This window comes from Halomonas hibernica (genome assembly GCF_013183775.1).
In the GTDB taxonomy this organism is placed as follows: domain Bacteria; phylum Pseudomonadota; class Gammaproteobacteria; order Pseudomonadales; family Halomonadaceae; genus Vreelandella; species Vreelandella citrativorans.
The window spans coordinates 113,795-170,214 of sequence record NZ_VIFN01000003.1 but is presented as its reverse complement, the minus strand read 5'-3'; the positions used below and the strand labels follow the sequence as shown (position 1 = coordinate 170,214).

Genomic DNA, 56,420 nt, shown 5'->3' with positions numbered 1-56,420 from the left:
CGCCTATCTTTGCTTATGAAGCGTTTTTCTGTGGAGAGGCTTGCCTGTCCTGCGGACTAAAAGGATCACGTTGTGAAGCTGACTGTAGATGCCAATATACCCGCCGCCGAACGCTGCTTTGGTGATTTTGGCTCGATCACCCATCTGCCAGGGCGTGAAATAAGCGCGGCACACGTCAAAGACGCGGATGCGCTGATTGTGCGCTCCATCACCCAGGTCACTGCCGCACTATTGGCAGACAGCGCTGTACGCTTTGTCGGTACCTGTACGATTGGCACCGACCATGTTAATCACGCCGCCCTGGCCGAGCGCGGTATTACCTTTGCAAGCGCGCCTGGTTGCAACGCCGAAGCGGTGGTGGACTATGTGCTCAGCAGCTTGCTAACGCTGGCTGAGCGCGATGGCTGGTCGCTGCTCTCAAAAACGGTGGGCATTGTGGGCGTCGGCAATGTAGGCAGCCGCTTACTTGCCCGCCTTAATGCGCTGGGCGTCAACACACTTGCCTGTGACCCACCCAGAGCAGAGCAGGAGGGCGAGCAGGGCTTTGAGCCGCTGGATACGCTGATCGATCGTTGCGATATTCTCTGCCTGCACACGCCGCTGGTGACAGATGGGCCGCACGCCACGTATCAGCTGCTGAATGCTCAGCGCATCAATGAATTAGCGCCTGGCACGGTATTGCTAAACGCCGGGCGGGGCGACTGTGTTGATGGGTTAGCGCTGCGTGGTCGGTTAGCGGGTAAAGGCGATATTACCGCCGTGCTGGACGTGTGGGAGAGCGAGCCGGACATTGACGCAGGGCTGCGCGACCTGGTGGCACTTGCCTCGCCGCATATTGCTGGGCACAGCCTGGACGGCAAGCTGCGCGGTACCTGGATGATTCAGCAAGCGTTAGCCAGCCATCTTGGTACTCCCAACCATGATGCGTTTACCGATATTTGCCCGCTGCCAGCGTTGGCGTCATTGCATTTGCAGGACGCACTGTCGGTCGAGGATGCACTGCGTGTGTGCATGCGTGCCGTGTATGACGTGCGCCGAGACCACGACAGCCTGCAGCGCCAGGCGCTTGTACAGGGTATCAAGCAGGGCTTTGATACCTGCCGAGCCAATTATCCACTGCGCCGTGAATTTGCCACGCTGAACGTGCAGTTATCAGGCAGTGCGGTTGATCTTGAAGCGCCGTTGAGTGCCGCGGGCTTTCACGTCTCGCGGTTATCCTGACGCGTAAAAAGAACAGGCCCGCTTAGCGGGCCTGTTGCGACTAAATACGTTGCGGATGTTGTTTATTGACGGTAAGCGGCTTCTTTTAGCGCACGAATACGGTCATCCAACGGCGGGTGGCTGGCAAAAAGTTGCTCTACCAGCGAGCGTGTTTGGCCTTTGGTGATCGCCATGGCGCGTAGGGTGTCGGGCATTTGGTCCGGCATTTCTGTTTCCGCTTTCAAGCGGGCCAGGGCATTCACCATGGAGCCTGTCCCTGCTAACCGAGCACCGGCCTCATCGGCACGGTATTCACGATAGCGCGAGAACCAGGCAACGATAGCCGACGCCACAATCCCGAACACAATTTCTGCGACAATCACGACCGCGAAGTAACCCATAAAGCCCAGGCCACCTTCGCCGCCGCTGCGGCTTTTAAGAAAGCCATCCACCAACTGCGCCACCACACGGGCAAAGAACATCACAAAGGTGTTCACTACGCCCTGAATCAGCGCCAGCGTGACCATGTCGCCATTGGCGACGTGGCCAATTTCGTGGGCAAGCACTGCGCGCACTTCGTCGGGGCGCATCCGGTTTAACAGCCCGGCGGAAACCGCCACCAAAGCGTCATCTTTATTCCAGCCGGTGGCAAACGCGTTTGACTGCTGGGCGGGGAAGATGCCCACCTCCGGCGTCTTAATGCCGGCCTCGCGGGCAAGTTCAGCCACGGTATCGACAAGCCATTGCTCGGTGGCGTTGGAAGGCGACTCAATAATTACCGTGCCGGTACTGCGTTTCGCCATCCATTTGGAAATAAACAGCGAGATCAGCGAGCCGACCATGCCGAAGATAAAGCAGAAAATCAGCAGGCTGGTAAAGTTGATTCCTTGGCTGCGTAAATAACCCTCAACGCCAAACAGGCGCAGCGTAATACTGGCGACAAGCAGTACCGCCAGGTTGGTGGCTAAAAACAGCACAATTCGCATCATGGTGCAGGTTCTCCCTAAGAGGACGGTAAAGCGTTACTAGAATGCTTGCTTAGATACGTACACGTCGTGGCAGTTTCAAGTCACAGCGCACGTTATTGACGGTAGCGGGACAAGAAATTACCGAACCTGTCCAGGGCGTCGCCCAGCTGATCCGCCCAGGGCAGTGTCACAATGCGCACATGATCAGGTTCTGGCCAGTTAAACGCCGTGCCTTGAACCAGTAGAATTTTCTCTTGAAGGAGCAAATCAAGAACCAGCTTCTGGTCATCTTGAATATTGAAGACCTTGGGGTCCAAACGAGGAAACGCATAGAGCGCGCCCTTGGGCGTGACACAGGAAACGCCAGGAATCGCGTTGAGCTTTTCCACCGTGATGTCGCGTTGAGCCAGTAAACGGCCACCTGGCAGGATCAGGTCATTGATCGACTGATAGCCACCCAGTGCGGTCTGAATGGCGTGCTGGGCAGGCACGTTGGCACACAGACGCATGGAGGCCAGCATGGTTAGCCCCTGGATAAAATCCTTGGCGCGCTGTTTGGCAATCGTGCCAGAAATCGTCATCCAGCCGGAGCGAAAGCCCGCACAGCGGTAGCTTTTCGACAGCCCGTTCATGGTAATCACCAACTGGTCATCGTCGGCCAGAGCGCCGGTCGCGGTATGTTCTACGCCGTCATACAGGATCTTGTCGTAGATCTCGTCAGAGAACACCACCAGATTGTGCTCTTTGGCCACGGCCAATACGTCGCGCACCACGGCCGGTGGATAAACTGCGCCGGTCGGGTTGTTGGGGTTAATCAGCACAATCGCGCGGGTGCGGCTGGTGATTTTGGCGCGGATATCGGCAATGTCCGGCGTCCAGTCGGCCTGCTCATCGCACCTATAGTGCACGCCGTGGCCGCCGGAAAGGTGCGCCGCTGCCGTCCATAGCGGGTAGTCGGGGGCGGGGATCAGCACTTCGTCGCCATCGTTTAATAGCGCCTGCATGCACATTACAATCAGTTCGGACACGCCGTTGCCGATGTAAATATCTTCGATGCCAACGCCTGGAATTTTCTTGCGCTGGCACTCCTGCATAATCGCCTTACGCGCCGAGTAGAGGCCTTTGGAATCACAGTAGCCTTGTGCCGTGGGCAGGTTGCGCATCACATCCTGCAAAATCTCTTCTGGTGCTTCAAACCCAAAGGGCGCCGGGTTGCCAATATTCAGCTTTAAAATCCGCTGGCCTTCATCCTCAAGCCGCTTGGCATGATCAAGGACCGGGCCACGGATGTCGTAGCAGACGTTATTGAGCTTGTGAGATTTTTTGAGTTCAGCAGATGACGGCTCGGCGTTTTGTGAGTCCGTATCCTGAAGCTCAGTAGGCGTTTGAAGCTGAGAGGTTTCCATGAGTGATTTATCCAAAAGTGTCCAAAGGCCGTGCGGCGGCGCCGGTCGGTTCATCCATTATGCGTCGGAAAGTGGCTGATTGTCTTCGTCGTTTTGCACAATGGGCGGCGGAATATCGTCCGGTGTTTCCAGCGTTAAACGGCCAAGCTTGCCGTCACGCAGTTCGTGTAGCAGCACTTCGGCGCCACGGTGTAAATCTACCTCGCCACCCGCGCGCAGGCCGCCCCGTTTGCCGGCAATTTCTTTCAGGATGGCATGCCCATCAAACCCGGCGATCGCCAGAAAATCAGGCTTCTTCGGACCGTCAGCGTCCACGTCATTATCGACCGGCACTTCATACGTGGGCAATGCTTTGAGTTTGTAACGTGTGGTCAACTCGTCCGGGTAGCGCTTGGCAAGCTCGGCGCTGGTAACAATACCCACGTCGGTATACTCAATGGCGGTATCGCGAATAGCGCCGCTGGCCGCCAGCCGATAGGCGCTGGCCTGGTCTTCAATCTTGGGCCACAGCACGCCAGGCGTGTCGATCAGTGCCACGCGGCCATCAATACGCACTTTCTGCTGGCGCTTGGTGACCGCCGGTTCATTACCGGTTTTGGCAATTTTACGCCCGGCCAGGCCGTTAATCAGGGTGGATTTACCCACGTTGGGAATCCCCATCACCATCACTCGAACGTCGCGGTCAGCACGTACGTCACCCGCTAATTCGTGGCAAAGTTTGGGAATTTTCTTTAACTCACGGGTGTTGGTCGTGGTGATCGCGAGTGCCCGGGTATCGTCCTGGGCATCGAAAAAGGCCACCCATTCCGCAGTGCGCTCTGGGTCTGCCAGGTCCGCCCGGGAGAGTATTTTCAATACTGGCTTATGGCGGGTCAGCTCGGCCAGCATCGGGTTGGCGCTAGAGTAGGGCAGACGTGCGTCGAGTACTTCAATGACCACGTCAATTTCCGGCAGCGCATCCTTTATCTGGCGGCGGGCCTTGTTCATATGTCCGGGGAACCAGCCGAGCATGAGTTTCTCCTACAAGCACAAAAAACGGGCATAAAAAAGCGAGCAACCATTCTACCAGATGGCGCTCGCCTTGCTGCGATTCGTTAAAGGGGTTAGAGGTAGCGTTTACTCGTCAGGGTGAAACTCTAGCGACACCGAGTTAATGCAGTAACGCAACCCTGTGGACGCCGGCGGCCCGTCAGGAAACACATGCCCCAAGTGGGCATCACAGTGAGAGCACACTACTTCTGTGCGCACCATGCCGTGCGTGGTATCGCTATGCTCTTCAACGCAGTTTCTGCCAAGCGGCCTGTCGAAGCTGGGCCAGCCACAGCCCGCATCAAATTTGTGCTCGTTTTCAAACAGCGGTGCATGGCAACAAATGCAGTGGTAAATGCCTTGAGCATCGCTTACCTGGTAGTCACCTGTAAAAGGACGTTCGGTGCCTTTCTCGCGTGCAACCCGGTACTGCTCAGGCGTTAGCTGTTCGCGCCACTGCTCGGGGGATTTTTTGATTTTGGCCATTTTAGTGTCTCCTTGCCCTCTGTGACTTGCAGGCTATCGTACTCTTTTCAATTAAGACAGCGTAGTTAAGAAAGCTAGTACTTACCCGAGTTCAGAAGGCGAATAGGGTGTAGCCACCCGCTTGAGTGGGCGGTAAGTCGTAGCAATGAAAGAGATTGGTGTATAGATAGAAAGCAGAGCGATATCATAGGGCTTGACAGAAATGCGTGCTCTGAGTAATATACGCGCCACCTCGACGAGGCAATGAAACGTCCCATTCGTCTAGTGGTCTAGGACACCGCCCTTTCACGGCGGTAACAGGGGTTCGAACCCCCTATGGGACGCCAATTACATCGTTAAGGTATCGGAGTGCGGGAATAGCTCAGTGGTAGAGCATCGCCTTGCCAAGGCGAGGGTCGAGAGTTCGAATCTCTTTTCCCGCTCCAAAACGTCCCATTCGTCTAGTGGTCCAGGACACCGCCCTTTCACGGCGGTAACAGGGGTTCGAACCCCCTATGGGACGCCAATCCGATGGTGAGAAATTGATTAAGCGGGAATAGCTCAGTGGTAGAGCATCGCCTTGCCAAGGCGAGGGTCGAGAGTTCGAATCTCTTTTCCCGCTCCAATCAATAAAATAGATGTTTATACGTCCCATTCGTCTAGTGGCCTAGGACACCGCCCTTTCACGGCGGTAACAGGGGTTCGAACCCCCTATGGGACGCCATCTAGAAAGTGCATGTTTACGTTGCGGGAATAGCTCAGTGGTAGAGCATCGCCTTGCCAAGGCGAGGGTCGAGAGTTCGAATCTCTTTTCCCGCTCCATGTAAACAGCCTCATTCGTTACCCTTCCTGTTTTACCTTTTCTTCTTGTTATACATATTGCTATCTATCTACCGCCCTTATTGGCGGCGTTTTGCTGTGCGTGTGTTTTAGAGGCGCGTTTTGAGTGGTGGCTTACGCCCAGACAGTGCTGCCTGAACGTAAGCCGGTAATGCCGAGTGCTTAACTGAGGGTGAAGTGATTTACAACGCTGCTAAGCGACTGTGAGCGCTGTTTCAGGTCGTGGGCGGAGTTGGCGGTTTGCTGAACCATAGTGGCGTTATCCTGAGTTGACTGGTCAAGCTGTGCGATGGCCACGTTGATCTGTTCAATCCCCTGGGTTTGCTCATGCGTCGCGGCTGTAATGTCGGCGAACAGGTCATTGATGCGTTGGATCTGTTGGTCAATCTGCTGCATCCGCTCTTTAGCGGTCGTCACCAGTGAGGCGCCGTTATCCACTTGTGCATTAGAGGCGTTAATCAACGTTTTGATCTCGTGAGCGGCGGTTGCCGAACGGTTAGCCAACTGGCGTACTTCACTGGCTACCACGGCAAAACCTCGACCATGCTCACCCGCGCGGGCAGCTTCAACCGACGCATTAAGGGCCAAAATATTGGTCTGGAAAGCAATGCTGTCAATCAGGGTAACAATGTCGGAAATTCTGGCGGCTTCAGCGCTAATTTCCTGCATGGAGGTAACGGCCTGGCCAATGGCTTGCTGGCCAAACTGAGAGGTTTCGCCTGCGTTGCGTACAAGTTCCTTGGCTTGTTCCACGTTTTCGGCATTTTGGCGCACCGTCGCGGTCACTTCTTCCATGCTGGCAGAGGTTTGCTGAAGGGCGGCTGCCTGCTGCTCGGTGCGTGATGAAAGCTCCTGATTGCCTGCGGCAATATCGCCAGAGTCATTGTCTACCGCGGCGCTGGTGGCGTGAATTTCCTGCATCGTTGCATGCAGCTTGTCACGCATTTGCTGAATATCGTAAAGCAGGCTGTTGGTATCGTTAGCGCCCAGGCGAACCCTTGCCGTTAAGTCGCCTTGGGCAATACGTGCTACTACCTCTGCCGCGTAGTCAGGCTCGCCACCCAAACGGCGCAGAATCAACGAGATCATGCCCCAAAAGGCTAGCGTTACCAGTATGCCGCCCACCAGACCGACTAAAATGGTTTTGGTCAATTGGGCCATAATGGTTTGGCTGATATCGCCCATAAAAATACCGCTGGCAACATACACATCCCACGGGGCGTAGGCTTCGGTGTAAGTATGCACCAGGGGCATTTTGTCGTTGCCGCGGGCGAAGTTAGAGTAGTACTCGGAAAAGCCGTAGCCTGACTCGCGGGCGCTTTCCCGGATCAACGGAAAGATCAGCGTGCCCTTGGGGTCAGTCACCTGGGATAAATCCTGCCCCGTCGGACGTTTGGGGTGGGCAAGCATCTTCAGGTCGCCGCTGAGTGCAAACAGGTAGTTATCATCGACGCCAAAGCGCACGTCACGAATGGCTTCAAACGCCTGGGTTTTGGCTTCATCAAGCGAGAGCTCACCCCGCTTGGCTCGTTCATCAAAATGCTCAAGGGTAGAAATGGCAATGTCTACGGCGGTAACCATGCGCTGCTCACGCTCGTGATAGAGCAGCGTTCGGCTTTGTAGGGCATTCACCGTAATCATGATGGCGAGTATCAGCCATAAAACGGCTACGCCTATCAGCCGTTGGCGGCGCAGAGGAAGCGCTGCCAGGCCGCGTCGGGTGGCGGACGTTGAATGCTCGGTAGTAGCGCCTGGTTGGGCAAAGGTAACAGGGGGCTGGGCGATCATGGTGCTCACTATGGCTTTTTCTCGTTTATAAAATACGTGTTCCCTTGAATGCCGTGCTATTAATAGCGAAAGGGCATGCGCATAATACTAAAGTATTATCCTGCGTGTCGTGCGCGACAAAACGCCGCGAATACTAATTAAAGTGGACGGATTGTTAGCGGTTTAACGAGATAGCCACAGGCGCCATGTTACGCTGGCTTGAAAAAACGACCGAATGCCCCGATATCGTTGCTTCTCACGTTTTTTTTGTGCCCCTATTTTTTGCTGACAGGACATCTTTATGGCCGAACCGGCATTGTCTATCCGTGGCCTTACCAAGGTGTACGGCAACGGCTTTCACGCGTTAAAAGGAATTGATCTCGACGTCCAGCAGGGCGATTTTTTTGCCTTGTTGGGTCCCAACGGTGCAGGTAAATCCACCACCCTGGGTGTGGTGTGTTCATTGGTGCAGAAGTCAGAAGGCAAGGTGTCGATTTTTGGTATCGACATCGACAAGGACTTCGCCAAGGCCAAGTACCAGCTGGGCGTGGTTCCTCAGGAATTCAACTTCAACCAATTCGAGAAGGTGCTTGATATCGTGCTGGCGCAAGCAGGCTATTACGGCATGACGCGCCGTGAAGCGCTGCCGCGTGCCGAGCAGCTGCTGCGCGACCTGGGCCTGTGGGACAAGCGCAATGGCAACGCTCGCATGCTTTCTGGTGGTATGAAGCGCCGCTTGATGATTGCCCGGGCGCTGATGCACCGGCCCAAGCTACTGATTCTGGATGAGCCCACCGCGGGCGTGGATATTGAACTGCGCCGCAGCATGTGGGAATACATGCGCCGCATTAATCAGGATGAAGGCACCACGATCATTCTAACCACCCACTATCTGGAAGAAGCCGAAAGCCTGTGCCGTAATATCGCCATCATCAATCACGGTGAAATTGCCCGTAACACCAGCGTGCGCGAGCTATTGGCCGAGCTGAATACCGAAACCTTCCTGCTGGATCTCGCCGAGCCAGTCACGGCGCCGCCGGTGATCGAAGGGTTTGAGATCAAGCAGATCGAACCGACGCAACTCTCGTTGGTGATTCATCGTGGGCAGCAGTTAAACGATGTGTTCAGTGTATTAAGCGAGCAGGGCATGCAGGTGGTTTCCATGCGCAACAGCGCTAACCGGTTGGAAGAGATGTTTGTGTCAATGGTAGAGGCGGGCAATACAGCCATCGATCAGCGCGCCGAACCCAACAAGGAGACGCAGGCATGAATGCAACACAAACGCTCGTCGCGCTATGGACGCTCGTACTTAAAGAGATCAAACGCTTTACGCGTATTTGGCCGCAAACGCTGCTGCCGCCTTCGATCACCATGGCGATGTACTTCATCATCTTTGGCAACCTGATCGGCTCGCGCATAGGGGATATGGATGGCTTCTCCTACATGGACTTTATCGTCCCCGGCCTGATCATGATGTCGGTCATCACCAACAGCTACTCGAACGTGGCTTCCAGCTTCTTCTCGAACAAGTTTCAGCGTTCGGTCGAAGAGTTAATGGTATCGCCCATGCCCAACTGGGTGATTCTATCCGGGTTTATCCTCGGTGGCATGGCGCGCGGCTTGGGCGTGGGCCTGATCGTTACTATTGTGTCGCTATTCTTCACGCGCTTAACCATCGAGCACCCGCTTTTAACCATCCTAGTGGTGGTGCTAACCTCGGCGCTGTTCTCCATCGGCGGCTTTATCAATGCCCTGCTGGCCAACAAGTTCGACGATATTTCCATTGTACCGACCTTTATTTTGACGCCGCTGACCTACCTGGGTGGGGTGTTTTACTCCATTTCCATGCTGCCCAATTTCTGGCAGGGCGTGTCAATGCTCAACCCGATTCTGTATATGGTGAACGTCTTCCGCTATGGGTTTTTGGGCGTGTCGGACATTCCCGTTGGCTGGGCGCTGGCGGCTATTTTGGGGTTTATCGTAGTGCTGTTTTTTGCGGCACTGGCCATGCTGGAGCGTGGCAAAGGCATTCGTAGTTAACCGTACGACCGTTTTTATCAAGAGAGCGTTACCCTATGGCACACCGCCCCGATACCTTAGAGCACGCGCCCTTGGGGCGCGAATCCGCCTACCCTGAGCAGTACGATGCCGGGTTGCTGTTCCCCATCCCTCGCGCCGCCAACCGCGCGCCGCTGGGGATTGAAGAGGGCAAGCTGCCCTTTGTGGGTGAAGATGAGTGGCACGCATTTGAGGTTTCCTGGCTGAATGCCCGTGGCAAACCCATCGTGGCTGTGGCCCGCTTTCGGCTGCCTGCTGAGTCGCCCAGCCTGATCGAATCCAAATCCTGGAAGCTCTACCTCAACAGCTTTAACCAGACCCGTATGGAAAGCCGCGAGGAAGTGATTGAAACGTTGCACCGTGACCTAAGCGCGGCAGCTGGTGCACCGGTCAGTGTGGAGCTACTCGGTGTAGAAGATGCTGAGCTTGCCCCACAGCCGCTCCCCGGCGACTGCCTGGACGACCTGGATATCGAAGTAAGTGATTACACGCCCAGCGCCGTCCATTTGGTGGTAAGCGATGAGGTTGTAGAAGAGACGCTGCACTCGCATTTGCTTAAATCCAACTGCCCGGTGACCGGCCAGCCCGACTGGGGCAGCGTGATGATTCGCTACAAAGGCCCGAAGCTGGATCGCGAAGGGTTACTGCGTTACCTGATCGGCTATCGTCAGCATCAGGATTTTCACGAGCACTGTGTTGAGCACATCTTCACCGACCTGATGCAGCACGCCCAACCTACCGAGCTTCTGGTGCTGGCGCGCTACGTGCGCCGTGGCGGGTTGGATATCAGCCCCTGGCGCGCCACGCCGGGCCTTGCGCCGCCAAGCCCGCTGCGTCTGGCAAGACAGTAAGCGACTGCGCTACAGTAGTGCCTAACTGATTGATAGGATGAAACCAAATGGATGGACTCACGCTGCTTCACAGCCGTAGCTCAATGGGCAAGCTGGTTGAGCCTGCGCCCACTGCCGAACAGATGGATGCGATTTACCAGGCGGCCCTGCGCGCCCCTGACCACAAAGAGCTGCGCCCCTGGCGGTTTATTGAGTTTACTGGGGAAGGGCGTACGCGCCTGGGTGAGCTGTTTGCCGAAGCCGAGTTCCAGGAAGACCCCAGTGCCGATGACGACACGCTAAATTCAGCGCGCAAAAAACCGCTGCGCGCGCCGATGATTATCGCCGTGATCGCCAAGGTAACGCCGGACCTGCCCAAAGTGCCCAAAATGGAGCAGGTGATTTCCGCAGGCTGCGCCGCCCACGGCATCTTGCTGGCGGCCCACGCGCAGGAACTGGGCGCCATGTGGCGTAGCGGCAAGTACGCGTTTGACCCCGTGGTACGCAAAGGGCTCTCCCTGGAAGAAGATGACGAAGTGGTCGCGTTTATCTACCTGGGCAACCTGGGCGGGCGCCACAAACCACTGGCCCAGCACAACGTGGCCGACTTCGTAGAGCGCTGGGCGTAAGGAGGCTACCGCCATGCGCAAACCCGGTGTGCCTCACCCTCGCTTGCCGCTGCCCGAAGGCCAGGAAGACCTGGCCGCTTTTCAAAAGTGGTTAAGCGATGCAATTCCCATGGTCGGCGCCCTGGGCATTAAGGAGATGTCGCTTCACAACCAATCGCTCACTTGGCAGCTCGCCCTGGCGCCTAACCTGAATGACAAAGGTACCGGCTTTGGTGGCGCGCTAAGTGCGCAAACCACGCTGCAAGGCTGGTGTTGGGTAACACTGTGGCTACGCGGGCAAGGCATGGCGCGCGATGTAGTGGTCGCTGAAGCCACGCAACGCTTTCTGGCCCCGGTAACGGGTGATTACCGCCTGATATGCACGCCAGAAGAGCCTGACGGTGTTGAGAAGCTCACCAGGAAGCTTAACGAGCGAGGCAAAGGCCGCATTGCACTTACCCAACAGCTTTACTGCGGCGATGCGCTCTGCCTGGAAGCCCACGGCAGCTATGCGGTGCTATCAAGCAGCGATACCTGAAGGCAAGCCACTGATTCTGAAAAAGGCTTGCTATTTGGCCGCTTAAACCATAGTATATGCGCCGTTCTGTCGCGAAAGGCACAGCCCAAGTGATTGAACCAAAATGTGGAGGGGTGTCCGAGTGGTCGAAGGAGCACGCCTGGAAAGTGTGTAAGTCGAAAGGCTTCGAGGGTTCGAATCCCTCCCCCTCCGCCACAGAATATAGAAAAAGCCCGCTGAGCAATCAGCGGGCTTTTTTGTGTTTGGGATTTGGCTGTCCAGCCTTTTCACCTTTGCCTACCTTGGTCTTGTTTTCGTCAATACGAAGGTGACAAGGCTTGCTGGCTTCGTTACTGTTATCTTAAGAATCATGAGCTATCGATATGAGCTTGATAACGACCCAGAGCGGGCATCCCGGCAAACGCGGCATGCTCGTTCAGCCATGTTAGAAGGTAAATAAATGGGGAAATCTCCGAAACTGGCTCAAGCCATTGGGCTGATACTTGGCATTGGGCTAATCGTTGGGGCGGGCTATCTTGTCTGGATAATCCTGGCTAGGTTGCTGATATTCCTAGAAAGTGCGAATCCTTCCGTTTCTGCGGCAGTTGTCGGAGCAATGGCCACTGTTTTAGTGGGTGTTGGAGGTGCTCTCTATACTCAAGCACAGATCAAAAAAAGGGAAATTGAAGAGGCTCATCGGGAAAGAAAGGTAGAACTGTATAAAGGCTTCTTGGATATGGTGGCTAGGATGATGTCTGAGCAGAATGAAAACGTTTCCCTTGAGCCACCATCACAGCAAGAGCTCGTTGATTTCATGGTGGGATTCAAAACGAATGTCGTTTTATGGGGCTCCCCGAAGGTTATCAACGCCCAGCTGAACTTTCAGAAAGTATCAGAATCTGGCGGCAACGTACTTTTTGCTGTAGATAAGTTGTACAAAGCAATTCGTGAAGACATAGGGCTTAGCAACAAAGGGCTCGATAAGCGTCAGTTAGTGAAAATGTATTTGCGTGACCCAGGCGAGTTGGATGCGATGAGCGCTTCTAACCAAGCATTGCAGCGGACAAGCCGCTGAATGCGGCGTTATAGGTAAAGAGTATGGGAGTACCCCTTGGCTGTACCTGATTTTCAATCATTGATGTTGCCATTGCTCAAATTCTCCGCTGATGGCGAAGAGCATACGATGCAGGAAGCCCGTGAGGGGTTGGCGAAAATAATGGAGCTGTCTCAAGAAGATCTTGAGGAAAGGCTGCCAAGCGGTCGGCAATCTACATTTGCAAACCGCGTAGCTTGGGCGAAGGTCTATTTGACCCAAGCCGGAGTCCTGAAATCGCCCAAGCGGGGTAAATTTCATATTTCTGATCGCGGCCGAAAAATTCTTTCAGAAAACCCATGTCGGATAGACATAAAATTTTTGCAGCGGTTTGAGGAGTTCCAGGCATTTCGGCAGGCAAGCAGCAAAAACCGAACCGAGAAAGTAACCCACACGGGCGACGACGAGGCAGCAACTACGACTCCGGAAGAGACATTGGAGCAAGCCTACCAGCAGTTACGGGATGAAACGGCAAACGAGCTGCTTCATCTGGTAAAGAACAATACGCCGGAATTTTTCGAAAAACTGGTTATTCACCTTATCGTTTCAATGGGGTATGGGGGCTCTGTCAAAGAAGCGGGCAAGGCTACTCGAAAAACAGCAGATGAAGGTATTGATGGCGTCATCAAAGAAGATCGTCTCGGTCTGGAAACCATATACCTTCAGGCAAAGCGTTGGGAAGCAGCGGTTGGCCGACCAGAGATTCAGAAATTTGTTGGAGCGCTTCATGGCCAAAGAGCCAAGAAAGGGGTGTTCATCACAACCAGCCGCTTCTCGAAAGAGGCACTGGATTACGTCGGTCAAATTGATCCGAAGGTTGTCCTGATAGATGGCGCAGATCTCGTGCAGCTGATGATTGATCATGGTGTTGGAGTCAGTACGGCAACGATATATGAAGTCAAAAAGGTGGATACGGACTTCTTCATTGAAGATTGACAGAGACACCTATAACAAAACGCCCACTCGGATGGCCTTTTCTCCGCGTTGCTCCAAAAAGGCCACCGGTGCGCTCTGCGTTATATTAGTCATCGTTAAATGTCCGTTTATGCCCGAAACCCCCTGCAAATTAAAGTATCTACTCAGTGCAATAATAAAATTGTTGGCCGGTAGGCTGTCTCTTCTGATTTCCCATAACCTACAGAAATGCCGCTATAACAAAAAACCGGCCATACGCAGTGACCGGTAAATTTACTATGGCTGGATTAAAACGGTTCAATCATTTTCAGGCGATGTAGTTTGCGCCTCGGTTTCTTCCTCGGGATCTTCTTCAACTTGCTTAACTCGAGGTGCCGGAGCCACCCAGGCTTTTAGGTATTGGCCTGCATAGCGGTAGAAATCGGGCACTACCTTTTCAAGGTGTTCGATGAACACGCGATTACCCGAGAATTTTGCGCCTAGATCTATCGAGGTAAATACTTCGAATGCGACAGGTTGAGCGTCGGTATTTTCTACATCCAAAATGTTGGGGTTTTTCCTCACTTCTTCTAAAGGCTTGTCCGTTGCCAAAGCCTGACCTTTGCGCATCGCTTTTATGCTAATGGCTGGGCTCTTTTCGTTACTGGGTAATTGCCGGGTGAGCCAGTTAATTTTTGCTGACGTGCTTTTTCTATCTTTAGGCGCTTCAAGCCGCATGCTGCAAGTAATCGATTTACGCGTAAGATCGACAGTTACTGTAAGGTCGGCTGCAGCGTTGGGTCGTGGCAATTTTCTTCGCTACTTCGTCAGATTCTGCGTCGTTGGTGGTCGATATGTTGTGTACCGGCAGCGCCGACCCTGGCCCTTGGCATCAGCGCGTATTCTGGGGTGTGTCGGAAGGCATGTTGGCCGCCATGCTGATTGTGCTGGCGGGTGATGCGGGGCTTACCGCACTACAAGAGGTAATTACCGTGGTCGGTTTGCCCATGTTTATCCTGGTGTTTGTCATGATGCTATCGCTGCTGCGCGGTCTTTCTCATGAGGACCTTACTAAAGTGAAAGTAGGCAGCCCGCCTAGGCCCGAGAAGCTGAACGAATAACCTTACGAAATGGCCACACAGAGAAATGCCCGCTGAGAACAAAATCAGCGGGCTTTCTTGTAGGGCGTGGGAGTTCGAGTTTCCCCATCTGCCGCGTACCATTCATCGAGTAGAAGTGGCGGTCATGGCGTATAGCCACTATTCAGGCTGGGAAAGGATCGCTTCCAGCAGGCCGGGGAATCGGCTATCCACATCCTCTTTACGCAACGAATTCATGTGGGTCGTACCGACGGTCTGGGTGTTTACTAACCCGACATCGCGCAATATCCGGAAATGATGCGACATAGTGGACTTCGGGCGGCCACCGTCCAGCTCGCCACAGCTTGCCTCACCTAATGTGGCAAGGCGCCGGATAATCTCCAGACGTACAGGATCGCTCAAGGCGTAAAGTAGACGCTCAAGAACGAACTCGCTAACAAGGGGATGTTTGAAAGGGCGCATGGATAAATCATACATGAATTTGCGCTTTGCCCATAGTTCGAATATTATCGAACTTAAGTAATAATGCCTCTTTGGAGAAACCTTAATGTCCGCGCTGTTCCAACCCTTCACGCTTAAAGACGTCACGCTGCGCAACCGGATCGCGATTCCTCCCATGTGCATGTATTCAGCGGAGGATGGCTTGATTAACGCGTGGCACCGTGTGCACTACGCCTCTCTTGCACGTGGTGGGGCGGGGCTGGTGGTTGTCGAGGCAACCGCTGTGTCGTCCGAAGGCCGTATCACCCCCGGCTGCGCCGGTATCTGGAATGACGATCTTGCCCAGGCATTCGTGCCGGTGGTGGAGTCGATCAAGGCGGCCGGTTCAGTGCCGGGTATCCAGATTGCCCACGCCGGACGTAAGGCCAGCGCAAACCGTCCGTGGGAAGGCGATGACCATATTAATGAGGATGATTCGCGTGGTTGGCAGACCATCGCCCCGTCGGCGGTTGCCTTTGGCGCCCACCTCGACAAACAGCCGAAAGCCATGACCTTGGAAGATATTGCTCAGGTGCGCGAGGATTTCGTGGCGGCTGCTCGCCGTGCGCGTGACGTTGGTTTCGAGTGGTTGGAGCTGCATTTCGCCCATGGCTATCTGGCCCAGTCATTCCTTTCCGAGCACTCCAACCATCGTGATGACGCCTACGGAGGCAGCTTCGATAACCGTAGCCGCTTCCTGCTGGAAACACTGGCGGCGGTTCGCGAAGTATGGCCGGAGCACCTGCCACTGACCGCGCGTCTTGGTGTCATCGAATACGATGGCCGCGACGAACAGACCCTGACCGAGGCTATCGAACTGACACGTCGCTTCAAGAACGGTGGGCTGGATCTGCTCAGCGTCAGTATCGGCTTCACCATCCCAGGCGCTAACGTTCCTTGGGGGCCGGGCTTTATGGGCGAGGTTGCCCAGCGAGTAGGGCGTGAAGCGGGAATCCCCGTGGCTTCGGCATGGGGCTTTGGTACACCGAGAGTTGCTGAAGAAGCCGTTAAGAGTGGCCAGCTGGATCTGGCAATGATTGGCCGGTCGCACCTGGTTAACCCTAACTGGTCCTACTTCGCCGCTCAGGAATTAGGGGTAGAGCGAGCATCCTGGACCTTGCCTGCTCCCTATGCTCATTGGCTAGAACGCTACAAGTGACCCGTCGGGTCGCTGCTGCTTCTGATCCCGGCGCTTTAGCACTTACTCGAAGCACCGATTTTTTATAAAATCAAAAAGCTCGCTGATTTCTCAGCGAGCTTTTCTTTTGTAGGGCGGGGGAGGTTCGAGTCCCCCCTCCGCCTGATAAACCTGATTCAGTTGTCGATTGCTTAGAATGGCAGGCCGCCGCTGAAACCAATACCCAGTACGGCAATGATGACAACAACAACGACAATAACGGTAGTAGAAGGCATTTTACATTCCTTGTAAGTGGCTTGGATGAACTCTTGGCTTAGTTCACCGGGCCCGTTTTAGCACGATGGCAAGGCGTTACCGTTCAAGCACCACGTAATGCCGGAGTGGAATACACTAAAACAGAAAGCGCCCGACAGAGGCTGCCGGACACGATATCTTAACGACTACCATTGCGCTTCCAAGCGGCTACTTACCGCAACTGCAGTTGTGGCCGCAGCCTGTCGAGCCGTCTGTATGGGCAATGGCGCAGGATTCAGAACAGAATTTCTGGCCGTCCTTCTCGATGGATTGGTTATCCACGGAACAATCGCACTTCGGGCAAGCACACTGTTGTTGAGCCATATTGCACCTCCTGTGTTGGTATTCATCAGCATAGACCTGCCCCCCAGTGTTATGTAATTGCTTTATGACTTATAGCTTCAGTCCGGCGTAGCGCTCGGCCATAAAATCCAGCAGCGTGCGAACGGAGGGAAGGAACTCGCGGCGGGCCAGATAAACCGCGTGAATCACTTTTTGGCGGATTTCCCATTCCGGTAAAACAAGCGTCAGCTGGCCGGGCTCAATGGCTCCGGGGAGTACCAATTGGGCAGCTGGGCAATGCCCACGCCTGCTAGGGTGGCATGGTAAAGGGCGGTCCTATCGGTGGTGATTAAACGCGGCGAATGCTTGATCACCTCGATTTTCTCATCGCGCTGCAATCGCCAGGTGTGCTGCTCAATAGGCCTTGCGTGGCTGGTGCAGCAATAATACTCTTGGCTGTTTTTCGAGCTCCCCCAACGCGTCGGCTAAGGTTTGATTTGGCAATGCCGATGGCACGACCTGCGGATGCAAAGCCTTCGTGGCCCACCACTTTTACAAAGTAATAAAGGTCATTATTAGGAGTTGTCATGATCGTTCTCAAATTAAAACCCGATTACCGTTACGGCAGGCGAGCGCGGCGCGCGTTTAATGCTACTGGGCGGCGAGACGCTTAACGGCCCGCGCTACGTGTCCTGGAACTTTGTCGCCTCTTCCAAAGAGAAGCTTGAAGCCGCCAAGGAAGCATGGATTGAAGGCGATTTTGAACATGGCCGTTTCCAGCTACCACCTGACGACAATAGCGAATTTGTTCCTTTCCCAGGCCAGCCGGGTAATTAAAGGCCTGGCTACTTTCTACCTCGTTTGAAAATAAGCATAAAAAAGCTCGCATGAGGGAATACCTCAGCGAGCTTTTTTCACAGCGTTTTACAAGCGGCTATCGCGCAGCTTTGGGCTACAGAGTGATGATACCGATAAGGTAGCCAAAAAGCAGTAATACCAGGCTGAAGACCCACATAATGCCGAAGGAGTAACGGATATGTTTGCCCATTTCCAGCCCGGCAAGCTGTAACGCTAACCAAACGGCCGGGGCAAGCGGGCTAACAAAGGTGCCGATAATATTACCGATCACCATCGCGTACGCGGTTGAAACCGCCGGAACCCCTGCATTGCCGACCACTTCAATCACGATAGGCAAAAAGGCGAAGAAGTACGCATCGGTGCTCAGAATAAGATCAAACGGTACGCCAAAAATGCCGATCAATATATGCATATAGGGCACCACGGCTGCCGGTAGAATCGCCACGATATCCGCCGATAACTCGCTCAGCATATTGGAGCCATTAAGAATCCCGAGGAAGGTGCCCGCGGCAATAATAATGGTGGCCATAACAAGGGCATTGGGCGCATGGCGTTTGATGCTCTGCATCTGCCCATCCATCTGGGGAATGTTAACCGGTAGTGCCAAGGCAACACCGATCATAAAGATCAGCGCGGGCGGCAAAGTATCCATGGTAAGCGCAACGACAACCGCGAATAACAGCAGCGCATTAAAGGCCATTTTCCAGCCGGGCACCTTGTCGGCGGCTGGCTGTGTTTTGAAGGTTTCCTGAATATTGGCGGTGGCTGTGTCATTCAAGGCAGCGTCAGCGTCGAGTGAAGGCAGGTGCTTGATACGACGATTTTCACGCAGGCCTAATACCACTGCCAGTACGAGTAGAAGGACCAGCGCAAATATCTGCAGGGGAATAAGCGGGCGCCATAGCTCGCTTGGGCTCATGCCGAGTACTGAACCAATTCGGGCAAGCGGGCCAGCCCAGGGAAGCATATTCATAATACTGGCGCCCAAGCCGACCAGCAGTAACAGCAGGTAAGGGCTCATACGTAGGCGCTGGTAGGTTGGTAGAAGTGCAGGAATGGTCAGTAGAAAAGTGGTGGCTCCGGAGCCATCCAGGTGGGCAATACTGGCAACAAGCGCGGTGGCTACGGTAATGCTAACCACATTGCCTTTGGATACCGAGAGCACCTTGCGAATAACCGGTTCAAATAGCCCCGCATCCTGAAGGATACCGAAGAACAGAATGGCAAACACAAACATGACAGCGACAGGGATAACGCGTGCGAAGCCTTGCTCATAAAACATCGCGATATCATCAATACCAAAGCCGGTAACAATGGCGGCAACAATAGGCACAAGGACGAAGGCCACCAGGGGCGATACGCGTCCGCTTAACAGCATGGCTACAATAGCAGCGATAGCGGTCAGGCCCGCTAGGCTTAGCGACATTTTCAGCTCCTTGAGCGTGAATTTTCAATCCAGGATATTTCACTATTTCCTGAATTAAACTAATGGTTAATAAACTAAAGTCGCGCGGATTATGGTGACTCTGTTTTGGCTGCACAACCTAGACTTTATGCTTAGTCGTCTTGTAAACACCGATATGTAGACGAGCGGTTTTGCACCAACAGAGAGACGATGAACGGGCTGGTACCTGGTAACCAGGGTTTATAGAGGGCGGCTTAAGGCGAGGCCTAACTGGCTGAAGTAGCGTTGAAAAGCAGTATTAATGTGCAGGCGGGCGCTGCCTTGGGGGTAAAGGCCAAGTTCGGCTTCTGGGGTGGCTTTGGTGCCTTTAACCAAAAAGTGATTCTTGATCGGCGCGTCCTGCACAAAGGCTTCAAACGCGCGGGCGCATAGCTCTTCCGGTTTGCTGTAATACACTTGTCCTAGCTTGCGGTCCATGGCTACCGAGTGCTGAAAAAGCTCACTGGGCCGCTTGCCGTCGGGTTGTAGCAGAATGGCCGTAAAGCACTCCATTAGGCGCAGGTTAAGTGGGTGCACAATAGGCGGCGCATCAGCTAGCCAAGCGGCTGATGAAAATATATCGCGAGATAGCCCCGTGAAACACTTTTGCGCAATGTAGTGATCAAAGGCATGAAACCACTCGTGGGCAATACTGCCAGGGCCTGCGTTCTTAGCCAGCGCAAAGCTGCGCTGGGCAGGGTCGTAATGGGCGGCAACGCCGGGCCGCCCGCCGCTGCCATACTGCAATGCCAGTGAACCGCGTAATGACACCAGCGTTTCGGGGCCTTGTAGAATCAACATCAAATCGCACAGCGCATCATGAAACAGCTCCGCTGCACGGTCGCGCTCAGTAGGAGTTACCCAGCGGCCAATTTCGATGGAGCGAAAATCGAACTGGCGCCGAATAAGCGCAAAGCTGCTGGGCTCCTGCTGGCGATGAGACGGCCCGTTGCGATAAAACGTTCGAGCGTCGATACTCACGGCGCGCTTACCTGTTGGCTATCGGTAAAAGTATTCAGGCTAGACAGCCTGAGGATTAGTGCTGAAACCTTGCCTCCCTGGCGTGAATAAAGAAGTCACGTAAACGTTTCAGGGACTCTTCATCCCAGCCGGGCGGTTCGGAAAGCGCGGCCCAGGCATCAATATAGTCTTCCGCCGCAATTTCATGGCCAAAGCCTGGCGGGGCGCTTTCGGTAGTAAGGTCTACCAATAATTGCAGCATTGTTACCACAGGATACCAGCGCAGATCGGGTGAAACATCGGGACCACGTGGTGTGTGCATCCAGTCTGGTTCACGCCAGAAAGAAGCGGGTTCAAAAAACGTAATGGGGTCGCTGGCATATTGCAGGTAGGCAATACGAAAATTTCCCCATTCTCCCGGTACTTCTTGAAGCCCCTGCGTTTGGTTCATAAAGCGCACTACCGAGCCATCGCGAAACCTGGGTAGCCAAGCTGGCGAGCCAGGGTCACGGTCAGCCGTAATGCGTTTCCATGTGTCGCTTCGGAAAGGCGGGCCGGCCCATAGCGCTCCATTAAAGGGATCATCAATAATATCGTAGAGATCAAACGAAAGATCCGAGTTAAGTGCGCCCAGACTGAGCCCAAACAGGTACAGCCGAGGACGTTCGTCACTGGGAAGGCTGGACCAGTAATCATAGACCACTGCAAATAACGCCCGGGCATTTTCGACGCCATAATCGGCTTCAGAAATTAGCGATAGATGGCTGGGCAGATAGGAGTATTGGGCCGCTATCGTGGCAATGTCGCCGCGGTGTAGGTATTCCACTGTATCCTGCGACCCTGGGTCTATCCACCCACGCCCTGTTGGTGTTGCTAATACCAAGACCGAACGCTCGAAACCGCCTACTCGGATTAGTTCTTCCAGCGCGAGTTTGGCTCGCTCGGTAGGCGTTTCAGCAGCATTAAGACCCACATAAACGCGGACAGGGTCAGGAGCTTCTTCGCCCAGAAAGTCACCGATTTGCGCGCCGCTCGGGCCTTCGGTCACAAAGCGCCGGCCACGGCTGCCTAACGCTTCCCAGCTAATTAATGACTCTGCGCTGCCGGGCTTTAGAGGGTCTTCAGGCGGAGAAAGGTCGCTTTGCATAAGCTCATCTACCTGCTGAAACGAGCGGTCGGCCACCTTTAGCGCATACGAAAAAATAATGCCTTCGATAACGAGCCAAAACAGCGCAATAGCGGCGATCGTGCCCAGCACATAGGCCACTCGGCGGGGCAGAATATAAGCCAACTTACGTGAAAGTAGCCGGAAGGTACGCCTAAAAAGCAGCGCCATAAGCATTAAAAACGCAAACACACCCAAGGCAATTAAGGCAATGGAGAAGGGGTGTGTGCCGCTAACGGGTTCCATCTCCATGAGTTGGCGAATACTATTTTGCCATTCGGCGGCTCGCCATAAAAAAAGAGCGGCGATGCTCAGGGATACAGCGGCGGCTAACCAGTGAAAATACGTTTCCAGCCGCGCATTGGGGGCAGGTAAATGGAGGTAACGCCAAAGCCCATGCCCCATCACTCCCAACGCATAGCCTGCGGTAAAACTTAGCCCCGACACGATACCTTGCGCGATGAGTGGGCGAGGTATAAGGCTTGGCGTTAGCGAAAACGCAAAGAAGAGCGTGCCCAGTACCAGGCCCACGCCTGAAAAACGCGCAAGGCGTGAGAAGATCCACTGTTGTTGTCTGCTCAGTTCCATTGGTTATCCATGGTCGCTGTAGGCTTTGAACGAAAATCGCTAAGGCGTTGGCGCTAAGCGAGTGGCTTTCTGCTAACTTTATTCTATTTCAGGCGCAATGAACTTGCGAATAGATGGACTTTCGAACAGGTGGATATGCGCATAGGAGTGAAGCGTCATGGGAGGGGGAGGAATAAATGCTGGGTATGGAACCAGACGAAAAGAAGCCCTCGATGCGAGGGCTTCTTTGCGTCTCCTTGACCATCCATGACATCTTGCAGCTCATCCTGAGCGATCGCTTCCTTGCTAGCGGTTTCCTTGCCGCGAACACTACAGACCATAGCTAAAAGTTAATTGGTGTACAAGTAATTATTGTAAAGATATTGTACGAAAACGTTTCAGAACTGATCCGATGCGCAATGGAGGCAAACTTCTGTTTAAAAAATGGCCAATGCTTGCCTGCGGGTTGGCCTTCTGCTGTGCTTAATGGCTGAAGTCAGGGTTGGCTCGTTGTGGCGTAGGGCGATACCAGGCTTGAGGTTGAAAGGCGAGTTGTCCGTATTACCCATTTATCAGTAATAGTACGAAGAAATTAGTATATATTTTTGAGTTATACTTAACGTAATTGTCTTGATCAGTGGTCCCCAAAGCTTTTGTTGGTAATTTGGCGCCGTTTTTATAGTCAAGTTGTTTAATGTTTAATAAAGTTTATTTGATAATTTGCTAAGATCGAAAAGGTCTAAAGTTTAGCTTTTGTTTTATTCGGTAATTATTAACCTTGTTTGGCAGGTGCTTTTGCTTTGAAATAAAACATTTGCAGGGTGTATTAAATGTTTGTAAAAAAAGCGCTTGTTTTATCTTTTCATAACCTGGGTTAGATAACTCAGACGCTTTAGGGTCCATTGTAGCCATATAGCGCAAGGACAGCGTATTAAGGAAGAGAAAATAAGGATATTTGTGGTACACAAGGAAGCATGAACAGGATGTTCGTGGTGTAGGATTATGGAGGAGCTAATCATCCCCGGCCAGCAATGGCCGGGGTTTTTTTAATACTCTTTCGAAAAGATAGTTCGCTAATTAAGGCGTGGGTAACAGCAGCGGCATAATAAAATAAACAAACAGCGTAATCGCAATAGCGCTTACGAGGTTCATGGCAAATCCCGCTTTGGCCATTTGTTTAATAGAAATACGCCCTGTGGAAAATACAGCGGCGTTAGGCGGGGTGGATATCGGCAACATAAAGGCGCACGTAGTGGCGAGAGCAACCGCCACCATTAATCCGAGCGGATTGCCGGTCGTGATGGCTGCAGCCATGCCCGCAGTAATAGGCAGTGCCATATTTGCCGTTGCGGTATTGGAAATAATTTCTGTCAAAAACAGCATTAACAGCACCATAATTAGCAGTAGCCAGAAGTAATTGACGCCATCCAGTAACTGCAGTTGCTCGCTGATCCAACCGGTCAAATCGCTGGCGATGAACGCAGCAGCGAGCGTCATACCCCCGCCCCAAAGTATAAACAAGCCCCACGGCAAGCCCTTCATATCGTCCCAAACCAGCAGGGCGCGTTTTTCGTTGTGGGCAGGAATGACAAACAACGCAATGGCGGCGGTTACCGCAATAATCGTATCGTTAATGGGCAGATCAAAAAACGGTGCCAGCCAGCCGCGTAACGCCCAGGCCAGTGCCGTTGCCACAAATACGCCCAGGACACGCTTCTCTTCCTGGCTCATAGGGCCAAGAGCCGCAAGTTCCTGGGCTACAAAATCAATTTCAAGCGGCGTATTGGGTATTTTGGTGTATATCCGCGTGAGATAGACGTACAAAATCGCCAGTAAGATCAGCGTGAGTGGCAGCGCGAAAATCATCCACTGCAAGAAGCTGATTTCTACCCCTTCAAAAAACTGCGGGATCATGGCCACTACGATGGCATTGGGCACCGAACCGATAATAGTTGCCAGCCCGCCAATCGAGGCTGAATAAGCAACGGTTAGCAGTAAAATACGTGCAAAGCTATCGCGATGATGACGTTCAAACTGGTCGCGTTCGTCTAATTCATTGGTTAGCGCGACGGCAATAGGCAGCATCATAAGCGCTGTGGCGGCGTTGGATATCCACATGGATAAAAACGCCGAGGCAATCAAAACGCCTAATACGATGCTGCGCAGGCTGTTGCCAATGCGGTTGACGATAGACAGGGCGATGCGTCGGTGCAGATTCCAGCGCTCAATGGCAATGGCCAGAATAAACCCACCCATGTACATGTAAATAACCGGGTTGGCGTAGCCCACAACGGCTTCGTCCAACACCATCACACCGCTAAGCGGCAGTACCAACATGGGTAGAAAAGAAGTAACAGGGATAGGAACCGGCTCTGTCACCCACCAGGCGCCCATCCATACGGTTAATGCCAGCACCGTGCGGGGGGCTGGATCAATCAGCGTGTCTGGCATCAGTACCTGTATCAGTACAAAAAGAAGTGGTCCCGCTAACAGTGGTACCCAGTGGCGCCAATTTGACAATGACATTCGCATACTCGTCTCCTGACGCTATTGCATGAATTTATTGATAGTTTGCTAACAATAAGAAGCGGGCATGCTACCACTTTCGTTTATACGCCGTTGGTTGTAGATTTTTAGACTTTGGTATAAGAATGTGGAGTGTCTGCCAGCGCTGCTTTCACTCAGCGTGGTAATCAATAGCAAATTGAGAGGGTGCAAGGGTTGGGGCGTTATTTGGCGGGAAGCATAAAAAGTAACATGTCGTATTGTCAGAGTTATTGGCGTTTAACTTTTTATTTGGCTCTTATTGTGCATGAAGATTAACTATTTTTAAGTATAAGCAGCGCATAATGCCGGTGCCTACGTTGGCTATTGGCAACCATCTTTTAGAGATTAAGGGCTTTTAAAGTTTTCCTATCTCAGGTTAATGTGTTTGACACATTTAAGGTTCAAGGTAGGCAGTACCACAAACGGAAACGTGGTTAGGAAGAGCAAGCAAGGAGTGCTTGTGGTCGCCAGGGATGCACGAACAGGACGTTCGCGAGGAAAGATTACGGAGGAACCGATAAAGCCCCAGGCAGTGATGCCTGGGGCTTTCTTATTGCAACGTGCTAATAAAAACGTACTAATGAAAATGAACAGTGCGGTTATTTGTCCTCGTTGTTCTCAGGTTTTGCATGCCCCTGGTGGCTAAGTGCGCTTGCTTGGTCAAGGCGCGGATGGTTATCCAAAAATTCACGCTCAAGGTTGGGCAGTTTGTCCAGTGTTTGTAAGGTATGCGTGAGCGCATGGATAGCGGCCAGTACGTCCTGGGTGTTTCCGGTTTCCGAAATGGTGTGCATATTGCGGATCGGAAAACCGATGGAGGTCGCGGCGCTGTCGATAGAGGCCAGCACGCCTGCCATGCCGTCGGTGCCTGTATCGACGCCCACCATATCGCGCTGCATCGGAATATCCTGCTCTTTGGCGGCGCTGGCGATGATGCGGTTTAACTGCTCACTGGCAATCGAACCTACCGACATGGTAAAGCCTTTGCCCATTTCCAGCGGCTGCATGCGTTTATCGCCGATACCCGGCGCGGCTACGTAGTCGTGGTTAACGTCCACGCCAATCAGCGCATCGGGTTTTAGTTCACCGGCCATTACCCGGCTACCAAAACGGCCAATCTCTTCGTAGCTTGCAATCGCAAACATAATGCGCACGTTGTCAGTGCCGCCTGCTTCGGCGATTAACCGCGCTACTTCAGCCGTTACAAAACAGCCCAAGCCGTTGTCCAGGTAGGCGCCGTAGAAGGTGTCGGGGCTGAAGCCGGGGCGGATAGGGCGGTCAAAAATAATCGAGTCACCCGGGCGCACGCCTAAATTAAGCACTTGCTGCTTTTTATTCTCGCCGTGAATTTGCAGGTCCAGGTAGATCTGCTCTTTCTTAATGCCTTTGTCACCGGTGCGCGCTGCTGGGTCGGAAAAGTGAATGGCGCCGAGTGCTTCAACGGTGCCGCCCTCAATCGAGCGATAGCTGCCCGGTTTTTCGGGGTCTTCACTGAACAGCTTCACTTCATGGCCGATCAGCACGGAAGGTAAAAAGGAGTCGGTGTTGATCCAGATTTTACCGTCTTCGCCGATAGAGCGTACCTGCATACGGATCTTGTCCGCATGGCCGATAATCATGACCTTGAACATATCATCGCGGTTAGGGTGGGTATCCAGCACCACGCCTGCGTTGCCCTTGAACTGGTGAAGGTGCCAGCTTTTGGGGGCAAATGTCTCGAAGTAGGGCTTTAAGACGCCATAGGTCATGGCCCCTTCAAGGCCAACCGGGCTAGGCGCGGCCAGGATGTCGCGCATCAACTTGAACTGCGCTTCGGGCATCGGCTGTGTCCAGGGCTTGGCGTTATCGCTCATTAAAACTCTCCATGGGGTTATCTGTGTGACTAGTCTGCCAGATTCATCAGGCTCTTCCACCATTAGACGATGTGGGCCGCGCCGTGTACACGTAATATGCAGGCTAATTAACTAGAAACAACGGTTAAGCCAAAACAGCGACAGGAGAGAGCATGAGTGCGGCATCGCTACGCGTTCAGCGCTATAGAGTATTGTTGGCGGGCGTTTGCAGTCAGCTTTTGTGTGTTGGCATTGCCCGCTTTGCCTATACGCCATTACTGCCGATCATGCAGCAGCACACCTGGATGGGCGACGCGGATGGTGGCTGGCTAGCGGCGCTTAATTACGCGGGCTATATGCTGGGCGCGGTGCTGGCCGCCTCGATTCGCAGTATTTACATCAAAGACACGCTTTACCGTATTGGCCTGGTACTGGCGGTGCTGACAACCGTGGGCATGGCACTTACGGAGAACTTTTGGCTATGGGCGGCGCTGCGTTTTTTTGCGGGGCTTTCCAGCAGTGCGGCCATGCTTTTGGCGTCTGGGCTGATCCTTCACTGGTTGATGAACCATCATCAGCGGGGAGAGCTGGGGATTCATTTTGCGGGGCTGGGGTTAGGCATTGTGCTGGCTGCTGTGGCGGTAGAGTTAATGCTGGCGTTCTCGCTTGACTGGCAAAACCAGTGGTGGCTTTTTGGCGTATTGGGCGCGGTACTGTTGGTGCCTGCCTGGCGATGTCTGCCACGCCCGGTAAAGCCGGTTGCAGGTGCGCATCACAAAGCATTGCCTGCCGCCAAGCCGCCTTCGCGTACCTTTATGCGCTTAATGTTGCCCGCCTATTTTTGTGCCGGGTATGGCTATGTGATTAACGCCACGTTTATTGTCACCATCGTGGAGCGCGAGCCGCTGCTTGCGGGCGCGGGTAACTGGACCTTTGCTGTGGTCGGTTTAGCGGCCGCACCTGCCGTTATGCTGTGGGATTTGGTGGCGCGGAGGATGGGCTATTTAGGGGCGCTGGTGGTGGCCATGTCGATCCAGGCCGTGGGGATTGTATTGCCTGCTATCTCCTCAAACCTGGTGGTGGTGTTGCTCAGCGCGGTGCTATACGGCGGCACTTTTCTAGGCTGCGTGAGTTTGGTGCTGACCATGGCTGGCAGGCTTTACCCGGCAAGCCCTGCGCGTTTAATGGGCCAAATGACGCTGGCGTATGGCGCCGCGCAGATCTTTGCACCCGCCTTAACCGGCGTGCTGGCTGAGGCTTCGGGCCACTATACCGTGGGCCTTTGGCTGGCCGGTGGCTTTGTCATGTTGGGGGCGGTGCTATTGGTGTGGCTGCGATGCGTGGACCAAACTGCTCAGCGACTGGATGCCGAGGCGCAAGCGCTGTCTGTAATGCGCTAATTGAAGCGCTAAGTGATGAGCGAATGGGGCAGGCCAGGAAGAAGCCAGGGGCGTCAGGCGGTCGTTTTCAGAAAAGAGTTAACGAGTTTTGTGCTTTTGAGCCGAAATCCTCTAGGATAAACGCTTTTTTTACACCAGAAGGATAGTCATGGCGTCTTCCGAGCAACCTCGCATCCAGTGGCTGGGCCGCTGGGGGTTCGTGCTCGCCGCTACCGGTTCGGCGGTAGGGCTGGGCAACATCTGGAAATTCCCGTATATCACCGGCGAGTATGGCGGTGGCGCGTTTGTGCTTGTCTATCTGGCGTGCATTTTTGCGGTGGGCGTGCCGGTAATGATGAGCGAAATCGCTTTCGGGCGGCGCGGGCGCGGCAGCCCCATTGATGCGATTCGTCGAGTGGTTAACGAGTCCGGTCGCTCATCGGCGTGGTCGCTGCTTGGCTGGATGGCCATGCTGTGCGGCTTTTTGATTCTGTCGTTCTACGTGGTCGTGGCAGGCTGGTCGTTTTCTTATCTGTGGAAGATGTTAACCGGTGGCCTGGTGGGCACCAGCGTTGACGACATGGCCGCCGTGTTTGGGGAAAACAACGCCAACCCGCTCAGCCTGGGCTTCTGGAGCACGCTTGTTACGCTGGTGACCATGATTATTGTGGGCAAAGGCGTTCAGGAGGGGATCGAGAAAAATGTCAGTTGGATGATGCCAGGCCTGGTCATCATGCTGATACTGCTGATTGTGTACGGCGTGTTTTCCGGTGGCTTTGGTGATGCGGTACGCTTTTTGTTCTCCTTCAAGGCGGGGAGCCTCTCGAGTGAAGGGATGTTGGCCGCGCTTGGCCATGCGTTCTTTACCTTATCGCTTGCCTCGGGTGCCATTCTTACTTACGGAAGCTATCTGCCCAAAGGCGCCTCCATTGGGCGTACCACCATTAGCGTCGCCATTGCCGATACGGCCGTTGCCTTGATGGCGGGGCTGGCGATCTTCCCGGTAATTTTTGCCAATGGCATGGACCCAGGTGAAGGCCCCGGGCTTATCTTTATGAGCTTGCCGCTGGCGTTCCAGGCCATGCCGCTGGGTACGCTGTTTGGGATTCTGTTTTTCGCCATGCTCTCCATGGCCGCGCTGACATCGTCCATTTCGATGGTCGAGGCGACCGTTTCCTGGCTCTGCGACAACAAGGGATTCTCACGCCGCAGTGCTGCGTGGAGCACGGGGATTGTTCTTTGGCTGATTAGTACCGCTGCCATGCTCTCCTTTAACCTGGGCGCTGATTGGACGTTGGCAGGCAAGACCTTCTTTGACTGGCTGGACTACATCACTTCACGCTGGATGATGCCGCTGGGTGGGTTAGGCACCGTCATACTGGCAGGCTTTGTCCTGAAGAGTGAAACGTTCCGCGACGAGCTAGGACTCTCGCCCCTGCCCTATACGCTATGGCTTGCCATGGTGCGTTATGTTAGCCCGCTGGGTATTTTGGTTATTTTCGCTGATGCATTAGGGCTGTTTACCGTTACCTTTTCAGTTCATTGGCCGTGGTTGTTGGCTATCCTGCTGATCATGATGGCGTTGGGTGAGTGGTTGAGTCCTCGCCTGCGTCAGGCGTTAACGACACGCTAACGGATTCTCCCCAGCCAACGCTGTTGCTGAGCAATGAGTGACGGCTCATCCAGCGGCGTTTGGCAGGTGATTTGAGTCTCTTCCTGAGATCGTAGTTGAGATAGGAGTTGAGATCGTAATTGAGATAGCAGTGGTTACTTGCGTAAAGCAGATTGCTTGATAGCACCAGGGTGAGTGCCTGCCTTCATCAGCTCATCCCAGCGTGTGGTGTAGCGGCCTGAGCGGTGCCCGCAGCGTAGCTGCCAGGCGGCATCGGCATCCGTCATGCCAAAGCTGATGGTGCCTTGCCCCATGCGCTGATTGATATTATCCAGGGTGGCCATTAAGTAAGGGTATCGGTTCCGCGGCGGTTGATGTAGCAACGAGAGCTGGTGCTGCTCGGCATCAACCAGGTCCAATAGCATCACACCTGCCTTCATAAACCGGTAGCCTGGTCGGTAAACCTGTTCAACCCCTTGGTGAACGGCCTCAAGAATTGTGCGCGTATCGTCGCTGGGTGAGGGCAGGGGCACCATGGTGTGAGGAAAATACTGGGGTTGGTCTCGGCGGTGGCGGTTGGTGTTTAAAAAAATCATCACGGCTCGCGTTAGGCTGCGCTGCTGACGGAGTTTTTCGGCGCTGCGCTGGGCATGTTGGCGTAACGCGTTATGTACTTCTGTTTTACTGCCGGTTGATTGGCCGAATGAGCGCGACGTCATAATGCGGTGGCGCGGTTGATCCAGCGCATTCATCTGCAGGCAGGGCGTACCGCGCAGCTCCAGCGCCGTGCGGGCCAGCACTACCGAAAAATGTTTGCGCAGTAGCCGAAGGTCAGCCTCACGTAAGTCCCAAGCGGTATTAATATTACTGATCGCTAACCGCTCAGCAATCCGGCGCCCAACGCCCCATACGCTGCCCACCGGTGTCTGTTTAAGCAGGGCGGTCGTTGCCGCATCTTTTCCCGTTAGCAGGCACACACCTTGATAGTGAGTCGCCTGCTTGGCCAAGTGGTTGGCAAGCTTCGCCAGCGTATGCGTAGGGGCCAGCCCGACGCATACCGGCAGGCCTAAATGACGCCGAATCCGCCGACGCAGCCATTCGCCCAGGGTTTGGCACTGCTGGTTGCTGAACGCCTCCAGGTAAATAAACATTTCATCAATGGAGTACGGCGACACGGCTGGGCAGGTATCACGCAGTAGCTGGCACAGCCTGGCCGACATATCGCCATACAGCTCATAGTTGGATGACTTGAGGTAAATGTCACCACGCTTACGCAGGCTTTCGAGCTTAAACGATGGCATGCCCATGGGGATGTCCATGGCTTTCATCTCGGCAGAGCGGGCGATGATACAGCCGTCGTTGTTCGACATAACGCCAACCGGTTTGCCTTCCAGCGCAGGATCAAACACACGCTCACAACTGACGTAAAAGTTGTTGGCATCGACCAGGCCGATCATCGGACATACTCATGAATGACGGCACGCACTACTCCCCATAGCTGGCACTCGGTGCCTTCCAAAGGAAGCGGCGGGTAGTGAGGATGCGCGGAGCAGAGATGCGGCGTATTTTGGTAGAGGGCGTAGCGCTTAATCAGCACTTCCTCTTCAAACATGGCAACCAGAATGTGCCCTAGCCGAGGCTTAATGCTGCGATCAACGACCAGCAGGTCGCCATCAAAAATCCCCCAGCCTTCCATGCTGTCACCAGCGGCGGAAAGGTAGAACGTCTGGGTAGGGTTTTTAATTAACCGCGTGTTGAGATCAAGCGTACGCGGTTCATAATCCTGCGCTGGTGATGGAAAGCCGCTAAAGCCCGCACGGCCTTGTAACGATGAAAAAGGCAGCGGCTGAGACGTTAACGGCAAGGTGGGCACGAGCGTCGATGGAGGCAACGACATCGTCGGCATCCTCACTGAATATAATGTGTATGTATATACAGTATTTATTCGTGAGGTTTAAATTGCAAGCGTTGAACGGCGATTAGGCAAGCCTAGCGCGCTAGCCACAACCCCACGACGATGGCACTAACAACAGCAATAAAAAAAACAAGGTTACGGGCGCGTGTATCGCGGCGTGGTTTCATGGCAGCACCATTAGCAAGGGTTGGGTAAAAGCGACAGAAGAATTGCGCCTGGCATGGTAACGTTTGTTACTGATACCGTCATCCAGACATTGCCTGAACGCTGAATTCAGGAACATTAAAGGCGTCGCGTTATTTGCCAACGAGATGGCCGCTTCATCAGGAAAACAACCTATGTGTGAACCGACCCTCCAACCCGCGTCTCGACACTCCGCGCAGCCGCTGGTGCTTGCGCAAGGGCGCTTGGCCGCACTGGGCTGGGGCCGCGTGGATGCACCTGTCTGGCTGGCGCTACACGGCTGGCTGGATAACGCGGCAAGCTTTAGCCGCTTGGCACCGCTTTTGGCAGATGCGCTGGATATCCGCGTGGTAGCCATTGATTTTCGTGGCCATGGGCACTCCCAGCACGCCGCTTTCGGAAGCGACTATGCGTTGTGGGATTACTGCCACGATGTGCTTGATGCGCTGGACGCGCTGGGTATTGAACAGGCATCTTTACTGGCCCACTCCATGGGCGCGGCGGTTGCCTGCCTACTGGCCGCCGCCATGCCAGAGCGTATTGCCCGGTTAACCTTGATTGACGGGCTGGGGGCGCTGAATACGCCTGCGGAAGAAACTGCCAGCCAGTTGCGCAAAGGGCTTATTGCCCATCGTCGCCCGCTTTCCCGCCCACCACGCTATGCTGATATCGAAAGTGCAGTTGCCGCGCGGGTAGCCGGTGGCGTCACCACGCTGGATAGCGTAACGGCGATGCCGTTGGTTGAGCGTAATACGCAAGCAACTGCCGATGGCTATCTACAAATGCGTACGGATAGTCGACTGCTAAAACCCTCTCTGGTGCGCTTTACCCCTGAGCAGGTACTGGCTCTGTTAGCGTGTATTCAGGCGCCGGTACTACTGATTGAAGGCGAGCAGGGTATTTTAGGAAAGCGTGCCTGGGCCGAGCAGGCGCGCTTGGCGGTTAATGATCTGACCCGCCATGTGTTGCCTGGCGGGCATCATCTGCATTTGGAATCTAAAGCGGTTGCCGCTGTGGCGGAACTCGCCACCGCCCACTGGGAGGCAGCCGTGTAAAGCGGTTATACGGTCGGCTCAAGAGCAATAGGAATAGCCAATGAATCAACTGACGCACGCGGGTAGCGGGAAAAAAGTGGCTTTGGTGTTGGGCAGTGGCGGGGCGCGCGGTTATGCCCATATCGGTGTCATTGAAGCCCTGGAGGCACGAGGCTTTGAGATTATTTCAGTGGCGGGATGCTCCATGGGCGCCCTGATTGGTGGCATCTACGCTTCTGGCAAACTGCCCGAGTATCGCGAGTGGGTCTGTAATCTCGATTATCTGGATGTGCTAAAGCTGGTGGATGTGACTTGGAGCCCGATGGGTGCCATGCGCGCCAATAAGGTGATGAGTAAGTTGGATGCGTTGGTAGGCGATGTGCTCATTGAGGATTTGCCTATTCCGGTGACAACGGTGGCGACTGACCTGGTTCGCCAGCGCGAAGTGTGGTTTCAAAATGGCCCGTTACTGCGCGCCATTCGTGCCTCTATCGCCATTCCAGGCGTCATTACGCCGGTCAATGTTGGTGACCAGGTGCTGGTTGATGGCGGGCTGCTTAATCCGCTGCCTATCATGCCGGTTATTTCTGCCCACGAAGCAGACCTGGTGATTGCGATTAACGTAACAGCACATAGCCCGCAGCCGGTATCGTTGGAAGAACTCCTGCCCCGTGAGCACGAGGAAAATGATAGCCGAACGGCGCAAGAGCGCGACCGTGATGAAAAAATTGGCGGCTGGATGAGTGATGTGCGCCAAGCCACCCTGCGTTTATGGGAGGGGCTTGGCAGTAGCGAAGAGGACAGCAGCGTGGAAGCTGGCGCTGAAGAGAGCGTTGAGACGCGAGGCAAGCGCGAGTGGAGCAAGCTCGATATGATTTTAGAGTCGTTTGATATTACCCAAGCGGCCCTGGCAAAATACAAAATTGCCGGTTATCCGCCCGATATATTGATCGAGATTCCCAAGACAGTATGTAGCACGTATGAGTTTCATCGCGCCAAAGACTTGATCCGCCTGGGGCGGCACTTGGCCGATGAGGCGCTGGAGCGGCGCATGCCCAGCATTGCCTCGGATGCGGCAGAGTGAGGCAGCGAGCCACTGGAAAAGTGCCAGTAGAGCAGTGAAGAGAGTGGTTGAGCGGCGTTACGCCCCGCGCTTACGCAGCAATATATAGACTGCTCCGGTGCCGCCATCAATATCAATGGCTGAGCAAAAGGCCAGCACCCCCGGCCATTCGCGTAACCAGGTATTGGTGTGGCTCTTAAGCACCGGAAAATCTGAAGTGGTGCCCCACGCCTTGCCGTGAACCACCAGCACGCAGCGCAGCCCTTGGCTTGATGCATCGCGCAAGAAGCTTTCAAGCTCCGCGCGGGCTTCTTCAAGCGTGTAGCCGTGCAGGTCAAGCCCCGCCTGCCACTCGGTTTGGCCACGCTTTAACTGGCTGAAGGTACGCCAGGGTAAATCGGGCACGCTAAACTCAAGGTACTCAGACGGGCGCACGGCCTCGACCCGGCCATCCGATGTGCGGCCGCTGGCTTGTACTGTGCTGTTTTGAACCGCCGCATTACGCCGTGCCTGTTGGGCTTCATCATTGCGCTTGGGCTTGCCGGGGTCGGCTTGATTATGTGCAATACGGCGTACGCCCGCTGCTTGCAGCGCCTGGCGAAAAGCGCTGATATCGTCATCGTTGGGCAGGTGGCGTCGCGTCATATCAAGCTCAAAGTGTGAAAAGGAAGAAAGAGTAAAACAAGAAAGCATATAAAGTGCCGACAGTATAGCGAGCTGAGCGGCGCTGTGAACCGGGCGGCGTCAAAGGTACAATCTTTACAGGTACAATCTTTTCTTTATCAATGAGTGTAGCCGCATGTGGCTGCATGGATGGTTTTCGTTTATCAGGAGTCGCTGTGACCACGCACCTCAATGCTGAGACCTCTCACTCAACCCTTTCGTTGCCGGATACGGCGTTGGTGAGCGATCTTTTTACACTACGCGACTATCTGCGCTGGGTATCCAGCGAGTTCTATCTGGCTGGACTGCACTATGGCCACGGCACCGAGTCTGCCTGGGATGAAGCCGTTGCGCTCTGCCTGGGGGCACTTCATCTGCCCTGGAACGTCGACCCCGCCGTTTTGGAAGCACGGCTTTTGCCTGTTGAGCGCCAGCGTATTATCGCCCTGACCCGGAAGCGGGTAGCCAGCCGCCAGCCATTGCCGTACCTGCTGGGCGAGGCCTTTTTTGCAGGCCACCCCTTCAATGTTGATGAGCGAGTGCTGATTCCGCGTTCGCCGATTGCCGAGCTGATCGAAGACGGTTTTTCGGCCTGGTTCCCGGAAGAGCCGCCGGAGAGCGTGCTGGATTTATGCACCGGCTCTGGTTGTATCGGCATTGCAACCGGCCTTTATTTGCCTACCTGCGAAGTGACGCTTGCCGATATTAGCCAAGATGCGCTGGCCGTCGCCCGAGAAAACATTACCCGCCATGACGTGGGTGACCGGATACGGGCGGTCGCCTCGGATGTATTTGACGGGCTGGAAGGCCAGCGCTTTGACCTGATTGTTTCCAACCCGCCCTACGTCGATGCGCGTGATTTGGCTACCATGCCCGCCGAGTTCCGCCATGAGCCCGCACTGGCACTGGGTGCCGGTAAAGATGGCCTGGATATTGTGCGGCGTATTTTGCGCGAGGCGCGCAGCCATTTGAGCGATACAGGTTGGCTGATTGTCGAAGTGGGCAATTCTGACCGCCATGTGGAGGCTGCGTTTCCCGACGTGCCTTTCCTGTGGCTTGACTTCGAGCGCGGCGGCCAAGGCGTATTTGCTTTGAGCGCCGATGAACTCGACGCCCATGCGGCGTCTTTTGCGTAAGGAATGAACGCCCATGTCTGGCAATAGTTTTGGCAAGCTGTTTACCGTTACCACCTTTGGAGAGAGCCATGGCATTGCGCTGGGCGCCATTGTAGATGGTTGCCCGCCGGGGCTTGCGCTGTGTGAAGAGGATTTACAGCGCGACTTGGACCGTCGTCGCCCAGGTAGCTCTCGCCACACCACGCAGCGCAAAGAGCCTGATCAGGTGAGGATTTTATCGGGCGTGTTTGAGGGCAAAACCACCGGCACCTCGATTGGCCTACTGATCGAGAATACCGACCAGCGCTCCAAGGACTACTCGAAAATCAAGGAGCAGTTCCGGCCCGCCCATGCGGACTACACGTACCACCATAAATATGGCCACCGTGACTATCGGGGCGGCGGCCGCTCAAGCGCCCGCGAAACGGCCATGCGGGTAGCCGCGGGTGCTATCGCCAAGAAGTACCTGGCCGCCCAGGGCGTACAAATTCGTGGCTATATGAGCCAGCTGGGCCCCATCAAGATTGAGTTTAAGCAGTGGGAGGCCGTCGAGCAGAATGCGTTTTTCTGCCCCGATCCCGCCAAAGTAGCCGAGCTTGAAGCGTATATGGATCAGCTGCGCCGTGACCAGGATTCCGTCGGTGCCGAGATTACCGTGGTCGCTGAGGGCGTTCCGGTCGGGCTGGGTGAGCCGGTGTTTGATCGCCTGGATGCTGAGCTGGCGCACGGTTTGATGAGTATTAATGCGGTAAAAGGTATTGAGATTGGTGCGGGTTTTGAATCCGTTGCCCAGCGCGGTAGTGAACACCGCGACGAGATGACGCCGGAAGGCTTCTTGTCCAATCATGCCGGTGGCATATTGGGCGGTATTTCCAGTGGGCAACCGATTGTGGCCAGGCTGGCGCTTAAGCCGACCTCCAGCATTACGACGCCTGGGCGTTCCATTGATGTTAACGGCCAGCCGGTCGAGGTGATTACCAAAGGTCGCCACGACCCTTGCGTGGGGATTCGCGCCACGCCGATTGCCGAAGCCATGATGGCGATTACATTGCTTGACCACTGGCTGCGCCAGCGTGGGCAAAACGGTGAGGTTAGCGTTGATACACCCCGTTTAGCGCAGCGTTAAAGCGGCGTACGGCTTGGCGTAACGCTGCTACACTCAAGGAAGATGGCTGAGGAGTAACCCATGAAGATTAACGTTGAGTTTGATCTGACCCCGGATGAATTTCGTCAAGCATTGGGGCTTCCTGATGTAGAGGCATTCCAGCAAAGCCTGCTGGAAAATATTCAGCGGCAAATGGAGTCGGGTGCAGAAGGGTATGACCCCATGAGTTTGATGCGCCCCTTTTTGCAGCAGCCCATGATGCAGCAGGGGCTTTCTCAAGGGTTGGCCAACTTTGGAACTTACCAACAGATGATGTTGGATATGTTGCGCCAGGCAGGCAATGCCAGCAGTACCGCCCCTGATGATCAAGCGGCGGACAATGATGCGTCGAGCAGCGAGAGAGCGCCTAATGCCAAAGCAACGGCGTCCTCGCGTTCGCGTGGCAAGGGAAAAACCGAGTAATGTGGCGAGGTGCATAACGGCCAGTTAATGAGCGCCGTCATCCAGGGCTCTTGAAAACAGTGTTATTGAAAACAGTGTTATTGCAAAGCACCCGGTCAAGGATTACTCTTTTTGCAGTGCAGCAAATCACTTCGTAGGGGGGCGCGAAAGCGCCCACACTCTGAAACGGAAGAGGATTAGACACTATGCAAGACGATATGATGGACGCTTTTAACGCCCAGACCCGCCAAATGTTTGAGCCCATGCGCAAAATTAACTCGCTGATGCTCAACAACATGGAAAAAATGACCCAGTATCAACTGGAAGCCATGAAGCGCTATAGCCAAATGGGCACCGAGCGCATCCGCAGTGCCACCAGCATTCAAGATGCAGAAAGCCTGCGTGATTTCGGCACCCAGCAGGCTGAAATCATGAACGAGCTTTCCCAGCAAATGCAGGAAGACGCCCGTGCCATGGGCGAGATGAGCCTGCAGTTCAAAACGGAAATGGAAAAACTCTTCAGTGATGCCGGGCAGCAAATGACCGAGCAGGCGACTGCCGCCGCAAAAGGCCAACAGCCTGGTGCTTCTGGATCCGCCTCGAGCCAGTCTTCACGGAAAAAATAAGAAGTCGGCTAACTCACGGCGCCTCTAGGCGCCGTATTGTTATAAGGGGATTCAGTATGCAGGGGTGGAAACGACCATTGCACGACATGTTTCAGCAGGGAGTGTCTCAAGAAGACATTGAGGCATGGAATACGCAGCTGAAAGAGGCCGCTGAGCAGTATCAGGGGCTTATGCAGGATCTGCTGGCACGCATGGCCCCAAGTGAGGCGGCCGACTCGGTCTATAGCGATATGCGTAAAAGCTTCGAGGCGGGTGCGCAGGCATTAATGAATAACCCAACCTTGCTGTGGCAAACCCAAGCGCGCCTGCTGCAAGATCAGTGGCTGCTATGGCAGCAAAGCATGCGTGCTTTGTCTGGTGAGCAGGTCACACCGCTGATTACCCCCTCCAAAAGCGACCGGCGCTTTAAAGACGATGCCTGGACGCAAGACCCTCACTATGCGGCGATCATGCAGCAGTACCTGCTGTTTTCACAGGTAGTAGAAGAACTGATCGAAAGCCTTGAAGGCATGGATGACCTCCAGAAACGAAATCTGGGGTTTTATGCCCGTCAGCTCGTCAATGCCATGTCGCCCACCAATTTCGTTTCTACTAACCCTGAGGTGATGCGGCGAACGCTGCAAACCCGTGGGCAAAATCTGGTAGAAGGGCTATCTCGGCTGCGTGAAGACCTTGCCAACTCAGCGGAAGGCATCAATGTGTGTATGACCGAGCGCAATGCGTTTGGCATCGGGGAAAACATCGCGGTTACCCCTGGGGCAGTCGTGTATGAAAACGAGTTAATTCAACTGATTCAGTACACGCCCACCACTGAGAAGACCTTTAAAACTCCGCTGTTAATCGTGCCGCCCTGGATCAACAAGTATTACATCCTTGACCTGCGCCAGGACAATTCCATGGTCAAGTGGATGGTGGACCAGGGCCACACCGTATTTTTAATTTCATGGCGCAATCCTGGCCCTGAACAGCGTGACATTACTTGGGCCGATTACATGCAAATGGGGCCGATCAGCGCGATTAGCGCCATTGAGGATGCCTGCGGTGAGAAGTCGGTCAACCTGGTGAGCTACTGCGTGGGCGGCACCCTGACGGCTTCGACCGTTGCTTATCTAACAAGTACCCGCAAGGGGCGAAAGGTGAAGTCGGTCACCTACATGGCCACGCTGCAGGATTTTCGTGACCCCGGCGATATCGGCGTATTCCTGAACGAAGCCGTGGTGCAAGGGCTTGAGCAAACCATGCAGCTAAAGGGCTATCTGGATGGTCGTTCGATGGCTTACACCTTTAACCTGCTGCGTGAAAATGATCTTTTCTGGTCGTTTTATATCAATAACTACCTGAAAGGAGAGATGCCCGCCGCCTTTGACCTTCTCCACTGGAATACGGATGGCACGAACCTACCGGCGGGCACGCATGCCTGGTATTTACGCCATATGTATCTTGAAAACCGTTTGGTCGCGCCGGGGGGGATTGAGCTTGATGGCGTAAAAATTGATTTACGCAAAATCTCCACCCCCAGTTATTTCGTGTCGACCAAAGAGGACCATATTGCCAAGTGGAACAGCACCTATTATGGGGCGTTGCTGCCTAAAGGCCCCGTCACGTTTGTATTAGGTGGCTCGGGGCATATCGCCGGTATCGTTAATCCACCGCAAAAGAACAAGTACGGTTATTGGAGTAACGACGCACTGCCAGAAAGCCATGAAGCGTGGCTTGAAACAGCGGCGTTTAATGAGGGTTCCTGGTGGCCGCACTGGCAGGCATGGATGACACAGAATGGTTATGCGGATACCCAGAAAATGGTGCCCTCGCGCACACCCGGCGACGGTAAGCTTGAGGTGATTGAGTCAGCACCAGGGCGCTATGTAAAAATGACCATTCCTGACGTGCTAAGCGAACAGGGCAGCCTGTAAAGGCTGCTCCGATCATCCGGGTATTCTACAAAAAAACTATCCTTCTCATGTTTAAGCGAGGTGCTAACAATGCCGCCCACTACCCGTTACTCATTAGCCCCCGCGTTTAGCGCACAACACCGTCCTGGAAACAGTCCTGGCAATAACCATGGCGCTTGCTGCTGTGGTTCACCCGTTTTACAGCACTTTCATGAGCGCGTTATGGCAGAGATTGCTCGCCGCGAAATGCTGGGTGGGCCGGCAGCGGTCATGGCGCTGTTTGCAGGTGTACATACGCCACACGTGGTTGACCAGCCCTCAAAAGCGCATGACGGCCCTGTGCTACTCACCAACTTAAAGCTTTTTGATGGAAGTGGTGGCCCGTTGCGCGATGGGGTATCCGTTAAGGTAGAGGATGGGCGGGTCAGCGCTATTCTTGAAGGTAATGCTGGCGCCGAGTCCGGGGACGTTATCGACTGTGATGGGCGCGTGTTGATGCCTGGCTTAATCGATGCGCATTGGCACTCCACGCTAGCCGCTATTACACAGATGGAAGCCATGAGCGCGGATATTGGTTATATCCATTTGGTCGCCGCAAAAGAGGCCGAGCGAGCGCTGATGCGAGGGGTTACGTCGGTCAGAGATGTGGGAGGGCCGTCATTTGCACTGAAGAGAGCCATTGACGAAGGCATCGTGAACGGACCGCGGATATTTCCCTCAGGCGCCATGATTTCCCAGACATCCGGGCACGGTGATTTCAGAATGAGGCACGAATTGCCTCGTGGTAGTACAACCCCGCTAAGTTACACGGAGCAGCAAGGGGTCGCCATGATTGCTGACGGTGAAGCGGAAGTGCTTAGGCGCACGCGTGAGCAGTTGATGCTGGGGGCTTCTCAAATAAAGCTGATTGCGGGTGGTGGCGTCGCGTCATTTTATGATCCGCTCGATAGTACGCAGTTTAGCGAGCGCGAGCTTCGCGCAGCGGTTGAGGCAGCCGGTGACTGGGGCACGTATGTCATGGTTCATGTCTACACCTCCCGGGGTATTCAGCGTGCCCTACGGGCAGGCGTACGCTCAATTGAACATGGTCAGTTGGCAGATGAAGAGACCGTTCGAATGATGGCCGGTGAAGATGTGTGGTGGAGCCTTCAGCCTTTTCTGCAGGATGAAGATTCCAACGTTTACCCGGATGCAGCACGCCGAGAGTCTCAGCGGCAAGTTGCCGAAGGAACGGTTCGCGCGTATGAAATGGCCCAGCGATTTAACGTTAAAACTGGCTGGGGAACGGATATTCTCTTTAATCCCCAAAATACCCCCAACCAGCTGCATCACTTGGCTAAGCTAACGCGTTTCTACGACCCGTTGACCGCATTGGCAATGGCGACGGGGCGTAACGGGGAGCTACTTTCTCTCTCGGGGCCGCGTAACCCGTATCCGGGAGTGCTTGGGCGTATTGAGCCTGGCGCGCTAGCCGACCTGCTGGTCGTTGATGGTGACCCAAGCAAAGATCTTGATTTTCTTAAAGATCCAGAGCGTAACTTGCGCATGATTATGAAAGCTGGGCGTGTTTATAAAGATTGTTTGCAGCAATAGCTTGAAAAGATCGTTTATAAATATCGATTTTAAGTGCTTGAACGGTTGGTTGTTTATGTTGAATCAATCATGCACTGACCGCTTTTCCAGCCATTAATAAAAGAGTTGGTTTTAGAACCTTGTTGGTTTAAATGTTTCTAACGCGGTAGTTGGGATTTCAGCAGGCCCCACGTCTATTTCCGGGCTTAAGGAGATAGGCGTTGAACTCTTTTTAGGGGGCTATTCGTAACCGCCGTTCCTATGCTTCTGGGCGCCCCCTTTGTGGCAAACACAAACCGCGCCGCGTTCTCGCCTAATATCGGCAGGCCGAGGGTGCTGTCATAATGTCGCAGGAGGGTTGTAGAACACCTGGATGGCGCTATGGTAGCCAAAGATTCATAACGACATGCGATAGGCCAGTACGTGCGAGCTTGGCGCGTGTGCCGTTTAACCGTGTTTATTTAAAGGGAGCATCGAAGTAATGGCGAACAAGGCACTGAATGTCATGGCCCAACGAGTGACTCAGCGGCTGGCGTTAAGCGCGTTAGCACTGCTATTAACGGCAGGTGTTGCGCAGGCGCAGACGCTAGAAGTAAGCAATGCTCGGTTAAGCCTGCTGCCTGGTAACACGCCCGGTGCGGGTTACTTTGAGCTTTATAATGCGGGCGATGAAGCTGTCACGCTGGTGGGCGCTCAAAGCCCTGCCTTTGATAGTGTTGAAATACATGTTAGCTCCGAGCACGACGGTATGGCCCATATGCACGAACTTACATCGCTTGAAATTGCCTCAGGCGAGCGTTTTGAGTTTGCGCCTAAAGGTCATCATCTGATGTTTATGCGCCGCGTTGAGCCCTTAAACGTAGGTGATGACGTTGACGTGGTGCTTGAGTTTAGCGATGAACAGCAACTGCCCGTTACCTTTAATGTTGTCTCTCCAGCATCGATGTAAAGGCCAGGAATAGGAACCCTATATGTACAAGTTGTTGTTCGCCACGTTGGCGTCTCTTTTACTGGCTGGTTGTAGTGATCAGAGCTGGCGTACCACCGACGTTGCCGACATTATGCCGTCGCTTGATTTTTCACTGGTGGATGATAACGGCGACAGCGTCCAAGCGGATGAATATCTGGGTAAGCCAGCGCTTGTCTATTTTGGCTACACGTTTTGCCCCGATGTTTGCCCCATTACCCTGGCAAGATTAGGCGATGCGATCAGACAGCTGGATGATGAGACGCGCGACGAGGTTCAGGTGCTGTTTATTTCGGTCGACCCGGCGCGTGACACGCCCGAGGTGCTAAAACGCTATACCAATGCCTTTGGCCCTGAGTTTACTGGCTTGACCGGCGATAAAGCCGACATTGATGCGATCACCAACCGTTACCGCGTTGCTTACGAATACGGTGAAGAGAATGAGAATGGTGACTACCTGGTAACACACTCCAGCGCTGTTTTTGCCTTTGATCGAGAGGGGAATGCACAGTTCCTGGTGCGGGATAGCCACCCGATAACGGATGTTCAGGCGGATATCAAACGGCTGATAGAAAAAAGCTAACGCCGCTTGGAGTAGCCCCAGGGAGCTAAACAGGTAGTAGACGTAGGTAGAAAAAGTCTGTAGCAAAAAAGGGGCGACTGATGATCAGTCGCCCCTTTTTATATGCCGTTTACTTGGCTAATACCTGGCAACGAAAGCGATTTAGCAGACGGCAGAGAGGCCGCAGCGCGACTTGTACAGACGAGAGTTAATATCCAGTTCGATATTCTCACTGTCTTTATCGTAGAAAAAGGAGGCATAGCCATTGTCAGAAGAGGCTGTGCGATAGAGGCCGCAGATGCCATAACCATACTGCACTTCCTGCAGCTGCGAGAGCTCAATATCATGGGATGTCCCCAGCTTATTTGCCAGAGCGTGTTGAATGTCATCGCCAACATGGCTGTCAGACATAACCTGGCCACCGAAGATAGCGCCCGCCAACACGACAGTAAGCGCCAGCGGCATCACGACAAGTAGTAAAAAAGGACGAGATTTTAACATAGTGGTATTCCTATGCCAGCCAGAATCAAAAAAGTGCTCTATTGTAGCGTGTCATGTTGAAGGTTCCTATCGACCGCGACAACGTGTCAAGCGAAGGCCAGGTAGCAGCATTAGCCCCGCTAGTAGCCATGCAGGCCAGCTCCCGGTGCGGGTAAAAGGTGTTAACCCCTCCATCGCATAGAACTCACCCACTAACGCTGTCGTTTCAAACTGGGGCGCTTGAGCAACGATGCTTCCGTGGGCATCAATAATCGCTGTAACGCCGTTACTGGTGGCGCGTATTACATAGCGACCATTTTCAAGTGCTCTAAGTCGTGCCATTTGCAAATGCTGGAAAGGGCCAATGGAGGCGCCAAACCAGGTGTCGTTGGAAACCGTCAGCAGCACATCGCTGTCCTGAGCGCGACGCGCCACAAGCTGCGGATAGATGATTTCATAACAGATCGCGTTGCCCAGGCGAATGCCGGAGGCCTGCATGGGCGTCTGATGCGATGCGCCTTTGGTAAAGCTCGACATCGGCAGGTCAAAAAAGTCGATAGCACCGCGCAGCACGCTTTCAAGCGGTAGGTATTCGCCAAAGGGCACCAGGTGCTCTTTTTGATAACTGCCTTCAACGTTGCCAATGCCCACCACGCTGTTGTAGTAGCGGTTAGCCTCATCCAATTGAACGATGCCTGTCACCAAGGCAACGCCTGGCGGAAGGTTAGCCTGAACGCGCTCCAGGACCGGACGTGCCTGAGTTTCCGTCATGGGAAGTGCGGTTTCTGGCCAGATAATTATGTCAGCCTCATCGGCGACTTCAGCGGTCAGTCGGCTGTAGGTATTCGCTGCGATGCGCTGGCCGTCTGGCGTCCACTTTAGCAACTGCGGGAGGTTGCCCTGAAGTAAAGCAACCCGAGTCGGTGTGCTGGAAGGGGTGGTCCACTGTGCAGGCAAGGCCAGCGGTATCAGCCAGATCGCCAGTAACGGGGCCAGTGCCCACCACTGGCGGCGCAGAAGCACGTTAGCTGCCAGTGTGCCGCTAAGCACCACCAGCAGGGAAAGTAGGTAGACACCGCCAATTGGTGCCCAGCTTGCCAAGGGTGAATCGACATAGCCTGAGCCCATTAGTAGCCAAGGGAAGCCTGTGAACAGGTAGGTGCGCAGCACTTCACCCAGCACCCAGGCACCGGCAAACGTTAGCCATGCCAATCGGGGCGTGGTAAAGCGCCGGTAAAGCCAGAAAGTGCCCGCATAAAAAAGGGCCAGTACGGCGACAAAAAGTGCGGTCAGCAACGCTGCCAGCGGCACGCCGGTATAGCCGTAATCATGAATGGAGATATAGACCCATGAGGCGCCGCTGCCAAAGAGTGCAATGCCATAGAGCCAGCCTTTAAGCGCTGCCTGGGCGGGCGTTAAGGTATGAATCCCTACGTAAAGCAGGGCAATCGCTACCGGGCCAAGCCACCATAGTTCAAATGGTGAAGCGGTTAGCGTGGTAAAGCCGCCCGCAACCAGGGCCAGTAACAGTTGAAGCATAAAGGCGGGTGTTGGCCCCATGAAATATCCTGTCAATACGTGGTTAATCGGTAAGCTGCTAGTCGTTTTTTTGAGATTCGAGGCTCTCGCCATCGCTTTCACGATAGGCCTCTAATAAGCGGATGCGCCGGTTATCAGCATTCAAGATGACAAAGTGCCAGCCGCCGAAGCGAGTATGCTCGCTGCGCCCGGGCAAATGACCAAATTGCTGCATCACCAGGCCGCCCACGGTATCGAATTCATCATCAGAGAATTCGGTGCCAAAGCGTTCGTTAAAGTCTTCGATGGGGGTGAGGGCGCGAATAGCAAAGTGGCCGTTTTCCAGCGTGCGGATATCGTCCTCTTCGTCGGTATCGTGCTCGTCTTCAATATCACCCACGATTTGTTCCAGAATGTCTTCAATCGTAATAATGCCGGCAGTACCGCCATACTCATCTACCACAATGGCCATGTGGTTGTGCGTATCACGAAACTCTTTGAGCAGGCTGTTAAGCCGTTTCGACTCTGGAATAAACATGGCCGGACGGAGAACATCTTCCAGTTTGAAGGCGTCCCGGCTTTCCTGGGTTTGCGACAGTAAAGGAAGCAAGTCTTTTACCAGCAATATCCCTTTAACATCATCCAGATTCTCGCCAATCACAGGATAGCGGGAGTGACCGGTTTCCTGGATAAGCGGTAAATAGCCATCACGCGTTTGGTCCAGCGTTATGGCTGATACCTGAGAGCGGGGTATTAATACTTCTCGAACCTGTCGATCGCTAATTTCAAGCGCACCTTCAATAATCATGATGGCGTCCTGATCCAGCTTCAGTTTCCCAGCGGTATGGCGTAAAAACGTCATCAGTTCAGCGCGTGAACTGGGTTCGTCGGTATCTCCGGTAAGGGCGCCAAAGAGTTTCTCGAGCCAGGATTTTTGATTAGGATTGCTCGATCGGTCTTCGCTCATGCGTCAAATCTCTTGTTTACGGGGCAGACAGGTGTCGTAACGTGCCTAAATCTAGTATCAACAAAAAACAGGGTGCCAACAAGGCGGTGTCCCCCTGGTACAGGGCGCTATGTTGCACTATGCCTCTTGCCTTGCATCAATGAACGGTTTCTTCCCTGCACGTTGTCAGTGTCATGGCACATGGTAAGGGTCAGAGATGCCCAGCTCAGCAAGCAGCGTACGCTCTAGCTGCTCCATCTCTTCTGCCTCATTATCTTCAATATGGTCATAGCCCATTAAATGGAGCGTGCCATGAACGACCATGTGCGCATAGTGGTGCGTTAACGGCTTCTGTTGCTCGTCCGCCTCTTTTACCACAACGGCATGACAAATAATCAAATCGCCGAGCAGCGGTAGCGTGAGCCCCGGCGGGTTTTCAAATGGGAACGATAGCACATTGGTGGGCTTGTCTTTGCCGCGATAATCGCGGTTTAAGGCTTGGCTTTCTTGCTCGTCCACAAAGCGGATCGTAAGCTCTTGGCGCTCATCATCCGGGTGATGAGAAAACACACAGCCCACCCAGTGGGTGAGCTGTTCAAGCGTGGGCAGCAGCGGTTCATCAATAACGGCCTGTCGATCAATCACGATATTGTTCAACGTGATGTATCTCCCCATCGTTCCTGAGACTGTTCGCGCCCTTGAAGGCGTGCCTCGCGCTCTTGCTGGCGTACTTCACGGCGGGCACGCTCTTCCACTTCCTGCTGCGACTCGAATTCGTCGTAGGCTTCGATAATGCGCTGCACCAAGGGGTGACGTACGACATCCTTGGCGGCAAAGTGGGTAACGCCGATGCCTGGCGTATCTTTCAGTACGTCAAGTACCTGGGACAAGCCAGAGCGCTGCCCACGAGGAAGGTCGACCTGGGTGATATCCCCGGTGATCACGGCCGTTGAGCCAAAACCGATCCGGGTCAAGAACATTTTCATCTGCTCCGGCGTGGTGTTCTGGCTTTCGTCCAAAATGATGTACGAATTATTCAGCGTGCGACCGCGCATATAGGCCAGCGGCGCTATTTCAATCACTTGGCGCTCGATGAGCTTGGCCACTTGTTCAAAACCGATCATCTCGTACAGCGCGTCGTACAGCGGGCGCAGGTACGGGTCGATCTTTTGGGCTAGATCACCAGGCAAAAAGCCGAGTTTTTCACCCGCTTCAACCGCTGGGCGTACCAGTAAGATGCGGCGCACTTCCTGTTGGTTAAGCGCTTCAACCGCTGCTGCTACCGCCAGATACGTTTTGCCGGTGCCGGCTGGCCCGATGCCGAAGTTAATATCGTGCTCGCGGATGCTGGTGACGTAGCGCTGCTGGTTCAAGCCGCGCGGCTTGATCATGGTGCGCGGCGTGCGCATTACCACGTCATCGGGGCTGCCTTCTCCGTCCTGCTCGTCTTCTAGTGCTTCCAGGCCAGACTCTTGCAGGAACAGGTGCACGGTATCTGCCGAAAGATCATCCACCGCCGTTTCGCGGTAGAGGTGCTCAAGCACGTTAGCCGCCGCTTTGATGCGGTTGGCAGCACCGGCCAGCTGAAACATATTGCCCCGGTTGCGCAAAGTCACGTCCAAGCGGCTCTCAATCAGCTTTAGATGCTCGTCCTGCTGGCCACTTAAGCTGGCAAGCCGCTGTGGGTCATTGGGTTCAAGGCTTAGGGTGATAATGCGGTTGGCCTGAGGTGATGGCTGGCTCAAGAGTAGGAAATCCGTCAGTTAATGTGTGTAGACACCCAGCTTACTGCCCCAACCGGGGTTGGGGCAATTACCTAAGATAAGATAGCGATCAGTAACGCTCGGGGGAGACGAGCTCGCCGCGCAGCGAGTTGGGGAATGCCTCAGAGATCTCAACATCCACAAAGTAGCCGATTAGCTCGGTAGGGTTAGCCGCACGGAAGTTAACCACGCGGTTATTCTCCGTACGCCCAGAGAGTTGGCCGGGGTCTTTAGGTGAAAAGCCGGTGACCAGAATGCGCTGGGTAGACCCCACCATGCGGCGGCTGATCTGGGCCACATTCTGCAGAATGTGCTCTTGCAGAATCGCCAGACGCTGCTTCTTGACGCTTTCCGGGGTGTCATCCGGCAGGCCTGAGGCGGGGGTGCCTGGGCGCGCCGAGTACACAAAACTAAACGAGTGATCGAAGCCAATCCGGTGGATCAGATTCATCGTGGCTTCAAAGTCTTCCTCGGTTTCACCTGGGAAGCCGATAATGAAGTCCGATGAGAAGCTGATATCCGGACGGTTAGCGCGCACGCGCTCCATCTTCTCAATGTACTCTTCGGCAGTATGGCCACGCTTCATGGCGCTGAGAATCCGGTCGGAACCCGATTGCACCGGCAGGTGCAGGTGGCTGACCAGTTCCGGGATGTCTGCAAATGCATCCACCAGGCTGTCGGTGAACTCAACCGGATGCGAGGTGGTAAAGCGTATGCGGTCAATGCCATCTACTGCAGCGATGCAGGCAATCAGCTCGGCAAGATCAATTTCATCACCGTCGTCGTTGTCGCCTCGGTAGGCGTTAACGTTTTGGCCCAGCAGGTTGACTTCGCGTACCCCTTGATCGGCCAAGTGGATAACTTCATCCATCACCTTCTCAAACGGACGCGAGACCTCTTCTCCGCGGGTATAGGGCACCACGCAGAAGGTGCAGTATTTGGAGCAGCCTTCCATGATCGAGACAAAGGCCGTGGCGCCATCTGACTTGGGCTGGGGCAGGTGATCAAACTTCTCGATTTCCGGGAACGTTACGTCTACGGCGGCAATTTGATTGTTGCTGCGCGCATCCAGCATGGAGGGCACACGGTGCAGCGTCTGCGGGCCGAAAATCATATCCACGAAGGGCGCACGCTTACGCAGCGCATCGCCTTCCTGGCTTGCCACGCAGCCGCCTACGCCAATTACCAGGTCCGGGTTGGCGTCTTTTAGCTTTTTCCAGCGCCCCAGCTGATGAAACACTTTCTCCTGAGCCTTCTCACGAATTGAACAGGTGTTAAGAAGGATGACATCGGCTTCCTTCTCATTGTCGGTGAGTTCAAGCTGGTGAGATTCACCGAGTAGATCCGCCATACGGGAGGAGTCGTACTCGTTCATTTGGCAGCCGTGCGTTTTGATGAAGAGCTTCTTCGCCATCGGTACCTGTCGTCTATGGGTCGTCGGGGGACGAGGAATGAATGGGGTATCGTTTTAGCAGCGTAGGCTACTGTTGAATAATCCTATTATACGGGCACAAGAAACCGGGGGCTAGCATTCCCCGATAATCGATACTTGACCTTAATCCCTAAATCAGTATACTACGCACCGTGTTTGAGAAGTTCCTCGATAGCTCAGTTGGTAGAGCAAATGACTGTTAATCATTGGGTCACAGGTTCGAGTCCTGTTCGAGGAGCCAACACTTTACAGGTTGGTTCTGCTTAAAACACAATAGCTTAAGATGTTCCTCGATAGCTCAGTTGGTAGAGCAAATGACTGTTAATCATTGGGTCACAGGTTCGAGTCCTGTTCGAGGAGCCAAGCTGACTATTTTACTACCTGTTTCGGCATAGCCTGCTATAGGTAGCGCGTTATTCCTCGATAGCTCAGTTGGTAGAGCAAATGACTGTTAATCATTGGGTCACAGGTTCGAGTCCTGTTCGAGGAGCCATCTACTTGCCTTTTTAGATTCACAGTGTGCTTCTGTGCCTGGTTCTGAAAAGCGTGCTGCTTTCTAGCTCCCCTGATTTTTATTACCTCTTCAAACCTTTATTACCTCTTCAAACCTTTATCGTCTCCAGGACGTTATTAACCCCTGTAAAATTATTGGCCCCGCTGCCTAACGGTATTGGGTTGATTTCGTGTATCTGGCGGGTCAAAAGTCACGCGTAAAAAAACGCCGACCTAAAAGGTCGGCGTCATACAGCGATCAATGGTTATTTAGCGTGTCGCCATTCGCTGGGCCTGTTGAAATTGCGCGTAATCCAGCAGGATTTCTGCGGCTTCTAGTACGGGAGCGCGATCAGCGGGCATGCCTTCATCCTCTCCGTTTTCGTCAGCATCGTCACTGGGTTCGCTGCTTTCCAGGCGTGCATCCATCCACTCGTCTAGTTCTGGCAGTTTGAGTGCCCGGCGACGCTGGTTCTCTAGCGAAAGCTGCTCGGCCTCTTGGGCTTCAAGCTCACGCTGGCGCTGCTCGCGGTTCAGGCTCACGCTGGTGTGCTGCTCACGTAGCTGGCGGGCCAGCGTGGATTGGCGCTCAACATAGCGGAAGTTGGGGTTCTCTTTGGCGCGCGCTGCGTGTTGGGTGTTCAGTGTGTCTATAAAGGTTTCCGGCGTTCCGTAGCGACGATACTGAACATCTTGAACAGTATCCCAGCCAAGGGCGTTATCCAGGCTGCTTTCACCGATCCGTTCTGGGTCGATTAAGCTCGGGAAGCTAATGTCAGGCTCAACCCCACGATTTTGCGTGCTTTTACCGGTGATGCGGTAAAACTTGGCGCGGGTCAGCTTGATCTGCCCATGGCTTAGGTCGTTCAGCGTTTGTACGGTACCTTTGCCAAAGGTTGATGAGCCTACTACCAGGCCGCGACCATAATCCTGAATAGCGCCTGCAAAGATTTCTGAGGCAGAGGCGGAAAGGCGGTTAACCAGCACGGTCAGCGGACCATCGTAGAGTGTGCCTGCGTCGGTATCGCCGTATAGCTGAATGCGCCCTTGAGCGTCACGTACCTGTACGGTGGGGCCTCGGTCAATAAACAAGCCAATCAGCGAGTTAGCCTCTTGAAGCGCGCCGCCGCCGTTATTACGCAGATCCAGCACAATGCCTTCTACGCCTTGCTCTTTTAAACGCTCAACTTCACGGGCGACATCGCGTGTGGTGCTGCGATACTCCTCTTCGCCCGCCTGCCAGGCGTCAAAATCAACATAGAAAGTAGGAATGTTAATGACCCCAATGGGATGGGGTTCGCCGTCTCGCTCAACGTTGATCACTTCGCCATGGGCCGCCTGGTCTTCAAGGCTTACGGTATCGCGGGTGATCTCGACAATATGCGAGCGGGTCATGTCCACCGCTTGGGCGGGCACGATATCCAGGCGGACGACGGAGCCTTTGGGGCCACGAATCAAGTCAACGACGTTGTCCAGGCGCATGCCCACAACGTTGACCATTTCGCCCTCTTCCTGGCCAACCGCAATAATGCGGTCGGCAGGTTCCAGGACATCTGCACGGTCAGCGGGGCCGCCGGGCACCAGGCTTGCTACTTTCACGTATTCGCCATCGGCCTGCAGTAGCGCGCCAATGCCTTCCAGCGAGAGGCTCATCTGGATGTCAAAAGATTCGCTTTGGCGTGGTGAGAGGTAGCCGGTATGTGGATCAATCGTGCTGGTGACCGCTGCCATTATCAAGCCGAAGACATCTTCTGATTCAGTTTGGCGTAGACGACTAAGCTGGCCTTCATAGCGCTGGCGCAGGTTGTCGACTATCTGCTCGTCATCCTGGTCGGTAAGCGCGAGCGTTAGCGCGTCATTTTTTAACCGCTTGCGCCATAGCTCATCAAGTTCGCTCTCGCGGGTGGCCCAGGGAGCATTTTCGCGATCAACTTCCAAGCGCTCATCGCTATCAAAGCTAAACGATAGGCCTTCATCAAGACGTGCAAGCAGCCATTCAACCCGCGCAATATTACGCTCGCTTAGCTGGTTATAAAGCGCGTAAGCATCATCCAAATCGCCGTTAAAGAGTGCTTCAGCCATATCATTTTCATAATGGCGGTAGGGCACTATATCGCGATTTAGTAAATAAGCGCGTTGACCATCGAGGATATCCAGGTAGCGTTGGAAGGCCTCCTGTGACCACTGCTCATCAAACGTTATGTTGGCGTAGTGGCCGTAGCGGAGCGCATCCGCAATTTCTACTGCCGCTTGGCGTTGTTCGTCGGTCGGCGCAATTTGTGCCATAACTGCCGGGCTGGTAACGACCAGCATCACGGCAAGGGCGACCGAGCGCGAAAGCGTTGCAAACAAGCTCATCAGTCAAGCTCTCCCGGATTTGTGTACACTCATTCTTCCCTAGACCTGCTTGTGACCTATGTGTTGCGTAGGCCAGGGGGCATTGTAGCAGGTCGTTTGCTCTATGAGACTCAATCATTACTGTTATGAGGATTTCCATGTCCGAAGCTTTCAACGCCGATCGGCTAACGCGGTTATGTGATTTTCTGCGCCAGTCGCCCACACCTTGGCATGCAACGAAGGCAATGGCCGAACGCTTGGAGAAAGCAGGTTTTCAGCGTCTCCACGAGACGGCTAATTGGCAGCTGGCGCCTGGGCAGCGCTATTACGTTACGCGCAATGATTCTTCCATTATCGCCTTTCAGTTGCCAAGCGATACGCTTAAAAGCTTGCGTATGCTGGGCGCGCATACGGATAGCCCCGGATTGCGCTTAAAGCCCAACGCCACTCAGCACGCTGCAGGTTGGTTACAGCTTGGCGTGCAGGTGTATGGGGGCGTACTGTTGGCGCCCTGGTTTGACCGTGATTTAGGATTAGCCGGGCGCGTACATGTGCGCCATGCAGACGGGCGGCTGGAAAGCCTGCTGCTGAATGTTGACCGGCCTATTGCGATGGTGCCGAACCTGGCCATCCATCTGGATCGCGACGTGAATTCGGGCCGCGCTATTAATCCGCAGACGCAAATGGCGCCGGTACTGCTGCAAAGCGATAGCGCCAAGCTTTCTGAATTGCTAGCCGCTTGGCTTGAGGAGCAGCACGGTGTGCGCTCCGCTGAGGTGGTGGATTTTGAACTGGGTTTTTACGATGTGCAGCCGCCTTCGCTCGTAGGGGTTAAGCAAGAGCTCATCGCCAGTGCTCGGCTGGACAATCTGCTCTCCTGTTTTATTGGCATGGAGGCCTTGCTCGAAAGTGATGGTAGCCAGGGGGCGTTGTTAGTGGCGAACGATCACGAAGAGGTGGGTAGTGCGAGCGCTTGTGGTGCGCAGGGGCCGTTCCTGGGCGATGTGCTTAAGCGCATCAATGCGCAGGTAGGAGAGGGCAGCGAGGAGTCGCTGATTCAGTTGATTCAGTCATCGCTGATGATTTCCTGTGACAATGCGCATGCGTTGCATCCTAACTTTCGCGATAAGCATGATGAGCAGCATGGCCCCGCCATTAACGGGGGCCCGGTTATCAAGGTGAATGCCAGCCAGCGCTACGCCACCAATAGTGTAACCGGTGCGCTATTTCGTGATGTGTGTCGCGAAGCCGACGTGCCGGTACAGTCGTTTGTGACGCGGGCGGATATGGGCTGCGGTAGCACCATTGGGCCGATTACGGCGACGGAGCTGGGCGTGCCTACGCTGGATATCGGCGTGCCACAGTGGGCCATGCACTCTATCCGTGAAACGGCGGGTACGCGTGACGTGGAATACCTAACCCGAGCATTGAAAGTGTTTCTGAATCGGCCGACGCTTGGTTAATGCGCATAAGATAACGCCCAACAACGAAAAAGGCCCGCTGACTAAGTCAGCGGGCCTTTCGCTATTCGGTGTTGGTGGCTACGCCCTGATTTGAACAGGGGACCCCATCATTATGAGTGATGTGCTCTAACCAGCTGAGCTACGTAGCCTTTCAACGGGGGCGTATATTAACAGCTTTTTTCCGCTCGTCAATATTTTAACGTAATAAGCGCGATGCCCAGGTAGTTACTCGTTGTCTTTTTGAGGTTGTTTGTCTGATGGCGTTACATTGGGTAGGGAGTGGCTCTTCCCTGATGGCTTGTCAGTGAACTTGTGAGGGGGCTTGGGAGAGTGTTTAGGAAAGTGCTCGTAATCGTGCCCGGAAAGGCTGGGGCGGTCAGTTGCCTTGTGCCAAATACGATGTAAGCCACGCTGTATATCGTCGAAAACCTGTTGAGAGATTAAGCGGTCTTTTACCATTTCTTCCATGCTTTCAGCACTTCGGCGCAACGCATAAAGGCGTAACATGCGCTGTTCAAGTTGGTAGGCGTGACGACCAAACTTTGCTTCCGTCTCGCGTATTGCTTGGTCGACAGCGCTGATCCTTATATTGAGCACCTCATCAAGTAATTCAGCCATGCGCTGACCGAATAGCGGGGTTAGCCGCTGTGTCGTGTAATGGCGCAACTCTTCTAGCACCGCCCTGTGGCAAATTAATAGCTCAAAACGGTTAGATAGCAGACGTGTCAGCGGCCAGCGAATCCTCATATGCTGGTGAAGAAAGGTACACAACTTAATCCAGCGAGTGTGTGAGGTTATTTTCCGTGTTTCTCTGTTATAACCCAAGCGGCCCTCTGAGCGAGCCGCATCAATGGTTCTGCCGCTGGCGCGCATCATCGTATCCAGGTTATGGATACTGGTGACGCCGTTTCCGTAGCGCGGAATAAGATCGCGCTCTCGAACAGCCAGCGTCACCAGCGCAATTGCCATACGGTCTCGCTCAGGTAGCGCTTGGTCAAGCGCGAAAGGGGCCGTCTCGATGGCCATATCACGACGAAATTTAGCAATGACATCATCGGTGATGGAGGGGGCAATGTTGAAGTTCTGCGCTGTGCGTTGTACCGCGCTTTCAACTTCAATGGTCGAAAGATGAATGGCCTGTTGCTGAAGCGCTTTATCGTAAGGGTTTAGCTGATCAAGCTTTAACTTGCGAATGACCGCCTGAAGACTGGTTCCATTAACCAGTAGGCTGAATAGTACAAAGCCGGTGGCCAGGATAGCGACAAAGTGGCGAACGTCTGCTGAAAGCGCTGTTTGCTCTGCAACGCCAAGCGCAAGTACGAGTGTGACCGCGCCACGTAGTCCTCCCCAGGTGATGGCCAGCTTATAGCTTGCGCTGATCGGCGTTGAAAGCTTGAGTCGATTCAACAGCGGCAGAAAGCCAAATAGAACGAGGAGGCGTGCCAGTAAGGTCGCCAGAATAATCGTTACGAGTAAGGGTAGCCACGCAAGAGTCATCCCTTCCAGCATTTTTGGCACTTGCAGCATGGCGAGCAAAAACACCATGGCACCCGCGACGGAGGCAATTTGCACCCAGAGAAGTTGCAGGTATTCCCAATTGGCGGGCGACGTCCGCGTTCTGCCTAAACCGTTGAGCACCAGGCCTGCGGCTACGACGGCGACAACCCCCGAAACACCGAAACTTTCGCCCAGCAGGTAGGTGGGGTATGGCAGAGAAAGCGTGATGGCTATCTGCGCTTTGCCATCATTACCGATAAGAGCGAGCGCCTCTGCACCGATACGCCCGACGATAGCGCCAAGGATCAAACCGCCACCCAGGGATAACGCTAGCATCCCGGCCACCTGTAGCGCAGTGGTAGCGACATGGTCGGTAAGTGAAGCGAGTAGCACGCTGACAATCGCGATTGCGGCCGCATCATTTAGCAGGCTTTCGCCTTCCACTAGACGGATTAGCCGTGGAGGTGCTCCAACGTTACGGAAAATGGCAATGACGGCGGATGGGTCAGTTGTCGCGATGACGGCGCCAAGTAACAGCCCAACAGGCAGTGCTGCTGCGCCTAGCAGCCATATAGACAGGCCCACCATACCTGTAGCAACGAAAACAGCCACTACCGCAAGGAGTAAAATAGGTGCTGCATCAGGCACCATTTCACGAACATCAACACTGAGCGCTGCCTGGAACAACAGCGGGGGGAGGAAGATCCACAGATATATTTCAGCAGGCAAGGATGCTGATAAGAGAGGATCAAAGAGATCTATGGCAGGCCATAATGTCGACAGGGTCGCGTAAGAGAGCCCCAGGGTGATGCCTGTTAACGCCAGCAGCGTCGCTTCAGGAAACGCCGTACGCGCAGAGAGCCGTTGCACCAGCGCAATGATCATAAGCATCAGGCTGCCAAGTAACAGCACTTTGTACAGTGTTTCCATAGGTATCAGCTTCCGGTTGAATAAGCTCGGATGCCTCAGTATTAGTCGGCTGGTCGTAGGATGCCACTGAAAAATTAAGAAAAAAGAGGTAGGGGCGTTGCCTGAAGGTGGCGGATGAAGAGACAAATTGCCATGGGCGCAGGAGTGCGCCCATGGCAGGAGCTAGCAGGTTACGGGGTGGTCAATTAAACGTTAAACCGGAAGTGCACCACATCACCATCTTTCACAATGTACTCTTTGCCTTCCAGACGCCATTTGCCCGCATCTTTAGCACCTTGCTCACCGCCCAGTGAGACAAAATCGTCATAGGCGATCACTTCTGCGCGGATAAAGCCTTTCTGGAAGTCAGTATGGATAGCGCCAGCAGACTCTGGGGCCGTAGCGCCCTGTTTTACTGTCCATGCGCGGACTTCTTTTACGCCTGCAGTGAAGTAGGTTTGCAGGCCCAGTAGGGCATAACCTGCGCGAATAACGCGGTCAAGGCCGGGCTCTTCCATGCCCATCTCACCCAAGAACATGGCGCGTTCTTCATCTTCCAGCTCAGCGATTTCAGCTTCCAGCTGGTTGCAGACGGGCACTACGACGGCGCCTTCTTCGGCAGCTATTTCTTTAACGATGTCCAGGTAAGGGTTGTTCTCAAACCCGTCTTCATTGACGTTAGCGATGTACATGGTGGGCTTTAGGGTTAAAAAACCAAAGCTTTTCACCTGACGCTTTTCGTCCTCATCCAGACCAAAGCTGCGCAATGGGTGGCCTTCGGCCAGGTGTGGCTCAATCTTGTCGAGGATGGCTTTGGTCGCGATGGCCTCCTTATCGCCGCCTTTAACCGAACGCAAGAGCCTCTGGCTGGCCTTCTCAACGGTATCCAGGTCCGCCAGGGCAAGCTCAAGGTTAATCGTTTCGATGTCGGCGCGAGGGTCAACCTGGTTGGCAACATGGATAACGTTGTCGTTATCAAAGCAGCGCACCACGTGGGCAATCGCTTGGGTTTCGCGAATGTTGGCAAGAAATTTATTGCCCAGGCCTTCACCCTTGGAGGCACCTGCTACGAGGCCTGCGATATCGACAAACTCCATGGTCGTGGGCAGGAC

The 56,420-nt window shown here is 54.2% G+C and carries 50 protein-coding genes and 11 tRNA genes (1 of these 61 cut by a window edge); 34 read left to right on the top strand and 27 right to left on the bottom strand.

The annotated features are described in order from the left end of the window. Positions 1-72 precede the first annotated feature (72 nt). Entirely contained in the window at positions 73-1,221 is a 1,149-nt protein-coding gene (gene pdxB / locus FKN99_RS06855; protein WP_172117169.1) for a 4-phosphoerythronate dehydrogenase PdxB, read from the top strand. A gap of 62 nt (positions 1,222-1,283) precedes the next feature. On the opposite strand, the gene htpX is transcribed toward pdxB, so the two are convergent. From htpX to msrB, 4 genes are all read right to left on the bottom strand, one after another. Beyond that, entirely contained in the window at positions 1,284-2,189 is a 906-nt protein-coding gene (gene htpX, locus FKN99_RS06850) for a protease HtpX (protein WP_172117168.1), read from the bottom strand. A 92-nt stretch (positions 2,190-2,281) separates the two neighbouring features. After that, a complete protein-coding gene (locus FKN99_RS06845) occupies positions 2,282-3,574 on the bottom strand; it encodes a pyridoxal phosphate-dependent aminotransferase (protein ID WP_216658002.1) in 1,293 nt (430 codons plus the stop codon). Positions 3,575-3,631: 57 nt separating this feature from the next. Next, entirely contained in the window at positions 3,632-4,585 is a 954-nt protein-coding gene (gene ylqF, locus FKN99_RS06840) for a ribosome biogenesis GTPase YlqF (protein ID WP_172117167.1), read from the bottom strand. A 105-nt stretch (positions 4,586-4,690) separates the two neighbouring features. Continuing rightward, a complete protein-coding gene (gene msrB / locus FKN99_RS06835) occupies positions 4,691-5,089 on the bottom strand; it encodes a peptide-methionine (R)-S-oxide reductase MsrB (protein ID WP_172117166.1) in 399 nt (132 codons plus the stop codon). Positions 5,090-5,339: 250 nt separating this feature from the next. Here msrB and FKN99_RS06830 point away from each other — a divergent pair. From FKN99_RS06830 to FKN99_RS06805, 6 genes are all read left to right on the top strand, one after another. Then, positions 5,340-5,415: transfer RNA gene (locus FKN99_RS06830), tRNA-Glu, on the top strand. A 24-nt stretch (positions 5,416-5,439) separates the two neighbouring features. Next, a tRNA-Gly gene (locus FKN99_RS06825) sits at positions 5,440-5,514 on the top strand. 4 nt (positions 5,515-5,518) lie between these two features. Further along, a tRNA-Glu gene (locus tag FKN99_RS06820) sits at positions 5,519-5,594 on the top strand. A 24-nt stretch (positions 5,595-5,618) separates the two neighbouring features. Next, a tRNA-Gly gene (locus FKN99_RS06815) sits at positions 5,619-5,693 on the top strand. Positions 5,694-5,716: 23 nt separating this feature from the next. Then, positions 5,717-5,792: transfer RNA gene (locus tag FKN99_RS06810), tRNA-Glu, on the top strand. A 23-nt stretch (positions 5,793-5,815) separates the two neighbouring features. After that, positions 5,816-5,890: transfer RNA gene (locus tag FKN99_RS06805), tRNA-Gly, on the top strand. Between the two features lie 180 nt (positions 5,891-6,070). Here the strand turns inward: FKN99_RS06805 and FKN99_RS06800 are convergent. Continuing rightward, positions 6,071-7,696, bottom strand: a complete 1,626-nt coding sequence (locus FKN99_RS06800) for a methyl-accepting chemotaxis protein (protein WP_172117317.1) — start codon at positions 7,694-7,696, stop codon at positions 6,071-6,073. A 280-nt stretch (positions 7,697-7,976) separates the two neighbouring features. Here FKN99_RS06800 and FKN99_RS06795 point away from each other — a divergent pair, with 280 nt between their 5' ends. The 8 genes from FKN99_RS06795 to FKN99_RS06760 all read left to right on the top strand — a co-directional run bounded on the left by FKN99_RS06795 (position 7,977) and on the right by FKN99_RS06760 (position 13,717). Next, a complete protein-coding gene (locus FKN99_RS06795) occupies positions 7,977-8,945 on the top strand; it encodes an ABC transporter ATP-binding protein (protein WP_172117165.1) in 969 nt (322 codons plus the stop codon). Continuing rightward, entirely contained in the window at positions 8,942-9,715 is a 774-nt protein-coding gene (locus FKN99_RS06790; protein ID WP_172117164.1) for an ABC transporter permease, read from the top strand. Before FKN99_RS06795 ends, FKN99_RS06790 begins: the two co-directional genes overlap by 4 nt. Positions 9,716-9,750: 35 nt before the next feature. After that, positions 9,751-10,584 (top strand): NADPH-dependent 7-cyano-7-deazaguanine reductase QueF, encoded by an 834-nt coding sequence (queF, locus tag FKN99_RS06785; RefSeq protein ID WP_172117163.1) that lies wholly within the window; start codon positions 9,751-9,753, stop codon positions 10,582-10,584. 47 nt (positions 10,585-10,631) lie between these two features. Then, positions 10,632-11,192, top strand: coding sequence for a nitroreductase family protein (locus FKN99_RS06780; RefSeq protein ID WP_172117162.1), 561 nt, complete (start codon positions 10,632-10,634; stop codon positions 11,190-11,192). A gap of 13 nt (positions 11,193-11,205) precedes the next feature. Then, positions 11,206-11,709, top strand: a complete 504-nt coding sequence (locus FKN99_RS06775; RefSeq protein WP_172117161.1) for a YiiD C-terminal domain-containing protein — start codon at positions 11,206-11,208, stop codon at positions 11,707-11,709. 107 nt (positions 11,710-11,816) lie between these two features. Continuing rightward, positions 11,817-11,904, top strand: a tRNA-Ser gene (locus tag FKN99_RS06770). A gap of 244 nt (positions 11,905-12,148) precedes the next feature. Next, on the top strand, positions 12,149-12,763 hold the full coding sequence (locus FKN99_RS06765; protein ID WP_216658001.1) for a hypothetical protein: 615 nt from the start codon (positions 12,149-12,151) through the stop codon (positions 12,761-12,763). 36 nt (positions 12,764-12,799) lie between these two features. Further along, on the top strand, positions 12,800-13,717 hold the full coding sequence (locus FKN99_RS06760; protein WP_172117160.1) for a restriction endonuclease: 918 nt from the start codon (positions 12,800-12,802) through the stop codon (positions 13,715-13,717). A 276-nt stretch (positions 13,718-13,993) separates the two neighbouring features. Here FKN99_RS06760 and FKN99_RS06755 read toward each other — a convergent pair whose 3' ends face one another. Further along, positions 13,994-14,413 (bottom strand): hypothetical protein, encoded by a 420-nt coding sequence (locus tag FKN99_RS06755; protein ID WP_172117159.1) that lies wholly within the window; start codon positions 14,411-14,413, stop codon positions 13,994-13,996. A 65-nt stretch (positions 14,414-14,478) separates the two neighbouring features. On the opposite strand from FKN99_RS06755, the gene FKN99_RS06750 reads away from it, so the two are divergent. After that, positions 14,479-14,796 carry a BCCT family transporter gene (locus FKN99_RS06750; RefSeq protein ID WP_319941247.1) on the top strand — a complete coding sequence of 106 codons (318 nt, stop codon included), beginning with the start codon at positions 14,479-14,481 and terminating at the stop codon, positions 14,794-14,796. A 138-nt stretch (positions 14,797-14,934) separates the two neighbouring features. On the opposite strand, the gene FKN99_RS06745 is transcribed toward FKN99_RS06750, so the two are convergent. Further along, positions 14,935-15,252, bottom strand: a complete 318-nt coding sequence (locus tag FKN99_RS06745) for an ArsR/SmtB family transcription factor (protein ID WP_253926988.1) — start codon at positions 15,250-15,252, stop codon at positions 14,935-14,937. A 70-nt stretch (positions 15,253-15,322) separates the two neighbouring features. Here FKN99_RS06745 and FKN99_RS06740 point away from each other — a divergent pair, with 70 nt between their 5' ends. Next, the gene (locus tag FKN99_RS06740) at positions 15,323-16,414 is read left to right on the top strand and encodes an NADH:flavin oxidoreductase/NADH oxidase (protein ID WP_172117158.1); all 1,092 of its coding nucleotides are present in this window, start codon (positions 15,323-15,325) and stop codon (positions 16,412-16,414) included. A gap of 441 nt (positions 16,415-16,855) precedes the next feature. Here the strand turns inward: FKN99_RS06740 and FKN99_RS06735 are convergent, their stop codons facing one another. Both FKN99_RS06735 and FKN99_RS17770 read right to left on the bottom strand, forming a co-directional pair. Next, the gene (locus FKN99_RS06735) at positions 16,856-17,011 is read right to left on the bottom strand and encodes a metallothionein (protein WP_172117157.1); all 156 of its coding nucleotides are present in this window, start codon (positions 17,009-17,011) and stop codon (positions 16,856-16,858) included. 69 nt (positions 17,012-17,080) lie between these two features. After that, positions 17,081-17,251: a hypothetical protein gene (locus FKN99_RS17770; RefSeq protein ID WP_216658000.1), complete on the bottom strand. Its 171-nt coding sequence runs from the start codon at positions 17,249-17,251 to the stop codon at positions 17,081-17,083. Positions 17,252-17,581: 330 nt separating this feature from the next. Here FKN99_RS17770 and FKN99_RS06725 point away from each other — a divergent pair, with 330 nt between their 5' ends. Further along, the gene (locus FKN99_RS06725; protein ID WP_319941252.1) at positions 17,582-17,806 is read left to right on the top strand and encodes a pirin-like C-terminal cupin domain-containing protein; all 225 of its coding nucleotides are present in this window, start codon (positions 17,582-17,584) and stop codon (positions 17,804-17,806) included. Between the two features lie 115 nt (positions 17,807-17,921). Here FKN99_RS06725 and FKN99_RS06720 read toward each other — a convergent pair whose 3' ends face one another. From FKN99_RS06720 to FKN99_RS06700, 5 genes are all read right to left on the bottom strand, one after another. Further along, positions 17,922-19,253, bottom strand: coding sequence for a CitMHS family transporter (locus FKN99_RS06720; RefSeq protein WP_172117156.1), 1,332 nt, complete (start codon positions 19,251-19,253; stop codon positions 17,922-17,924). A 219-nt stretch (positions 19,254-19,472) separates the two neighbouring features. Beyond that, positions 19,473-20,252 (bottom strand): CLCA_X family protein, encoded by a 780-nt coding sequence (locus FKN99_RS06715; RefSeq protein WP_172117155.1) that lies wholly within the window; start codon positions 20,250-20,252, stop codon positions 19,473-19,475. A gap of 55 nt (positions 20,253-20,307) precedes the next feature. After that, positions 20,308-21,984 (bottom strand): alpha/beta hydrolase, encoded by a 1,677-nt coding sequence (locus FKN99_RS06710; RefSeq protein ID WP_172117154.1) that lies wholly within the window; start codon positions 21,982-21,984, stop codon positions 20,308-20,310. Positions 21,985-23,040: 1,056 nt separating this feature from the next. Beyond that, positions 23,041-24,489: an SLC13 family permease gene (locus FKN99_RS06705; protein ID WP_225733806.1), complete on the bottom strand. Its 1,449-nt coding sequence runs from the start codon at positions 24,487-24,489 to the stop codon at positions 23,041-23,043. Between the two features lie 620 nt (positions 24,490-25,109). After that, a complete protein-coding gene (locus tag FKN99_RS06700; RefSeq protein ID WP_172117152.1) occupies positions 25,110-26,363 on the bottom strand; it encodes a M20/M25/M40 family metallo-hydrolase in 1,254 nt (417 codons plus the stop codon). Between the two features lie 152 nt (positions 26,364-26,515). Between FKN99_RS06700 and FKN99_RS06695 the strand changes: the two genes are divergently transcribed. After that, positions 26,516-27,742, top strand: a complete 1,227-nt coding sequence (locus FKN99_RS06695) for a YbfB/YjiJ family MFS transporter (RefSeq protein WP_172117151.1) — start codon at positions 26,516-26,518, stop codon at positions 27,740-27,742. A gap of 148 nt (positions 27,743-27,890) precedes the next feature. Further along, on the top strand, positions 27,891-29,354 hold the full coding sequence (locus tag FKN99_RS06690; RefSeq protein WP_172117150.1) for a sodium-dependent transporter: 1,464 nt from the start codon (positions 27,891-27,893) through the stop codon (positions 29,352-29,354). 134 nt (positions 29,355-29,488) lie between these two features. Here the strand turns inward: FKN99_RS06690 and FKN99_RS06685 are convergent, their stop codons facing one another. Both FKN99_RS06685 and FKN99_RS06680 read right to left on the bottom strand, forming a co-directional pair. Then, positions 29,489-30,790 (bottom strand): Y-family DNA polymerase, encoded by a 1,302-nt coding sequence (locus tag FKN99_RS06685; protein WP_172117149.1) that lies wholly within the window; start codon positions 30,788-30,790, stop codon positions 29,489-29,491. Continuing rightward, on the bottom strand, positions 30,787-31,230 hold the full coding sequence (locus FKN99_RS06680; protein ID WP_087106828.1) for a LexA family protein: 444 nt from the start codon (positions 31,228-31,230) through the stop codon (positions 30,787-30,789). The genes FKN99_RS06685 and FKN99_RS06680 overlap by 4 nt, the downstream gene beginning before the upstream one ends. Positions 31,231-31,586: 356 nt before the next feature. Between FKN99_RS06680 and FKN99_RS06675 the strand changes: the two genes are divergently transcribed. Together FKN99_RS06675 and FKN99_RS06670 are read left to right on the top strand one after the other, a co-directional pair. After that, a complete protein-coding gene (locus FKN99_RS06675) occupies positions 31,587-32,486 on the top strand; it encodes an alpha/beta fold hydrolase (RefSeq protein WP_172117148.1) in 900 nt (299 codons plus the stop codon). Positions 32,487-32,526: 40 nt separating this feature from the next. Beyond that, positions 32,527-33,549 (top strand): patatin-like phospholipase family protein, encoded by a 1,023-nt coding sequence (locus tag FKN99_RS06670; RefSeq protein WP_172117147.1) that lies wholly within the window; start codon positions 32,527-32,529, stop codon positions 33,547-33,549. A gap of 57 nt (positions 33,550-33,606) precedes the next feature. On the opposite strand, the gene FKN99_RS06665 is transcribed toward FKN99_RS06670, so the two are convergent. After that, positions 33,607-34,173, bottom strand: a complete 567-nt coding sequence (locus FKN99_RS06665; protein WP_087106822.1) for a Smr/MutS family protein — start codon at positions 34,171-34,173, stop codon at positions 33,607-33,609. 194 nt (positions 34,174-34,367) lie between these two features. On the opposite strand from FKN99_RS06665, the gene prmB reads away from it, so the two are divergent. From prmB to FKN99_RS06625, 8 genes are all read left to right on the top strand, one after another. Continuing rightward, positions 34,368-35,327, top strand: coding sequence for a 50S ribosomal protein L3 N(5)-glutamine methyltransferase (gene prmB, locus FKN99_RS06660; RefSeq protein ID WP_172117146.1), 960 nt, complete (start codon positions 34,368-34,370; stop codon positions 35,325-35,327). Between the two features lie 13 nt (positions 35,328-35,340). Then, on the top strand, positions 35,341-36,432 hold the full coding sequence (gene aroC, locus FKN99_RS06655; protein ID WP_172117145.1) for a chorismate synthase: 1,092 nt from the start codon (positions 35,341-35,343) through the stop codon (positions 36,430-36,432). A gap of 60 nt (positions 36,433-36,492) precedes the next feature. Continuing rightward, a complete protein-coding gene (locus FKN99_RS06650) occupies positions 36,493-36,873 on the top strand; it encodes a hypothetical protein (RefSeq protein WP_172117144.1) in 381 nt (126 codons plus the stop codon). Between the two features lie 185 nt (positions 36,874-37,058). Continuing rightward, positions 37,059-37,478 (top strand): phasin family protein, encoded by a 420-nt coding sequence (locus tag FKN99_RS06645; protein WP_172117143.1) that lies wholly within the window; start codon positions 37,059-37,061, stop codon positions 37,476-37,478. Positions 37,479-37,564: 86 nt separating this feature from the next. Next, positions 37,565-39,391, top strand: a complete 1,827-nt coding sequence (gene phaC / locus FKN99_RS06640; RefSeq protein ID WP_172117314.1) for a class I poly(R)-hydroxyalkanoic acid synthase — start codon at positions 37,565-37,567, stop codon at positions 39,389-39,391. Between the two features lie 69 nt (positions 39,392-39,460). Beyond that, on the top strand, positions 39,461-40,963 hold the full coding sequence (locus FKN99_RS06635; RefSeq protein WP_172117142.1) for a metal-dependent hydrolase family protein: 1,503 nt from the start codon (positions 39,461-39,463) through the stop codon (positions 40,961-40,963). 460 nt (positions 40,964-41,423) lie between these two features. Beyond that, positions 41,424-41,891, top strand: coding sequence for a copper chaperone PCu(A)C (locus FKN99_RS06630; protein ID WP_172117141.1), 468 nt, complete (start codon positions 41,424-41,426; stop codon positions 41,889-41,891). Between the two features lie 22 nt (positions 41,892-41,913). Next, complete coding sequence (locus FKN99_RS06625; RefSeq protein ID WP_172117140.1) at positions 41,914-42,492, top strand: SCO family protein; 579 nt, start codon at positions 41,914-41,916, stop codon at positions 42,490-42,492. A 141-nt stretch (positions 42,493-42,633) separates the two neighbouring features. Here the strand turns inward: FKN99_RS06625 and FKN99_RS06620 are convergent, their stop codons facing one another. The 6 genes from FKN99_RS06620 to miaB form a co-directional block, all read right to left on the bottom strand. Beyond that, positions 42,634-42,972, bottom strand: coding sequence for a hypothetical protein (locus FKN99_RS06620; protein WP_172117139.1), 339 nt, complete (start codon positions 42,970-42,972; stop codon positions 42,634-42,636). Positions 42,973-43,038: 66 nt separating this feature from the next. Further along, a complete protein-coding gene (gene lnt / locus FKN99_RS06615) occupies positions 43,039-44,511 on the bottom strand; it encodes an apolipoprotein N-acyltransferase (protein WP_172117138.1) in 1,473 nt (490 codons plus the stop codon). 37 nt (positions 44,512-44,548) lie between these two features. Further along, on the bottom strand, positions 44,549-45,436 hold the full coding sequence (locus FKN99_RS06610; RefSeq protein ID WP_172117137.1) for an HlyC/CorC family transporter: 888 nt from the start codon (positions 45,434-45,436) through the stop codon (positions 44,549-44,551). Between the two features lie 171 nt (positions 45,437-45,607). Further along, positions 45,608-46,072 carry an rRNA maturation RNase YbeY gene (gene ybeY, locus FKN99_RS06605; RefSeq protein WP_172117136.1) on the bottom strand — a complete coding sequence of 155 codons (465 nt, stop codon included), beginning with the start codon at positions 46,070-46,072 and terminating at the stop codon, positions 45,608-45,610. Beyond that, complete coding sequence (locus FKN99_RS06600; protein WP_172117135.1) at positions 46,069-47,160, bottom strand: PhoH family protein; 1,092 nt, start codon at positions 47,158-47,160, stop codon at positions 46,069-46,071. Before FKN99_RS06600 ends, ybeY begins: the two co-directional genes overlap by 4 nt. 88 nt (positions 47,161-47,248) lie before the next feature. After that, a complete protein-coding gene (gene miaB / locus FKN99_RS06595) occupies positions 47,249-48,592 on the bottom strand; it encodes a tRNA (N6-isopentenyl adenosine(37)-C2)-methylthiotransferase MiaB (protein WP_172117134.1) in 1,344 nt (447 codons plus the stop codon). A gap of 183 nt (positions 48,593-48,775) precedes the next feature. Between miaB and FKN99_RS06590 the strand changes: the two genes are divergently transcribed. The 3 genes from FKN99_RS06590 to FKN99_RS06580 all read left to right on the top strand — a co-directional run bounded on the left by FKN99_RS06590 (position 48,776) and on the right by FKN99_RS06580 (position 49,103). Next, positions 48,776-48,851, top strand: a tRNA-Asn gene (locus tag FKN99_RS06590). A 46-nt stretch (positions 48,852-48,897) separates the two neighbouring features. Continuing rightward, a tRNA-Asn gene (locus tag FKN99_RS06585) sits at positions 48,898-48,973 on the top strand. A 54-nt stretch (positions 48,974-49,027) separates the two neighbouring features. Then, positions 49,028-49,103, top strand: a tRNA-Asn gene (locus FKN99_RS06580). Positions 49,104-49,372: 269 nt separating this feature from the next. Here the strand turns inward: FKN99_RS06580 and FKN99_RS06575 are convergent. Then, on the bottom strand, positions 49,373-51,460 hold the full coding sequence (locus FKN99_RS06575) for a carboxy terminal-processing peptidase (RefSeq protein WP_172117133.1): 2,088 nt from the start codon (positions 51,458-51,460) through the stop codon (positions 49,373-49,375). A 137-nt stretch (positions 51,461-51,597) separates the two neighbouring features. Between FKN99_RS06575 and FKN99_RS06570 the strand changes: the two genes are divergently transcribed. Then, entirely contained in the window at positions 51,598-52,902 is a 1,305-nt protein-coding gene (locus tag FKN99_RS06570) for a M18 family aminopeptidase (protein WP_172117132.1), read from the top strand. Positions 52,903-52,974: 72 nt separating this feature from the next. On the opposite strand, the gene FKN99_RS06565 is transcribed toward FKN99_RS06570, so the two are convergent. The 3 genes from FKN99_RS06565 to ychF all read right to left on the bottom strand — a co-directional run. Next, positions 52,975-53,051, bottom strand: a tRNA-Met gene (locus tag FKN99_RS06565). A gap of 76 nt (positions 53,052-53,127) precedes the next feature. Further along, the gene (locus FKN99_RS06560) at positions 53,128-55,329 is read right to left on the bottom strand and encodes a cation:proton antiporter (RefSeq protein WP_172117131.1); all 2,202 of its coding nucleotides are present in this window, start codon (positions 55,327-55,329) and stop codon (positions 53,128-53,130) included. Positions 55,330-55,514: 185 nt separating this feature from the next. Continuing rightward, positions 55,515-56,420 carry the 3' portion of a redox-regulated ATPase YchF gene (gene ychF / locus FKN99_RS06555; protein ID WP_172117130.1) on the bottom strand. Its footprint extends 186 nt past the window's final position, so only the last 906 of its 1,092 coding nucleotides appear in the window; its start codon lies beyond the right edge, outside the window; it ends in the stop codon at positions 55,515-55,517.

Excerpts from the sequence above, each read along its gene's own strand:
- htpX (WP_172117168.1), bottom strand. The coding sequence starts at position 2,189 with ATGATGCGAATTGTGCTGTTTTTAGCCACCAACCTGGCGGTACTGCTT.
- FKN99_RS06845 (WP_216658002.1), bottom strand. The coding sequence starts at position 3,574 with ATGGAAACCTCTCAGCTTCAAACGCCTACTGAGCTTCAGGATACGGAC.
- ylqF (WP_172117167.1), bottom strand. The coding sequence starts at position 4,585 with ATGCTCGGCTGGTTCCCCGGACATATGAACAAGGCCCGCCGCCAGATA.
- msrB (WP_172117166.1), bottom strand. The coding sequence starts at position 5,089 with ATGGCCAAAATCAAAAAATCCCCCGAGCAGTGGCGCGAACAGCTAACG.
- FKN99_RS06800 (WP_172117317.1), bottom strand. The coding sequence starts at position 7,696 with ATGATCGCCCAGCCCCCTGTTACCTTTGCCCAACCAGGCGCTACTACC.
- FKN99_RS06795 (WP_172117165.1), top strand. The coding sequence starts at position 7,977 with ATGGCCGAACCGGCATTGTCTATCCGTGGCCTTACCAAGGTGTACGGC.
- FKN99_RS06790 (WP_172117164.1), top strand. The coding sequence starts at position 8,942 with ATGAATGCAACACAAACGCTCGTCGCGCTATGGACGCTCGTACTTAAA.
- queF (WP_172117163.1), top strand. The coding sequence starts at position 9,751 with ATGGCACACCGCCCCGATACCTTAGAGCACGCGCCCTTGGGGCGCGAA.
- FKN99_RS06780 (WP_172117162.1), top strand. The coding sequence starts at position 10,632 with ATGGATGGACTCACGCTGCTTCACAGCCGTAGCTCAATGGGCAAGCTG.
- FKN99_RS06775 (WP_172117161.1), top strand. The coding sequence starts at position 11,206 with ATGCGCAAACCCGGTGTGCCTCACCCTCGCTTGCCGCTGCCCGAAGGC.
- FKN99_RS06765 (WP_216658001.1), top strand. The coding sequence starts at position 12,149 with ATGGGGAAATCTCCGAAACTGGCTCAAGCCATTGGGCTGATACTTGGC.
- FKN99_RS06755 (WP_172117159.1), bottom strand. The coding sequence starts at position 14,413 with ATGCGGCTTGAAGCGCCTAAAGATAGAAAAAGCACGTCAGCAAAAATT.
- FKN99_RS06745 (WP_253926988.1), bottom strand. The coding sequence starts at position 15,252 with ATGTATGATTTATCCATGCGCCCTTTCAAACATCCCCTTGTTAGCGAG.
- FKN99_RS06740 (WP_172117158.1), top strand. The coding sequence starts at position 15,323 with ATGTCCGCGCTGTTCCAACCCTTCACGCTTAAAGACGTCACGCTGCGC.
- FKN99_RS06735 (WP_172117157.1), bottom strand. The coding sequence starts at position 17,011 with ATGGCTCAACAACAGTGTGCTTGCCCGAAGTGCGATTGTTCCGTGGAT.
- FKN99_RS06720 (WP_172117156.1), bottom strand. The coding sequence starts at position 19,253 with ATGTCGCTAAGCCTAGCGGGCCTGACCGCTATCGCTGCTATTGTAGCC.
- FKN99_RS06710 (WP_172117154.1), bottom strand. The coding sequence starts at position 21,984 with ATGGAACTGAGCAGACAACAACAGTGGATCTTCTCACGCCTTGCGCGT.
- FKN99_RS06705 (WP_225733806.1), bottom strand. The coding sequence starts at position 24,489 with ATGTCATTGTCAAATTGGCGCCACTGGGTACCACTGTTAGCGGGACCA.
- FKN99_RS06700 (WP_172117152.1), bottom strand. The coding sequence starts at position 26,363 with ATGAGCGATAACGCCAAGCCCTGGACACAGCCGATGCCCGAAGCGCAG.
- FKN99_RS06695 (WP_172117151.1), top strand. The coding sequence starts at position 26,516 with ATGAGTGCGGCATCGCTACGCGTTCAGCGCTATAGAGTATTGTTGGCG.
- FKN99_RS06690 (WP_172117150.1), top strand. The coding sequence starts at position 27,891 with ATGGCGTCTTCCGAGCAACCTCGCATCCAGTGGCTGGGCCGCTGGGGG.
- FKN99_RS06685 (WP_172117149.1), bottom strand. The coding sequence starts at position 30,790 with ATGATCGGCCTGGTCGATGCCAACAACTTTTACGTCAGTTGTGAGCGT.
- FKN99_RS06680 (WP_087106828.1), bottom strand. The coding sequence starts at position 31,230 with ATGTCGTTGCCTCCATCGACGCTCGTGCCCACCTTGCCGTTAACGTCT.
- FKN99_RS06675 (WP_172117148.1), top strand. The coding sequence starts at position 31,587 with ATGTGTGAACCGACCCTCCAACCCGCGTCTCGACACTCCGCGCAGCCG.
- FKN99_RS06670 (WP_172117147.1), top strand. The coding sequence starts at position 32,527 with ATGAATCAACTGACGCACGCGGGTAGCGGGAAAAAAGTGGCTTTGGTG.
- FKN99_RS06665 (WP_087106822.1), bottom strand. The coding sequence starts at position 34,173 with ATGACGCGACGCCACCTGCCCAACGATGACGATATCAGCGCTTTTCGC.
- aroC (WP_172117145.1), top strand. The coding sequence starts at position 35,341 with ATGTCTGGCAATAGTTTTGGCAAGCTGTTTACCGTTACCACCTTTGGA.
- FKN99_RS06650 (WP_172117144.1), top strand. The coding sequence starts at position 36,493 with ATGAAGATTAACGTTGAGTTTGATCTGACCCCGGATGAATTTCGTCAA.
- FKN99_RS06645 (WP_172117143.1), top strand. The coding sequence starts at position 37,059 with ATGCAAGACGATATGATGGACGCTTTTAACGCCCAGACCCGCCAAATG.
- phaC (WP_172117314.1), top strand. The coding sequence starts at position 37,565 with ATGTTTCAGCAGGGAGTGTCTCAAGAAGACATTGAGGCATGGAATACG.
- FKN99_RS06635 (WP_172117142.1), top strand. The coding sequence starts at position 39,461 with ATGCCGCCCACTACCCGTTACTCATTAGCCCCCGCGTTTAGCGCACAA.
- FKN99_RS06630 (WP_172117141.1), top strand. The coding sequence starts at position 41,424 with ATGGCGAACAAGGCACTGAATGTCATGGCCCAACGAGTGACTCAGCGG.
- FKN99_RS06625 (WP_172117140.1), top strand. The coding sequence starts at position 41,914 with ATGTACAAGTTGTTGTTCGCCACGTTGGCGTCTCTTTTACTGGCTGGT.
- FKN99_RS06620 (WP_172117139.1), bottom strand. The coding sequence starts at position 42,972 with ATGTTAAAATCTCGTCCTTTTTTACTACTTGTCGTGATGCCGCTGGCG.
- lnt (WP_172117138.1), bottom strand. The coding sequence starts at position 44,511 with ATGGGGCCAACACCCGCCTTTATGCTTCAACTGTTACTGGCCCTGGTT.
- FKN99_RS06610 (WP_172117137.1), bottom strand. The coding sequence starts at position 45,436 with ATGAGCGAAGACCGATCGAGCAATCCTAATCAAAAATCCTGGCTCGAG.
- miaB (WP_172117134.1), bottom strand. The coding sequence starts at position 48,592 with ATGGCGAAGAAGCTCTTCATCAAAACGCACGGCTGCCAAATGAACGAG.
- FKN99_RS06575 (WP_172117133.1), bottom strand. The coding sequence starts at position 51,460 with ATGAGCTTGTTTGCAACGCTTTCGCGCTCGGTCGCCCTTGCCGTGATG.
- FKN99_RS06570 (WP_172117132.1), top strand. The coding sequence starts at position 51,598 with ATGTCCGAAGCTTTCAACGCCGATCGGCTAACGCGGTTATGTGATTTT.
- FKN99_RS06560 (WP_172117131.1), bottom strand. The coding sequence starts at position 55,329 with ATGGAAACACTGTACAAAGTGCTGTTACTTGGCAGCCTGATGCTTATG.